Genomic DNA, 44,053 nt, shown 5'->3' on the forward strand with positions numbered 1-44,053 from the left:
GCCTCCGGCCCCTCCCGCGTCCCCTCCCCACCCCCGGCCCCACCCCCCGGCCCCCCGCCCCCCCGCCCGCCCCGCCCCCCGCCCCGCCCCCCGCGCCCGGCCCGGCGGTGACCGCCGCGGTCGCCGCAGCGCCACCGCCGCCCGACGCCCCGGCGCCGGGTCTGGACCCCGTCGTGTGGACCGCCGTCCTGGTGCTCACCGTGCTCCTCCCGGCCGCGCTCGCCGCAGCCCTCGGCCATCACGTCACCGTCTCCCGGAGCCGCCGATGAACCCCGTCCCGATGCTCAGCGCCGCCGCGGCCGTGACCCTCGCCGTCACCGCGCTGGCCGTCGCCCACCGGCTGCGTCCGGCCGTCCCCGAGGGCGAGGACCCGCCCGAGCCCCATCCCGTCCTCTACAGCATCGGCTCCGGCCTGCTGTCCGGTTTCCTCCTGATCACCGGCTTCCTGGTCGCCACCGGCTGGGCGGCCCACAGCACCGGCGTGCTGCCGCCGCGCGGCCTCTACGTCGCGGACGCGGCCGCGGGCATCGCCGTGCTCCTCTTCCCGGCGCTGGCCGGTCTCCCCTTCACCGTCCGCTACACCACCGCGGTCTGCTTCTTCGCCGCCCTGGTCGGCTACACGGCGTCGCTGGCGATCCAGCTCCGCCCGTAGCGGGCGGCGGCTCGGTCCGGTGCCCGTCTCCGGTCCGGTGCGCGGCCTCCTGCCGCCCGAAGGTGGCGCGAACGCGTCCTGCCGGGCACGGGAGGGCGGGCTAGCCTGGAAGGCGTTCGGGGCCCCGACGGCGGGACCGGGCGTCGACCGCCCGACGGGAGCCGTCAGACACGCCCCAGGAGGGGGTGAGGCGGATGGCCGATGCCACCGCGGGAGACGTCGTGCTCGGGCGGATCGGGGCGCAGGCCGCGGTACTGGCCGGGTTGGACGAGGCGGTGCGGGCGGACGAGCCGGACGCGGTGCACCGGATGCGGGTCGCCTGCCGACGGCTCCGCAGTGCGTTCCGGACGTACCGGCGGCTGCTGGCGCCGGGCACCACCGACGAGCTGGTGGCCGAGTTGCGGTGGCTGGCGGCGGCCCTGGGGCAGGCCCGGGACCGCGAGGTGCTGGGCCTGCGGTTGGCCGAACGGGCCCGCACGCTGCCGCCCGAGTGCGGGCCGGAGCGCGTCGCGGCGGAGCTGGAGCGGTGGGGGCAGGCCGAGTACCGGCGGGTCCGGCCGGAGGTCGTCGCCGCCCTGGACAGCCCGCGTCGGAAGGCCCTGGCGCGCGGGCTGGCGGAGCTGCTCGCCGATCCGCCGCTGCGCCCGCGGGCGGACCGGGCGGCCGGACCGGAGCTGGCCCGGGTGGCCGCGCGGGAGCAGCGCCGGACGGCGGAGCGGGTGCGGTCGGCGCTGGCCGGCGGCGGCCCGGACACGGCGGAGTCCCGGGCCCGGGCGTTGCACGAGGCGCGGAAGGCGGCGAAGCGGGCCCGGTACGCGGGTGAGACGGCGGTCCCGCTGGTCGGGAGGCCGGCGGAGCGGTACGTCGAGCGGATGAAGGCCGTCCAGGAGGTGCTGGGGGAGCACCAGGACGCGGTGGTGGCGGCGACCGCGCTGCGGAGCAGGGCCGGCGAGACGGGCGAGCCGTTCGCCTACGGCGTGCTGTACGGGCAGCAGCTGGCGGCGGCGGAGCGCGCGCGGCGGGCGCTGCCGGAGGTGTGGGCGCGGGCGGCGCGGCCGAAGCTGGCCCGCTTCGGCTGACGGGCGGACGGGCTCACGGGCTCACGGGTCGGTGGGCGGACGAGCGCACGGCGCCGGGAGTGCGGGTGCGGCGCGGGGTCACTCCTCGGCGGGGGCGAGCCCGGCCGTGCGGGCGGCGGTGCGGAGCAGGTCGCGGAGCATGGGCACGGTCAGCCGGCCGGTGTTCGTGTTGCGCGGGCTGACGTGGTAGCACCCGTACAGCTCCAGCGGGGCTCCGCCGTCCCGGGCCGCCAGGGTCACGTGGGCGCCGTGGCCGAAGACCGGCCGGGGGCGCGGGACGCTCCAGCCGGCGGCGGTGAGCGCGGGCAGCAGGGCCTGCCAGGCGAAGCCGCCGAGGGCGACGACGGTGCGCACGGTGGGCCGGAGCAGCTCCAGCTCGCGGGTGATCCAGGGGCGGCAGGTGTCGCGTTCGGCGGTGGTGGGCTTGTTGTCGGGCGGGGCGCAGCGGACCGGGTCGGTGATCCGGACGCCGTTCAGCCGCAGGCCGTCGCCGTGGCGGACGGACTCGGCGCGGTCGGCCAGACCGAGGCGGTGGAGGGCGGCGTACAGCAGGTCGCCGGAGGGGTCGCCGGTGAAGATGCGGCCGGTGCGGTTGGCGCCGTGCGCGGCGGGCGCGAGACCGACCAGCAGGAGCGGGGCGTCGGGCGGGCCGAAGCCGGGGATCGGACGGGCCCAGTAGTCCCAGTCGAGGTAGGCGCGGCGCTTGGTGCGGGCGGTCTCCTCGCGCCACTCGACCAGGCGGGGGCAGGCGCGGCAGCCGGTGACGACGCGGTCGAGGGCGGTGAGCCCGTCGGCGCGGGCGGCGGCCTCGGCGGGATGGCGCGGGTGGTCCGGGTCGGTGGCCGGGTCGTTGCCGGTGGCGGGGCCGGGGACGCTGCCGGGGGACTGGGGCATGGGAACGATCGTAGGCGCGTTCCGGCGGGCGTCCGGCAGGCGTAGCGTGGAGACGAGCCGCTCCGGCGGTGTGTCCCGGCCCGGCCGGGGTCGGCGACCGCCGGAGAGCGCAGGTGCGCGCGAGGAGGCCGCGATGCTGGTTCTCGATGCGGTGTTGGCGGTCGTCCTCCTGCTGGGGCTCTGGGCGGGCCTGAGCGTCCGGGTCGTGCAGCAGTACCAGCGGGGTGTGGTGTTCCGCTTCGGCCGGGTGCGCGCGGAGGTGCGGGAGCCGGGTCTGGTGGTCCTGATGCCGGTGGCGGACCGGCTGCGGAAGGTGAACGTGCAGATCGTGACCCTGCCGATCCCGGCGCAGGAGGGCATCACACGGGACAACGTCACCGTCCGGGTGGACGCGGTCGTCTACTTCCGGGTGGAGGATCCGGCGAAGGCGATCGTGAACGTGCAGGACTACAACTTCGCGATCTCCCAGGTGGCACAGACCTCGCTTCGGTCGATCATCGGCAAGAGCGAGCTGGACGATCTGCTGGCCAACCGCGAACCGATCAACCAGGGACTGGAGTTGATGATCGACAGCCCGGCGCTCGGCTGGGGGATCGAGATCGACCGGGTGGAGATCAAGGACGTCGCCCTGCCCGAGTCGATGAAGCGCTCGATGTCCCGGCAGGCGGAGGCCGAGCGGGAGCGGCGGGCGAGGATCATCACGGCGGACGGCGAGTTCCAGGCGTCGGCGCGGCTCTCGGAGGCCGCGGCGGTGATGAGCGCGACCCCGGCGGCGCTGCAACTCCGGCTGTTGCAGACGGTGGTGGAGGTGGCGGCGGAGAAGAACTCGACGCTGGTCCTGCCGTTCCCGGTGGAGCTGCTGCGGTTCCTGGACAGTGCGACCGAGACCCGGCACGCGGCCCGGGGCGGGCAGCCGGGGCGGGAACGGCCGGAGGGCGGTGCGGCTCCGACGGCGCAGGTCGACGGCGCGGAGCAGCTCGAACTGCCGCCGCTGGACGAACTCCTGGAGCGCACGCCGCTGGAACCGCCGCCGGAACCGCCGCCGGACCCGGTACCGGAGCCACTGCCGGATCCGCCGGCGATCCGGGACGGCGCGGCCGGGGAGGCGTGGCGAGGACCGGGGCGGTCCCGGTGAGGGGCCCGGTGGCGGGGGCACCGAGGCCGGACCACGATGGAGTGGTGGGAGTGCCAGGCACGTCAGGAGGCCGATCATGACCAGCGCGGGCGACATCATGCACCAGGGGGCCGAGTGCGTGCGCGAGCACGAGACGCTCGCCACGGCGGCCCGGATCATGAAGGAACGCGGCGTCGGGGCGTTGCCCATCTGCGGGGAGCGGCAGAAGCTGCTGGGCATCGTGACCGATCGGGACATCGTGCTCAAGTGCGTCGCCGAGGGGCTCGACCCGGCGGCGGTGACGGCGGGGGAGCTGGCCCAGGGGCGGCCCCTGACCGTGGAGGCGGACGAGGACGCCGAACAGGTGCTGCGGGTGATGGAGCAGTACCGGGTCCGCCGGCTGCCGGTGATCAACCACCCGGAGCACGAGCTGGTCGGCATGATCAGCGAGGCGGACATCGCGCGCAGCCTGCCGCAGGCGCGGCTGGCCGAGTTCGTGGCGGCGGTCTGCGCCGAGGAGCCGGCGCGCTCGAAGGAGGTACTGGAGACGCCGCAGGGCGCCTGAGGAGGAGCGTTTTCGGGAAATCTCCGCGACGGGCGGTCCGGAACCCCCTGCCCGGGGCGTGGTGATCGATCGGGTGGCACTCGGCGTACGGGTGCCGCCCGGTTTCACCGTCCGTACCCGTGGCCCGAGGGCCGTGCGGTACCCGTGGAGAGGACCCTCCCGCATGCAGCACTCCGGACTCGCCCGGCGCGCGTTCCTGGGCACGGCCGCCGTGGCCGGCGCCGGCCTGGTCACGGCGGCCACCACCGGTCCCGCCGCAGCCACGACCACCACAGCCACGACCGTCGCCGACGACCGGCCCGTCCCGGAGTCCGCGGCGTCCCCCTCCGCCACAGCCACAGCCACAGCCACCGACACCGTGTACCGGTGGCTCGGCACGGCCGGCTGGCGGATCGACCACGGCCGCCGCACCGTCCTCTTCGACCCGTACCTGACGCGCTTCCACACCGGTCTGTACGACGGGACGTTCAGCGAGGCGACCGCGCTGACGGTGAACACCCGGCTGGTCGACGAGCACGCCGGGCGCCCGGAGCTGGTGCTGGTCAGCCACAGCCACTGGGACCACATCAACGACGTCCCGCACATCGCCCTCACCACGGGGGCGACGGTGGTCGGCACCGAGACCACCTACCACCTGCTGCGCGCCTGGGGTGTGCCGGCCGGGCAGCTGGTGGTGGTCCGGGGCGGCGAGGTCCTGGACTTCGGCGACGGCCTGGTCGTGGAGGCGGTCTCCGCCCGGCACAGCCGCAACGGCCGCCGGCAGTACTTCGCTCCGGGCACCCTGCACTCGGCGCCGGCGCAGCCGCCCGCGACCGTCGGCGATCTGCCGGAGGGGGACACGTTGGCCTTCCAACTCTCCTTCGCCGGTGGGCCGTCGGCCTTCCTGACGGGGGCCAGTGACTTCGCCGAGCGGGAGCTGGCCGGCTTGCGGCCGGACATCGCGATGGTGGCGGTGCCGAGCAGTGCCTCGACCCACCGGTACGTGCCCCGGCTGCTGGAGGCGCTGGGACGGCCGCGCACGGTGGTGCCGGTGCACTGGGACAGGTTCGAGACCGAGCTGGTCAACCCCGTCCGGCCGGACGCGGACCTGGGCGCGTTCGTCGCCCAGGTCCGGCAGGCCTCGCCGCGCAGCCGGGTGGTGGTGCCGGACTACCTGACACCGCGCACCTTCCGGTAGCCGCGGGGCCGGGTCGTCGTGGTCAGCCCAGCGCGTACACGGCGGTGGCGTGCGCGGCCGGCTCCTCCTCGCCCTCGGCGGTCAGGGTGACGTCGAGGAACGCGATCCGGCGGCCCAGCTTGGTGATCCGGGCGTGCACCAGGACGTCCCGCCCGGTCACCGCGCGCTGGAAGCCGGTGGACTGCTGGACGGTCGTCGCCGGTCCGAAGCCGCCGCGGGCCGCCGACAGGGCGATCACGCCCGCGGTGTCGGCGGCGGCCATCAGCGCCTGGCCGGAGAGCGCGCCGCCCTCCCGGGCCAGCCGGTCGGACCAGGGCAGCCGGAGGACGGCGTGGCGCTCGCCGGTGTCGGTCACCGAGAGGCCGAGCTCCTGCACCCAGGGGGCGAAGTTGTCGGCGAGGATCCGGTCCGCCTCGGCGGTGGTGATCGTCATCCCGCCATTGTCGGCGGCGGGGGCCGCGCTGTCAGCGGTCCGCGCGCGGTGCCGGGCCGTGGTGCGGCGGCCGTCCCCGGCGCGGCGCGCCGTGGACGGCCGCTCCGGCCGGGGTCAGCCCTGTGCGCGCAGGGCCCGCTGCATCAGCTCCGCCAGGTGCACGGCCTGCCGCCCCTGGGCGAGTTGGGCGATCTGGGTGCGGCAGCTGAAGCCGTCGGCCAGTACCACCGTCTCCGGCGAGGCCGCCCGTACCTCCGGCAGCAGCACCCGTTCGGCGATCGCCACCGACACCTCGTAGTGGCCGCGCTCGAAGCCGAAGTTGCCCGCCAGCCCGCAGCAGCCGGAGTCCAGCACCCGGTTGTCGACGCCCATCCGCGCCTCGATCCGGCGGTCCGCGGCGGTGCCGAGCACCGCGTGCTGGTGGCAGTGGGTCTGGGTGACGGCCTCCACCGGCAGCTGCGGCAGAGGTGCGTCCGGGGCGAACTCGTCGACGAACTCGGCGAAGGTGCGGGTCCGTTCGGCCACCTGGCGGCCGTCGGCGCCGAGCAGGCGGGGCAGGTCCTCGCGCAGCGTCGCGGTGCAGCTCGGATCCATCCCGATCACCGGGGTGTCGGCGGGCAGGCCGGTGGCGGCGAGTGCGGCCAGGCTGCGCCGCATCACCCGCCGGGCGCCGGGGAGTTGGCCGGTGGAGTACCGGGTCAGGCCGCAGCAGACCGGGCCGGCCGGTAGCCGCGCGTCGAAGCCCAGGTGCTCCAGCACCTCGACGGCGGCGCGCAGCACGTCGGGCTGGAGGTGGTTGGAGAAGGTGTCCGGCCAGAGCAGCACCGGCCGCGAGCCCGGCGGGGCGGGGTGCTCGGCCCGGTGCCGCCGGTACCAGCGGGTGAAGGTCTCCGGGGGCAGGACGGGCAGCACCCGACGCCGGTCCACGCCGCCGAGCCGCTTCAGCGGGCCGGCGGCGGGCGAGCGCGCGACCAGGTTGGCCAGGCCGGGGGCCAGCGCGGCGGCCCGCAGCCAGAGCGGCAGCCGCCCCATCGCGTAGTGCGAGGCGGGCCGCAGCCGGTGCCGGTAGTGCTGGTACAGGAACTCGGTCCGGTAGGTCGCCATGTCGACGTGGACCGGGCAGTCGCTCGCACAGCCCTTGCAGCCCAGGCAGAGGTCCAGCGCCTCGCGCACCTCCGCCGACCGCCAGCCGTCCGGGACGGCTTCGCCGCGCAGCATCTCGGCGAGCAGCCGGGCCCGGCCGCGGGTCGAGTGCCGTTCCTCGCCGGTGGCCATGTAGCTCGGGCACATCACCCCGGTGGTCGGGTCCACGCACTTGGCGACGCCGACGCACCGGTGCACCGCCTTGGCCAGGCTGCCGCCGTCCTGCTCGAACGGGAGGGCGAGCGGCAGGGTGCGCAGCGGACCGTCGAACCGCAGGTCGGCGTCGAGCGGGCGCGGGTCGACCAGGGCGCCCGGGTTGAGCAGGTTCTCGGGGTCCCAGATCCGCTTGAACTCGCCGAACAGGGCGATGATCCCGGGCGGGTACATGCGGGGCAGCAGTTCGGCGCGGGCCTGTCCGTCGCCGTGCTCGCCGGAGAGCGAACCGCCGTACGAGACCACCAGGTCGGCCGCCTGCTCCATGAACTCCCGGAAGACCGGCAACCGCCGGGGCTCGGTGAGCGGGAAGTCGATCCGCAGGTGGACGCAGCCCTCGCCGAAGTGCCCGTACGGGATGCCGCGCAGGCCGTGCCGGCGCAGCAGCGCGCGCAGGTCGCGCAGGTAGTCGCCGAGCCGCTCCGGCGGGACGGCCGAGTCCTCCCAGCCGGGCCAGGCCTCGCTCCCCCCGCCCTGACCGCCCTGCCCGCCCTGCCCGCCGCCGGCACCGTCGGCCGCTTCGCGCGGGAGCCGGGTGACGATCCCGGCGCCGGCCTCGCGCACCCCCCAGAGCTGCTTCCGCTCGGCCGGGTCGGTGACCACGGAGACGGTCGCGGTCCGTTCGCGCCGCACCGCGTCGGCGAGCCCGCGCGCGGCGTCCAGGGCCTCGGCGGGCGTCGTGCCGCCGGCCTCCAGGAAGAGCCAGCAGGCGCCGTCCGGCAGCCGGTCGAGGGCGGGTGGGCGCGGGCCGGCGGCGAGCAGCGCGGCGACCAGGTCGGCGGCCATGCCCTCGACGGTGAGCGGGCGCAGCGGCAGCAGGGCGGGGACGGCGTCGGCGGCGGCGGTCTCGTCCGGGTACCCGGCGACCACCAGCACGCGGGCGGGCGGTTCCTCGACCAGCCGGACGGTGGCACCGAGCAGCAGGGCACAGGTGCCCTCGGTGCCGGTCAGCGCGCGGGCCAGCCGGTGGCCGCGCTCGGGCAGGAGGGCGTCCAGCGGGTAGCCGGAGGTGCGGCGCGGCAGGTCGGGCATGCCCTGGCGGATGGCGGCCAGGTTCCGTTCGGTGAACTCCTGGAGCCGGGTGTGGAGCCGGCCGACCGGGCCGGGCAGGGCACGGAGGGCGGCGCGTTCCGCCGTGCCGAGGGCGCCGCCGACGGTGAGTTCGGTGCCGTCGGCGAGCAGCAGGTCCAGCGACTCGACGTTGTCGGCCGTCCGGCCCCAGGTCACCGAGTGCGCGCCGCAGGAGTCGTTGCCGATCATGCCGCCGAGCGTGCACCGGCTGTGGGTGGAGGGGTCCGGGCCGAACCGCAGCCCGTACGGGCGGGCGGCCCGCTGGAGGTCGTCCAGCACCGTGCCCGGTTCGACCCGGGCGGTCCGGCGCTCCGGGTCCACGGCGTGGACGGCGCCGAGGTGGCGGCGGAAGTCGACGACCACGGCGCCCGGGCCGATCGCCTGCCCGCCGACGCTCGTCCCGGCCCCGCGCGGCACCACCGGCACCCCGTGGGCGCGGCAGAGCGCGAGCGCGGTGCGCACGTCGTCCAGGTCGGCGGGCTTGACCACGCCGAGCGGCAGGTGGCGGTAGTTGGAGGCGTCGTGGCTGTAGACGGTCCGTTCGGCCGCACCGAACCGGACCTCGCCGCGCAGGACGGCGGCCAGTTCGCGGGCCAGGTCGGCACCGGGGGTGGGGGACGGGCGGCTCACGGGCGGTCCTCCCGGGCGGAGGTCGGGGGGCGGGGCGGCGGTCCCGCCGATCATCGCAGCCGGGCCCGGCCGCGCGGTACCGCCCACTCCGGTGGACCGCCGCCCCGGCCGCCGACGGCGGCCGGGGCGCACGTCCGGCCCGCGCGCCCCCGGGGGACCCGGAGGGCCTGGAGCTCGTCTGACAGTTCCCGCCGGGCGCTCGACGCGGGCTGCCAGAAGAGCTCTAACGCCGGCCGGTGAGGGTGCCGCGGGCGATGTGCGACAGCTTGGCGACCTCGAAGGCCGGGTAGGCCCCGCCGGCCAGCAGCGAGAACTTGACGCCCTCCCGGCCGGCGGGCCGCCGGTGGCCGGGCGGCTGGAACCGGCGGTGGTGCTCGGCCGCCCTGTGGAAGAACTGCGGCCGCTCGGCCCGGGAGACGCAGCCGGCGAGGTCGAAGACGAACAGGTAGTGCCGGATCATCCGGGTGAACAGGGCGTCCCGGACGGCGTCCGGCCCGGGACCGCCGCTCCCCGCGGGCGCGTCAGGACCCTCCTCCAGCAGCTCGTCCAGCAGGGCGAAGGAGCGCTCGTACTGGTCGAAGAGGTCGAACCGGCTGCTGCCCGGCGAGCCGGTCGGGTGGACGGTCTCCCGGCGGCGCAGCTGCACGCAGTCCTGCGGGAGCACGGCGATCCGCGCGGCCGTCAGCATCGCCCGGTGGACCAGCGGGATCTCCTCGTACATGCCGTCGGGGAAGGCCAGGCCCCGCTCCTGCCAGTGCGCGCGGCGCAGCAGCCGGTCCCAGGCCAGGGCGGGCGCGCCCAGCAGTTCCGGGCGGTCCAGCGGGCCGAGGACGTCGGGGCCGGCCGCGGCCAGCTGCGCCTCGGCGCCGCCGGGCCAGTCCCGGCCCGCGTGCCGCCGGGTGTGTCCGAACAGCAGCAGGTCGACCGGGCCGGTCCGGTCGAGGCGGTCGGCGAGGGCCCGGAGGGCGTCCGGGGGGACGTGGTGGTCGGCGTCCAGGAAGAGCAGGTACGCGCCCCGGGCGCGGGCCGCGCCGGCGTTGCGGGCGGTCCCGACCCCGACCGCCGCGTCGAGGCGGAGCACGGAGACCTGCGGGTGCCGGGCCGCGTAGGTGTCGGCGAGGACGGTCGCGGACTCGGGGGAGCGGTCCGCGACGACGAGGACCTCGAAGTCGCGGAACGACTGGGCGAGCAGCGAGTCCAGGCAGTCCGCCAACTGTTTCTGCTGGTCGTGGGCGGGGAGCACGACGCTGATCAGGGGTGAGGGCATGGGGCCGGAGCGTAGGAGCGTCTGCGAACGGTGGCAAAGCCCTGACGGCGCATCATTCTGATCAATACCCGTCAAATCGTACGGGCGTGCGCCATATCTTCACCGGCTCCTCCGGGCGCGTCCACGTCAGGGCGCGCCCCGGGCCGGCTCCCGGGCCGACCCCAGGGCCGGGCACCGACCCGCTCGCCAGGTCGCGGAGGTACCAGTCCAGCCGGTGACCGTCCCTCCCGGTCACCGGTGCCTCCGCGGCGCGGCGGAAACCCGCCCGCCGGGCGACGGCGGCCGAGGCGCCGTTCTCCGGGTCGACCCGGATCACGCCCTGCGCGGCCCCCTCGCCCGCCGCGTAGCCGCAGACCAGGTGGACGGCGCGGGTCGCCAGCCCGCGACCGCGCCACTGCGGGTAGAGGCCGTAGGCGATGTTGACCTGGTCCGGACCGAGGTCGGGCAGGGCGAACCGCAGGTCGATCGTGCCGGCGAGGGTCGGCCCGGGCCCGGTGCGGATCCCGAAGGCGCGCGCGGGCCCTCCGGACGCCCACTGCGCGGTGCAGCGCCGTACGTACGCCTCGGTGGCGGCCCTGGTGCTCGGTGCGCCGTTGAGCCAGCGCACCAGCTGCTCGTCCTCCCCGGCCAGATGCGCGTCGATGTCCTCCACGCGGAAGGGCGTGAGGGTGACGACACCGTCCGAGAGCGTCACACGGTCCACACCGTCACTCTTCCGGGCGCCGACCGGGTGCGGCCAGCGAATTTCGGGCGAAAGGGGGCCGGAACCGGTCAGGATGCCGTGCCGGCCCGCTGCCGGCGCGGCAGCAGCGCCACCGCGACCGCGGCCGGCGCGACCACGCCCGCCCCGGTCGGCAGGTGACCCGCATGGCCTCGACGAACGCCGTCCGCGCCTGGTCGGCGACCGGACCACCGAGCCGGGAGGCGGCGGCCAGCGAGGAGCGGGCCGCGTCCGCGAGCTGCGGGGGCAGGGCGGTGACGTCCACCCGGCTCCGGTGGACGGCGCCGAGCACGCGGCCGAGCCCGCAGGCGGGACGCCTGCGGGCTCGGGGTGTGCCGGTGTTGCCGGGCCGGCTCAGTACCAGTGGTGCGACTGCCAGAAGGACCAGGCGCCGCACGGGCTGCCGTAGCGGGAGTTCATGTAGTCCAGGCCCCACTTGATCTGGGTGGCCGCGTTGGTGCGCCAGTCGGAGCCGGCCGAGGCCATCTTGGAGGCGGGCAGCGCCTGGACCAGGCCGTAGGCGCCGGAGGACGCGTTGGTGGCGGTGACGTTCCAGCTGCTCTCGCGGGCCACGATGTTGCTGAAGCACTGGAGCTGGCCGGCCGGGACGATCCGGGCGGCGATCTCGCGCGGGCTTCCGGAGGGGACGGGCTTGCTGTTCAGCGCGGCGCGTTCCTGCGAGCGGGAGGCGGCGGCCTCGGCGTCGGCCTTGGCCTTGGCGTCCGCCTGGGCCTGCGCCTGCGCCTGGGCGTCCGCCTGGGCCTGGGCCTCGGCCTGCGCCTGTGCGGCGGCGGCAGCGGCGTCGGACTCGGCCTGTGCCTGTGCCTGTGCGTCCGCTGCGGCCCGGGCCTCGGTGTCGGCCTGCGCCTGGTCGGCGACCGGCTGTCCGTCCACCGATACGGCGGCCACCGGGGCGGCGGCCTCCGCGACGGCGGTGCCGGTCTGCGGGATGGCGAGGGCGGCGGTGGCCGCACCCGCCACCACGAGGGTGGCGACACCGGTGATCAGCGAGTTGCGGCGGGCATGGCTGAGCTGCAAAGCGAACAATCCTTTTCCGTCGGGGGGCCGTCAGGGCCGTCGGTGGCCGTGGGTGTGCCGGGCGCCGTTCGGGCGGTGGCACGGGCGCCGGGCGCCGTACGGGCCGGCTCGGGTGAGCGGGGTCCGCGGTGGCGTACCGGACGGCCTGATGCCCCGGCGGAGTGCGGGGCGGGCGGGGTGCGCGGCGGGGGGACCGGTCCGCGCTGCCTGGCGACGGACCATTCTTGGCAGAGCCCGGGACGGGCGGCAATGCCGCGGGCTACTACGCCCGGTCGTGGATGTGCGGGGTGGAAACGCCGAAGCGCCCGACCGGAGGCGGGCGCTTCGTGGTGATTTGTCCGTTTTCGTGAATTCCTGGGCGGGCCTACTGGGTCGCCGACGAACGAACGGCTCCGATCCGGTCACCGCCTGCGTTCTTCCCCCCGGGGGTGGGCGGCCCCGCCCCGCCGGTCCGCCGGAAACGGCGGGTCCGGGGCCCGTCGGACGCGGTCGCCCGGGCGGTGTCCACTATCGGCGGCAGTAGACCGGCGAACCCGTGTGGGCGGCCTCACAGCCGGACCGGGCGGCGGTCGACGCAGGGTGACGCCGCGTTCACCGGTCCGGGCCGCCGCCGGGTCTCCCGGGCGGGCGGGTGCGCCCCGCCGGGCCGGACGGCACCGCCCGCCGGGCCTTCCCGTCCGGTCAGGTGCTCCGGTAGGGGTTCGGCTCGGCCGGCAGCGGCGGAGCGCTCGCGTACGGGTTGCCGGGCACGGGACCCTGCGCGTCGTACCCCGGCAGGTCGGGGACGTCGGCGGAGGCGTCCTCCTCGCCGTCCTCGTCCGCCGGCTCCTCCTGCTCCTCGACCGGCACCAGGTCACGGGCCAGGAGGGTGGCACCGGCCACCGCCCCCGGCATGGCGATCACCGTCACCAGCGGCACCAGGAACGCCAGGACCAGCGGCACGCCGAAGCCAAAGGCGAGTCCGAGCCGGGCGCGCAGCAGCCGGATCCGCTCGCGCTGCGGCACCCCGCGCCGCTGGAGGCCGACCGAGGTCAGCTCGACCGCGAGGAAGAACCCGGAGACCAGGAAGCCCAGGACGGGGACCACCGTCTGCCCGATCACCGGGATGAACCCGCAGGCGAACAGCACCACGCCGAAGCCGGCCGCCCGGACCAGCACGTAGAGGCTGTCCCGGGCCGAGATCACCAGCTCGCGCCAGAGCGGCGTGTCGGGCGCGGCCGGAGCGCCGCCCTCGGTCTCGTCGACCTTCTCGCAGAGCGCCTCGTAGAAGGGCTGGCCGACCAGCAGTGTGACTGCGGTGAAGGTGAGGACGGAGAGCATCAGGCCGCCGACGAAGACGATCGCGGCGAGCGCGGTGCGCAGCATGCCCTGCCAGGGCGAGCCCCAGTCGTCGGCGAACGGGGTGGCCCAGTCGGCGATGTCGCCGGCCCAGCCGCCGAGGAAGAACAGCGCCACGACGTAACCGACCAGGGTGATCAGCGCCGGGATCATCCCGAACGCCCACCAGCGGCCGTGTCGGCCCACCCACTTCTGGCCCTTGGCCAGGTACCCCATCCCCGCTGCAAGATCTCGCATGAGGGGAAGGGTAGGTGCTGGTACGTCAGCGGGTCATATCCGTCCCGTCACGGAACGGAACGGAGCACGGGGCCCGCCCGGGGCCGGCCCGCCGGACGGGGCGGACGGCGAGGGCGGCGAGGGCGGCGAGGGCGCGGTCCGGCCGGGCGGACCGGCGGGCGGGAACGCGACACCGGGCCCGGGAGCCTCCGCAACGGCTCCCGGGCCCGGTGGTTCGCGGGCGGCGTGCTCGGCTCAGGAGGCCGAGGTCACCGCCGCGGCCCGCCGCCGGCGGCCCACCACGGCCGACGCCGTCAGCACGATGGCCGCGGCGACCAGCGACAGGTACATCTGCTTCCGGCCGTCGGAATCGGTGAACATGTACGCCATCACGAAGCCGATCATGCCGATCGCGGTCCAGGTGAGGTACGGGTACAGCCACATCCGGACGGTCAGCCGCTCGGGCATCTCGCGCTCGATGATCCGGCGCATCCGCAGCTGGGAGAAGCAGATCACCAGCCAGACGAAGAGCGCCACCGCACCCGAGGAGTTGAGCAGGAAGGAGAAGACGGTGTCGGGGGAGGTGTAGTTGAAGAAGACGGCGACGAAGCCGAACACCACCGAGGACAGGATCGCCACCTGCGGCACGCCGCGCTTGGTCACCGAGGCGAAGGCCTTCGGCGCGTCGCCGCGCTGCCCGAGCGAGAAGGCCATCCGGGAGGCGGTGTACATGCCCGAGTTCAGGCAGGAGAGCACGGCGGTCAGCACGATCACGTCCATCACCCGACCGGCGCCCGGGATGCCGATGTGCTCCAGCACCGCCACGTACGGGCTGCCCTTGACCGAGGCGGAGTCCCACGGCAGCAGGGTCACCACGAGCAGGATCGAGCCCAGGTAGAACACGCCGATGCGCCAGATCACGCTGTTGGTGGCCTTGCTGACCGCCTTCTCCGGGTCCTCGGACTCGCCGGCGGCCAGGGTGACGATCTCGCTGCCCATGAAGGCGAAGACGACGGTGAGCATGCCGGTGAAGACCGCACCCACACCGTGTGGCAGGAAGCCTCCGTGGCCGACCAGGTTCTCGGTGCCGACGGCCCGGGTGCCGGGCAGCAGGCCGAACACCGCCAGCGTGCCGACGACCAGGAAGGCGGCGATCGCCACCACCTTGATCCCGGCGAACCAGAACTCGAACTCGCCGTAGGAGGCGACCGAGGCGAGGTTGGTCGCGGTGAGGACGGCCATGACGATCAGCGCGAACGCCCACTGGGGGACGCCGGGCATCCAGCTGTTGAGGATCTTCGCGCCGGCGGTGGCCTCGACGGCCAGCACCACGACCCAGAAGAACCAGTACAGCCAGCCGATCGAGAACCCGGCCCAGCGGCCGAGCGCCCGGTCCGCGTACGCCGAGAAGGAGCCGCTCTGCGGGTCGGCCGCGGCCATCTCGCCGAGCATCCGCATGACCAGCACGACCAGGACTCCGGCCAGCGCGTAGGAGAGCAGGATGCCGGGGCCGGTGGCGGCGATGCCCGCGCCCGAGCCGACGAAGAGGCCGGCGCCGATGACGCCGCCGATGGCGATCATCGACAGGTGGCGGTTCTTGAGTCCGGCCTTCAGGTGGCCGTCGCCACCGTGACCGGGCTGCTGCTGCGGGGTGGTGCCGTTCGCGGAGGCGTCGACCGGGGGCGATCCGGTCGAGGTGGTGGTTTCCGCACTCATCTGAGGGTGCCCTGTGCCTTTCCAGCGCGGCCTGACCCTCGACTCGTACGCCGGAGGGTGGGGGACGGATCCGCGCATTGCGGTGCAACCTAACTTCTACCTCCGAGTATCGGAACAAGGCCCCGGAAAATGTTCGCTCAGCGGACGTGAAACAGCAGGTCAGAGGGGGTGAAGAGGGGGCGGTGAAAGCTCAAATCTGACACAGTGCCAGGTCGCCGGGGGTGGGGCGGGACTGCCGGCGGCCCGCCTGCGGGGTCCGTCGGGCGGCCGTTCATACTGGCCGCGTGATGATCGTCCTCGTGGTGTTCGGCATCCTCCTCCTGCTGGCCGTCCTGGCCCTCGCGCACTGGTACCTCTGGCGCCGCCTGGTGCGCGACGTCTCCGTGCCGGGCGGGCGGTGGCGCCGGGCCGGCACGGTGCTCGCCGTCGTCCTGCCGCTGCTCGCCCTGGGGGCGGTGATCGGCGGGCGGGCGCTCCCGATGGCCGTGGAGCGGTGGCTGGCCTGGCCCGGGTACCTCTGGCTGGCGGTGCTGCTGTACCTGCTGCTGGCGCTCGGTGTCGGCGAGGCCGTGCGTCCGCTGCTGCTGCGCCTGCCGGCGCGCCGGGCGGAGGCCGGGCGGGTGGCCGAACCGGCACCGGTTGCCGACCCGGCTGATCCGGCGGACCCGGCGGACCGGACGGTTCCGGAAGCGCCCCGGGAGGTTCAGGAGGCCCGGGAGGTCCCGGAGGTTCCGGGGAGCGGGGCCGGCGCGCCGTCGACGTCCTTCGCCCCCTCGCCCGAGCGGCGACTCTTCGTGGCCCGGGCGGTCGCGCTCGGCGCCTCCGGCGCGGCGGCGGCCGTGGTCGGCACCGGCGCCTACGGGGTCCTGCGCGGACCCGGGCTCAAGCACGTGACCGTGCCACTGGCCAAGCTGCCCGCCCGGGCGGACGGCTACCGGATCGCGGTGGTCAGCGACATCCACCTCGGGCCCATCCTCGGCCGCGCCCACACCCAGCGGATCGTGGACACCATCAACGGGGCGCAGCCCGACCTTATCGCGATCGTGGGCGACCTGGTGGACGGCAGCGTCGCCGAACTCGGCCGGGACGCCGAGCCCTTGGCGCAGCTGCGGGCCCGCGACGGCGCGTACTTCGTCACCGGCAACCACGAGTACTTCTCCGGCGCGGCCCCCTGGGTGGACTTCGTCCGCGAGCTGGGTGTCCACCCGCTGCAGAACGCCCGGGTGGAGCTGGGCGGCTTCGACCTGGCGGGGGTCAACGACATCGCCGGCGAGAAGGAGGGCGACGGTCCGGACTTCGGCAAGGCGCTCGGCGACCGCGACCGGGCCCGTACCTCCGTCCTGCTGTCGCACCAGCCGGTCACCATCCACGACGCGGTCCGGCACGGCGTCGACCTCCAGCTCTCCGGGCACACCCACGGCGGGCAGCTCTGGCCGGGCAACTTCCTGGCCGAGCTCGCCAACCCCACGGTCGCCGGGCTGGAGCGGTACGGCGACACCCAGCTCTACGTCACCCGTGGCGCCGGTGCCTGGGGCCCGCCGGTCCGGGTGGGCGCGCCGTCCGACATCACCGTCGTCACCCTCGCCTCGCTCCGGGCCTGAGCGCGGGCCCGGAGCGGCGCGGTCCGATCCACGCGGTCCGGGTCGCGCCGGTCAGACCCGCTCGCTCTCGCCCTCGGTGTCGATGTGGGGGAGGATCCGGTCGAGGAAGCGGGGCGTCCACCACGCGGCCGGGCCGAGCAGCGTCATGACCGCCGGTACCAGCAGCAGCCGGACGATCGTGGCGTCGATCAGGACGCTCACCGCCAGGCCCAGGCCCATCATCTTGATCACGATGTTGTCGCTGACGATGAACGCGGCGAACACGCTGACCATGATCAGCGCCGCACAGCTGATCACCCGCGCCGTGATCTCCAGCGCGTGCGCCACGCCCGCCCGGCTGTCGCCGGTCCGCAGCCAGGCCTCGTGCACCCGGGAGAGCAGGAAGATCTCGTAGTCCATGCTCAGGCCGAAGACGATCGCGAACATCATCATCGGCACGTAGCTCTCGATCGGCACGGTGCCCGAGACGCCGAGCGCCGGACCGCCCCACCCCCACTGGAAGACGGCCACCAGGACCCCGTACGACGCCGCGATCGAGATCAGGTTGAGCACGGCGGCCTTCACCGCGACCAGCAGCCCGCGGAACACGATCAGGATGATCAGGAACGCGAGCCCCACCACCACCGCGATGATCCACGGCAGCCGGCTCGACACGATGTCCAGGAAGTCCACCTGCGCGGCGGTCGTCCCGGTCACGTACGTCTCGGCGCCGGTGCCGGCCACGGACTGCGGGAGCACCGTGTCGGCGAGCCGGTTGACCAGCTCGGTGGTGCTCTGCTCCTGGGGCGCCTCCGCCGGGATCACGGTGGACACCAGGATCACGCCGTCCGGGCTGGGCTGGAGCGGGCCGACGCTGGCCGCGCCCGGCAGTCCGGTCAGCGCCTGCTGCACGGCGCTCTGCACCCCGGACCGGTTCCCGGCCGGCACCGCGCTCTGGTCCACCACCAGCGTGAGCGGCCCGTTGGAGCCCGGGCCGAAGGCCTCCGACATCAGGTCGAAGGCCCGCCGGTCGGTGAACGAGGTCGGGTCGGCGCCGTCGTCGATGTGCCCCAACTGGATGGAGAACAACGGGATCGCCAGGATCGCGATCACGATCACGCCCCCGGTCAGGAACCACCACGGCCGCCGCTCCACCCGCCGGGCGTAGCGGTGCCAGCTCCCGGTGATCTCCTCGCCCGGCGCGGCCCCGGTCTCGGCGACCGGTCGCCGCACGTGGTAGCGGTCCATCCGCCGCCCGATCAGCCCCATCAGGGCGGGCAGCAGGGTCAGCGCGCCGAGCACCGCCGAGACCACGGTCACCGCAGCCGCGACACCCAGCTTGGCGATGAAGGAGACCCCGGAGACCGAGAGCCCGGTCAGGGCGATGACGACCGTGCAGCCGGAGACCAGGACGGCCCGCCCGCTGGTGGCGACCGCCTGCCCGGCCGAGGCCACCGGATCGTGGCCGTCCATCAGGTTCTGCCGGTGCCGGGTGAGCAGGAACAACGCGTAGTCGATGCCGACGCCCAGCCCGATCATCGTGGCCAGCGTCGGTGCGACCGTCGCGAACGTGGAGAGAGCCGCCAGCAGCCCGAGCACACCCAGGCCGACCACCGCGCCGATCAGCGCCGTGACCAGCGGGAGACCGGCCGCGATGACGCTGCCGAAGCCGATCAGCAGCACCACGATGGCGACCGCGAAGCCGATCGCCTCGCTGGTCCGGTCGTCCGGGGCGGGGCGGGCCAGCTCGCCGAGCGGGCCGCCGTACTCCACCTGCACCCCGGCGGCCCGCAGCGGCGCGACGGCGGTGTCCACCTCGTCGAGGTAACTCTCGCCGAGCGTCGTCGGGTTGGCGTCGAACCGGACGGTGATGTACCCCGTGAGGCCGTCCGTCGACAGCGGTCCGCCCGGCGGCGCGGCCTGTCCGGCCGGGGGCAGCGGGCTCTGCACGGACAGTACGTGCGGCAGCTGCTGGAGCGCGGTGAGCGACTGGGAGAGCGGCGACTCGAAGCCGGCCAGCGGCTGGGCGTCGTGCAGGACGATCTGGGCGGCGGTGCCGGCGGCCGCGGGCTCGTGCGCCTGGAGCACGTTCTTCCCCTGCGCGGCCTGGGTGCCAGGCAGCGAGAAGTCGTCGGAGTAGGTGCCGCCCACGGTCCGGTTGGCGATCTGGACGCACGCGAGGACCGCCAGCCAGAGGACGATCACGAGCACGGAGTGCCGGGCGCACCACTCGCCGGTCCGGCGGAGCAGGCCGCGGCGGGACCGGGAGGGTGGGCTGGGGGTGGCGGCCCGGCTGGGCGGCGTCATGGGCTCTCCCGGGGGTGGGTCCGCCGCGAGGTGGCCGCCGAAGAGCGGCAGCGGGGCGGGCCGGATGCGACAAACCCTAGGTCGCGCGGGTGCGCCGGGCCCGGGGAAGGGCGGCCCGCTGCTCCCTTCGGGCGGTCCGGGTGCCGGTCGGGGTGTCGGTCGGGGCCGGTCCGGGTGCCGGTCCGGGCCGGTCGGGGTCAGTCGGCCCGCAGGGCCAGCACGGTGACGAGCCGGGCGTCGGCGGGGTTCCCGGTGAGGCGCGCGGCCAGCACCGCCGGGATGTCGCTCTCCTGCGAGTACCCGGGCACGACGGTGACCTCCGTCTCCCGTACGCCGTCCGTGCCGGCGACCGCGTAGGTCACCCGGTACCTGGTCGCGTCGGGCGGCGGGACCGCTCCGGTCCTCCGCATCGGGCACCACCTCCGTCCCGCCGTCATTGTCCGCCCGGACGCGGGTGGAGGGGATGCCGGGCGCGGAGCCGCCCCGGGCGCACGGCCCGCCGGCCCGCGTGCCCGGGCCGCGTGCCCGGGCCGCGGCGCGATCCTGTGGCCGATCGGGACGAACCCGGGCAGAGTGGAGATTCCGGGCGCGATGCCCCGGCAGCGGGAACCACCGGGACGGCTCCGGGAAGGAGCGACCCCATGCAGACCACCTGGAAGGGGACGATCAGCTTCGGCCTGGTCTCCATCCCCGTCCACCTGTACTCCGCCACCCAGGAGCACGACGTCCCCCTGCACCAGGTGCACGCGAAGGACGGCGGCCGGGTCCGGATGAAGCGGTACTGCGAGCAGGAGGCGAAGGAGGTCCCGTACGCGGAGATCGCCAAGGGCTACGAGTCCCCGGACGGCCGGACCGTCACCCTCACGGACGAGGACCTCGCGGACCTGCCGCTGCCCAGCAAGAAGATCATCGACGTGCTGGCCTTCGTGGACGCGGCCGAGATCGACCCGCTGATGTTCTCCAAGGCGTACTACGTCGGTGTCGCCGACAAGGCCGCCGCCAAGCCGTACGCGCTGCTCCGGGACGCGCTGGTCGAGTCCGGACAGATCGCCGTCACCAAGATCGCGCTGCGGACCAGGGAGTCCCCGGCCGTGCTGCGCGTGCACGACGGCACGCTGGTCCTCCAGACCTGCATCTGGCCCGACGAGGTCCGCCCGGCCGCCGGCATCGCGCCGGAGGAGGAGGTTACCGTCCGGCCGCAGGAACTGAAGATGGCGCGTTCGCTGATGGAGACCCTCTCCGAGGACTTCGACCTCGGCCAGCTCCACGACGACTACCAGAAGGCGCTCCAGCAGGTCATCGAGGCCCGGCTGCAGGGGGTCGAGGTGCCGCACGAGGAGGAGCCGGGGGAGGCGCCGGACAACGTGATCGACCTGATGGAGGCGCTGCGCAGCAGCCTCCGGCAGGCCAAGGGGGCGCACCCCGGCCGGGCGGGCGGACGGCCGGCGGAGGCCGACGTCAGCACCGAGGGGGCCGTCAGCACCGATGAGACCTTCGAGGAGAAGCCGGCCCCGCGCAAGCGCGCCGCGGGTACGAAGAAGGCGACTCCCGCCAAGCCCACCGCCGCGGCAGCGCGGAAGGGCACCGCCTCGGCCACGAAGAAGGCCGCCGCCAAGAAGACCACGACCCGAAAGTCCACCACCCCACGGAAGGCCTCGTGACCTCCCGCCACCCCGGAGGTGATCCCCGATGGACCTGCTCACCTACAAGGCTCTCGACACCGGCCCGGAAGCTCCGGCCCACCCGAGCCTGGCCCACCGCGCCTGGCACGGCCTGCTCGGCCTCAGCCCGACGGCCGTGGTCCTCCTGGTCGGCCTCTCGCTCGGCCTCGGCGCCGTCGGCGCCCAGGTCACGTCGCTGCCCTGGCTGATCGTCTTCAGCGTCATCTGGGGGGTGACCGTGATCGCCCTGGTCGGCGTGGTGGCCCGCTGGCGGACGCCCGGCCGGGGCCGGCACCGGATGGCCACCTGACGTCCGCCGGGGCGGTCCCCCGCCCGTGATCGCGGGGAACCGCCTCGTGCGGGGGAGTCCCGGACGGGGGAGGCCGGGGCGGGGCCGCCGCGGGTGCGGGTCAGCCCTTGAACAGGTTGTGGCCGACGTCCGACGGCACGAGCTCCTTCACCGGCGTGCTGTCCCCGTCGGGCACCCGGGCGCCGGGGACCGGCTCGTCGCTCTCGCGGTGCAGCAGCACCACGCCCTGTTCGGCCCAGACCTGCCGGTAGCCGTGGGCGAGCAGCAGCGCGATCCGCTCGGCCTGCTCCACGTCCGACTGGAACGGGAAGGTCCGGGTGTCGGACCGGATCAGGACGTACTCCCGGCCGCGCGGCACGCCGTCGACGAGGACGGTGTCGGTCCGGCCGACCAGCCGGGGCACCACCTGGTTGTCGGCCTCGACCCGGGCGCCGTCGGGGATCTGCCCGGCGCCGCGGACCAGCGCCGCGTTGCTCGCCGAGGGCCGCCAGCCGGCCGGTGTCAGCAGGCTGATCCCGCCCAGCATCACGCTGCTCGCCAGCGAGACGGCCACCACGGCGAGGCCGAGACCGGTACCGGCCCGCCGCCGCAGGCCGCCCCGGGCGTGCAGGCGGCCGAGCGCCTCCAGGGTGGCGGTGAGCAGCACCGGCCAGAGGAAGGCGTCGTAGTGGTGGGCGATCGACCAGTGGTTGGCGTTGTCGGAGAGGACCCGCTCGGCGAGCAGCGGCAGCAGGCAGAGCGTGGTCGCCGAGCGCAGCGGGAGCAGGAACAGGGTGCCGAACAGCCAGAGCACCAGCAGCGGCTTGAGGGTCGCGTTGGTGGCGACCCGGAGCAGCAGCAGCGGGTCGCCGAGCACGTTGGTCAGCGCCGTCCCGGCGTCCGGGCCGATCGGGCCGTAGACCCAGTAGTAGTCCGGCTGCCCGCCCATCGCGGGGATGAGCCACACGATGGCGAGCGCCGAGGCGAGCGGGCCGCCGACCAGGAGCCCGGCGCCGTACAGCAGGCCCCGCCGGTCGCCGGCCCGCTCGCCCTGCCGGTCGCCGCGCGGGCGGTTGCGCCAGAGCAGGACCAGGCCGTAGACGCCGACCAGCAGGCCGAGGTCCTCCTTGGTGGCGCAGAGCAGCGCGGCGGCGAGGGCCGCGGTCCCGTACCGGCGGGCGAGGCCGCGTTCGAGCATCAGCAGGGTGAGCGGGACGGCGAAGGCGACTTCGTGGAAGCCGCCCCGGCCGGCGGCGAGCAGCGGCCAGCCCAGTCCGTACACCAGACCGGCGAGGTCGGCTGCCAGGCGGGCGGCGCGGGTCGCGCGGGTCGCGCGGGTCGCGCCGGGGTCCTCGTCGCGGGCGGTCGCGGAGGCGTCCCCGCCGGGTCCGGCGGCCGGTGCCGACGCGTCGGCCGGTACGGGGGAGGGGAGCCGGAAGCAGTGCACGGCGATGCGGCGGACCAGCGGGACGCCGGCGGCGAGGAGGAGCGCCTGACCGAGGATCAGGGTGCGAGGGTCCTCCCAGATCCAGTAGAGCGGGGCGAGCGCCGCCAGCACCGGTGAGAAGTGGTCGCCCAGGAGCGAGAACTCGGGTGGGAACTCGTGGTGGTAGCTCTTGACCGGCGCGACCGGGAGACCGAAGTGCGCGTAGGCCGCGACACCCTGGTGGAAGATCCCCAGGTCGAAGCCGCCCAGTTGGACCGCCGACCACTGCTGCAGCCCGCAGGCCGCGGTGACCGCTAAGCAGAGGAACGTCAGGACGGCCGTCCGGCGTCCGGAGAGCGCGGCGGTCCGTGGCGCGGGCGGTCGGGAGGCGCGCGGCAGCAGCGGCCGGATCGTACGGGTGGACGGGGTGAGTCCGGTTTCGACTGGCACGTGATCCCTGAAGTGGTCGGAGTCGGAGGCAGGTGGGCCGGGTCCGGCCGGGCCTGCCCGGTGGGGCCGGCCCGGGGCCGGGCCGGACTGTGCGTCGGGCGGGACCGCGGGCCGGTCCCGTCCGACGGCCGGTCAGCCGGTGGTCCCGGCCTGCTCGGTGGCGGTCCGCCGGAGCAGGGTGATGCCGTGCTCGCTGCGGACGACGTGGTAGCCGCCCTGCTTGGCGAGGGCGACCTCCTCGCGTTCGCGGTCGGGCGACAGCGGCCAGCCCATCGGCCGGCCCTCGTCCACCACGATCCACTCGGCGGTCGACCAGCTCTGCGGCCAGCCGAACACGATGACCTCGCAGCGGTTGGTCAGCTGGGGCACCAGCCGGTTGGACGCGGAGACCCGGGCGCCGTCCGGGACGGCGGCCAGGACCGACCGGGCGGCCTCGACCCGCGCCGGGGTGCGCCAGAGTTCGAGGCCGAACAGCTGGCTGAACGCGAAGCCGGGCAGCAGGACGAGCGTGACCGCGAGGCTGACCGGCAGCGCGGCCCGGGCGGCCCGCCGGTGCAGCACCCCGGGGTTGGCGCGGGCCTTCACCAGGACGTCCACGAAGGCGAGGAACACGATCGGCATCAGGACGGCGCTGTAGTGGTAGCCGGTGCCCCAGTAGGCGGGGTTGTTGGAGAGCAGCCGCCAGCCGAGGGTGGGGAGCGCGACCAGCAACAGCGGGGACCGGACGGCCAGCAGCATGGTCGGGGCGAGCAGCAGCAGCACGGTCCGGACCTTCTCGCCCGGGGTGATGAGGTCGAGCGGGAGGGTGAGCAGGTTGCGGCCGCCCGAGCCGCCGCTCAGGTTGTCCCAGTAGGCGAAGCTGCCGCCGGGGCTCATCGCGGGCAGCAGCACCAGCAGTTCGAGCAGTGAGGCGGCCACGCCGAAGGCGACGGCGGCCGCACCGATCCGGCGGTTGCCGCGCCAGAGGATGTACCCGCCGACGGCGGCGACGGTGATGCCGAGGTCCTCCTTGACCAGGACCAGCGGCGCGGCCCAGGCGAACGCCGCCGCCCACCGCTGCTCGCCGAGCGCCGCCACCGAGAAGGCGACCAGCGGGACGGCGAAGCTGATCTCGTGGAAGTCGAAGCCGAGCGCCGAGGCCAGGCCCCAGGAGGCCCCGTAGCCGAAGCCGGTGATCAGGGCGGCGGCGGGCCCGATGCTGCGCAGCGCCCAGCGGCTGATCGGCACGGCGGCGACGGCGAGCAACGCGGACTGACCCAGCAGCAGGACCTTGGCGGAGGGCCAGATCCAGTAGAACGGGGCGAGGACGGCCAGGATCGGCGAGAAGTGGTCGCCGAGGAGGTTGAACCCGGGGCCCTTCAGCTCGACGATCGGTCCGCGTCCCTCGGCGTAGCCGCGGACGCCCTGCTCGAAGATACCGAGGTCGTACCCGCTGGTGAGGAGAAGGTCGTGGCGGCGGACGGTAAAGAAGGAATAGACCAGGAATAGGGCGAGGGCGACCGCCCAGGGGATGAATCGCACCCGCCGATCGGCGGGGGATGGTGCGACCGATGGTTCGTCACCCTCCGTCCTTCGATGGAGTGCAGCGGTGAGTGTACTAATGGTCACTGAACATCCCCGTCGTTCCGGGTCGAGTGGTCTGTGCGGCCGATTCTCGCCAGCTGTTCGAGGCGGCGGGCGGGTTCAGCCACGAGCGAACGCCGTCGGGCGTGTCGGCCCCCGGGCGGGCACCGTAACATGGAGGTGCCCTCCCCGGCGATTGAGGCGTCGGGGAGGGCGTTTCATCGATGACCCGTCGTCAGGCCGTGCTGCCGGTCAGCCGGTGACCGGCTGATGCTGGATCAGTTCCACTTCTGGTACGAGCCGCCGTTGCCGCCCAGGGTGTAGACGTTCCCGTTGACGTTGCTGTCCAGGTAGAGCCCGGTGGCGACGTTCTGGTAGGCGTAACCGTTTCCGGCCCAGCTCTTCACCCACTTCTGGTAGTTGCCGCCGTTGCAGCCGAGGGTGTAGGCGTTTCCGGCGCCGTTGCTGTCGAGGCAGAGCCCCGTGGCGAGGTTCCGCAGGGTGTAGGTCGATCCGCCCAGGTCGTTGGCGTACCAGACCTGGTAGGAGCCGCCGTTGGCGGCCAGGGTGTAGACGTTGCCGGCGCCGTTGCTGTCGAGGACGCGGCTGGTGGCGAGGTTCGTGAGCGTGACGTAGCCGGAGGCGGCGCTGGCCTGGCCGGAGACCAGGACCGTCATCCCTCCGGCCAGGATCGCCGTCGAGGCGACAAGGGCAGCGGTGCGCTTGGCGAGCTTCATCGCATTTCCTTTCGATGCCGACCGGCCCTCCGGCCGGTCGACATCGAACTTATCCAAGGATTCCCCTTCGCAGGTTTTCCGGATCTCCGGAAATGCCCGGGTTCGGCCACTCGGAATTGGGTGGTCCGGATTTCTGGAGTATGAACGGAATAATTCCCGCCGGTTCGCGGGCGGGTGGAAATCGATATTCGGCGGGTCCGTGCTGAACAGGGGGTCCCGGGGGAGGATGTCATGGCAATGTCAGACAAAGGACGTGAAAGCCGCAAACCCGGCGCTGCGGCGCCCCGGGCCGCCGCGCGGGAACTTGGCCGGATCCGGCCGGGGCGGGGCCCCGGCCGGCCGTGCCGGTACCTCAGGCCACCCAGACGGTCGTGACGTTGCAGAACTCCCGGATGCCGTGGCCGGACAGCTCCCGGCCGAAGCCCGAGCGCTTGACCCCGCCGAACGGCAGCGCGGGGTGCGAGGCCGTCATGCCGTTGAAGAACACCCCGCCGGCCTGGATGTCCCGGACGAACCGCTCCTGCTCGGCCGGGTCCTCGGTCCAGACGTTGGAGCTCAGCCCGAACGGGGTGTCGTTGGCCAGGGCCAGCGCCTCGTCCAGGTCGGCGGCCCGGTAGACGGTGGCGACCGGGCCGAAGGTCTCCTCCTGGTGGATCCGCATCGCCGGGGTGATGCCGGTCAGCACCGTCGGCTCGTAGAACCAGCCCGCGTCCAGGCCCTCCGGGCGGCGCCCGCCGCACTCCACCCGCGCACCGTGCGCCCGCGCGTCCTCGACCAGGTCGGCCAGCTCGTCCCGGCCCTGCCGGCTGGCCAGCGGGCCGACCTCGGTGGCCTCGTCCATCGGGTCGCCCACCCGCAGGGCCCGCATCGCCGCGGTGAAGCCGGCGGTGAACCGCTCGTAGACGTCGGCGTGCGCGATGAAGCGCTTGGCGGCGATGCAGGACTGGCCGTTGTTCTGCGCCCGGGCCCGGACGGCGGTGGCGATCGCCGCGTCCAGGTCGGCGCTCGGGAGCACCACGAACGGGTCGCTGCCGCCCAGCTCCAGCACCGCCTTCTTCACCTCGTCGGCCGCGGTGGCCGCGACCGCCCGCCCGGCCGGCTCGCTGCCGGTGAGGGTCACCGCCGCCACCCGGGGGTCGCGGATCACGCCCTCCACCGCACCGGAGCCGATCAGCAGGGTCTGGAAGCAGCCCTCCGGGAACCCGGCCCGGCGGAACAGCTCCTCCAGGGCGACCGCCGTGCGCGGCACGTTGGACGCGTGCTTGAGCAGGCCGACGTTGCCCGCCATCAGGGCCGGTGCGGCGAACCGGACCACCTGCCAGAGCGGGAAGTTCCACGGCATCACCGCCAGCACCGCGCCCAGCGGCCGGTACCGGACGTAGGCGCGGGCGGCGCCGGAGTCGGCCACGTCGGCCGGGTCCGGATGCTCGTCGGCGAGCAGCGCCTCCGCGTGCTCGGCGTACCAGCGCATCGCCTTCGCGCACTTCGAGGCCTCGGCGCGGGCGGCGGTGAGCGGCTTGCCCATCTCCTCCGTCATGGTCCGGGCCACCGCTTCGAGGTCCTGGTCGAGCAGGTCGGCGGCCCGCCGGAGCAGGTCGGCCCGGTACGGGAAGGAGCTGGTGCGGTAGCTGCGGAACGCCTCCTCGGCGCGGGCCAGCCGGCGCTCCACGCCGGCGGCGTCCAGCGGCTCGAAGGTCTCCAGGGTCTCGCCGGTCGCGGGGTTCACGCTTGCGATGGGCACGGGGGCACTCCCAGGGGTGCGTGGGCGGGTGGTTCCGGGGTCTGCCCCTCACCCTCGCCGACACCCCCCGTGCGGACGCGCCATGACCGCCCGGCGTGTCCTGCCGGGCGGTCGGCCCGCGGTGGTCGCCGCGGCGTCGGCGGGCTCAGTCCGGCAGCGACTCCACCCGGGCCGCCGCCTCCCGCGCGCGGGCGCCGGCCCTGGTCCGGCCGGCCGTGATCAGGCGGTTCGGGAAGCGGTGCAGGTACTCCGCCTCCAGCTGCCCGGTCCGCAGGGTGTGCCGCTTCAGCGCATCCTCCGAGCCGTACAGGAACGTCTCGTGGCGGGTCCGGTGCAGCTGTTCCAGCTCGTGCAGCAGCGTGTCGTTGCCCAGGGCGTGCGGGGAGATGCCCTCCGGCCTGGGGTGCGGGGTGTCGGGGTGCTGCATGTGGTCAACCTCCTCGGCGGAAGCCCCCCGCCTAGCCGGTGCCCCGCCGCGGGGCCCGGTACACCCGTTGGCGAGGGGTTGCGCGACGGCTCCTCCGGTGATCCGCGGAGCGTCCCGCCGATCGCGCCGATCCGGGCGGCCGGGGCGGCCGGCCAGGGGTGACCGGCTGCCCGAAGAGGGGTGGTCGGATCGTAGGATGAAACCTTCGCATGCTTACCACTTACCCTGAACAGGCACTGATGTCACTCCCCAAGGCCGAACTCCACCTGCACATCGAAGGCACCCTGGAGCCCGAGCTCGCCTTCGCGCTCGCGGCCCGCAACGGCGTCACCCTGCCGTACGCGGACACCGAGGAGCTGCGCCGTGCCTACGCGTTCAGCGACCTGCAGTCCTTCCTCGACCTCTACTACGCGCTGATGGCCGTGCTGCGGACCGAGGAGGACTTCGCCGACCTCGCCGAGGCCTACCTGGCCCGGGCCGCGGCCCAGGGCGTCCGGCACGCGGAGATCTTCTTCGACCCGCAGGCGCACACCGCCCGGGGCGTCCCGCTCGCCGTGGTGGTGGACGGCCTCGGACGGGCGCTGGACCGGAGTGCCGAGCGCCACGGCATCAGCACCAGGCTGATCATGTGCTTCCTGCGGGACGAGTCCGCCGAGTCCGCGCTGGAGACCTTCGAAGCCGCCCGCCCCTGGTTCGGCGGGCGGATCACCGGCATCGGGCTGGACTCCGCCGAGGTCGGCCACCCGCCCGCCAAGTTCCGCGAGGTCTACCGGCTCGCGGCCGAGGCCGGACTGCACCGGGTCGCGCACGCCGGGGAGGAGGGCCCCGCCGCCTACATCACCGAGGCCCTGGACGTGCTCGGCGTCGAGCGGATCGACCACGGCCTGCGCTGCCTGGAGGACCCGGAGCTGGTCGACCGCCTGGTGCGCGAGCGGATCCCGCTCACCCTCTGCCCGCTCTCCAACGTCCGCCTCCGCTGCGTCGACACCCTCGCCGACCACCCGCTCCCGGCGATCCTCGACGCCGGATTGCTGGCCACGGTCAACTCCGACGACCCCGCCTACTTCGGCGGCTACGTCGGCGACACCTACGAGGCCCTGGCCGAGGCCCTGCACCTCGACCGGGAGACCCTGCGGCTGCTCGCCGCCAACTCCTTCCGGGCGGCCTTCCTGACGGAGGAGCGGCGGGCGGAGCTGCTGGCCGAGGTGGCGGCGTACGAGTTCCCGGACGGCGACGCCTGACCCGACCTCCCGGGGAGGTCCGGGGCGGCGCCGCCCGGGAGGCGGGCTCAGTGCCCGGCCGCGCCGCCCGGTCCGGCGACCCGGGCGCGCAGCGCGTCCAGGTGGTGGAGGGACTTCAGGACCTCCTGCTGGTCCACGCCGAAGTCGATGAGGCAGGCGATCTCGTCGACGCCCATCGCCGAGAGCCGGCGCACCACGTCCGCGCCGTCGTCGACGGTGCCGAACAGGCCGACGTCGGAGAAGAGGCGGTCGAAGGACCGGGTGAGCAGGAAGTCCCGGTCCCGGGTCGGTATCCGGTCCACCGAGAAGCCGTCCGCCCCCGGGGCGGCCGGGCCCGAGGACTGGAGGTCCATCGAGCTGCGGAGGAAGTCGGTGAGCGGCTCGCGGACCAGCTCGCGGATGCGCTCGCGGTCCTCGCCGAGCATGGTGTGCAGCATCAGTACGACGTGGCCGCTCGCCGGGTCGTGGCCCTCCTCGGCCAGGGCCTCCCGGTAGGTGGCGATGTTGCGCTCCAGCGCGTCGTGCTCCTGGCCGAGCTGGTGGGTCAGCACGCCCGCGCCCAGCCGCCCCGCGATCCGGAAGGTCTGCGGGGAGCCGGCGGCCGTGATCCAGATCGGCAGCTCGGGCTGCACCGGGCGCGGGAAGAGCCGGACGGCGCGCCGCTCGCCCTCGGCGCCGTCGAACTCGACCTCCTCGCCGCGCCACAGCCGCTGCACCGTGCGGGCCGTCTCGACCATGATGTTCTTGCGGTCCTGGAAGTTCTCCGGCTGGAGCACGAAGTCCCGGACGTGCCAGCCGGAGGCGAACGAGACGCCCACCCGGCCGCCGGAGAGGTTGTCGACGGCGGACCACTCCTCGGCGATCCGGATCGGGTGGTGCAGGGGGGCGACCACGCTGCCGGCCCTGATCCCCACCCGCTCGGTCACCGCGGCCAGCGCGGCGCTCGTCAGTGAGGGGTTGGGGAACTGCCCGCCCAGGCGGTGGAAGTGCCGCTCGGGGGTCCACACCGCACGGAAGCCGTGGGTGTCGGCGAAGCGGGCGCTCTCCAGCAGCAGCTGGTACCGGTCCCCGTCGGTGGCGGTGTCGGCGAAGAAGAAGAGGCTGAGGTCCATGGGACTTTTGGGGGGGTTCTGCGGGGCGGCCGGGCCGCCGGGGGGCCCGCCCCGCCGTGCGCGTCAGTGCGCTGCGGCGCCGGTCCCGCCCGCAGCATGGGCGATCGCCACGCACACCACCAGGCCGCCCTGGTGACTGAGCGACAGGTCGATCCGGTCGATCCCGGCCTGTTCGGCGACCGTCCTGGCGCCGCCGCTGAGCCGGACCTCCGGCGCCCCGTGGGCGTCGGCGAGGACCTCGATCTCCCGCCAGCCCAGCCCCTGGCCGAGCCCGCGGCCGAGGGCCTTGGCGGTGGCCTCCTTGGCGCAGAACCGGCCGGCCAGGTACTCCTCGCGGCGCGGGCCGGTGAGCCCGTCCGCGCGGGCGAGCTCGGTCGCGGAGAAGACCATCCGCCGTCCGCCGGGGTGGGCGGCGATCCGGGCGAACCGGGCGATCTCCAGCAGGTCGATGCCGATCCTCACGGCTGCCCGCCCGTCCGGCCGCCCCCGCGGACGAGGGCGCGCGCGACGTGCAGGCGCTGGATGTCGCTGGTGCCCTCCATGAACTCGAAGGCGTTCACGTCGCGGGTCCACTTCTCCAGCAGGGGGTGGTCGGCCTGGGCGGCCGGGCCGAGCGAGCGGACCGCCCAGCGGGCGGCCTCCCGGGCGGCGGCCACCGCGGCGATCTTGGCCTGACTGGGGAGCCGGCCGTCGTCCCGGTCCCGGTCCAGGGCGGCCCCGGCCCGGTAGACGAGGTCGCGGCAGGCCTCCAGCCGGGCCGCGACCTCGTCGAGGCCCGGTGCGCCCGGACGCTCGGCGCGGACGAGGTCCACGCAGGCCAGCCCGGTCCCGACGGCGAGCGCGGCCACCTGGGGGCGGACCGTGTTGAACACCCGCACGGCCCCCCACAGACCGCGCCGGGTGGGCGGCAGGTGCCGGGCCAGCAGGCGTTCCTCCGGCACGGCGACGCCGTCGAGCCGGATCTCGGCGAGGGCCGCGCCGCGCAGGCCCACCATGGGCAGCGCCCGCCCGTCGAAGCCGGGGTCGGCGGCCTCGACCAGCGCGGCCCGGATCGACAGCGGCCCGCTCCCGGTCCGGGCGAAGACCACGCCGACCGCGCCGCGGGCGCCGTTGCCGATGTACTTCTTCGTGCCGTGCAGCCGGTACAGGCCGGGGTCCTCGCGCCTCAGCGCGGTCTCCATCCCGGCGGCGTCGCTGCCCCGGCCCGGCTCGGTCACCGCGAAGAACGCCCAGGTGGCGCCGTCGGCCACCGCGCGGTGGAACCACTCCTGCTGCCCGTCGTCGCCGAGCTGGTCGACCAGGATCCCGGTGAGGCTGGGCCCGGGGGCGGCCAGCACCATCCCCGCGTCGCCGTGGGCGAGTTCGACCATCCAGACGAGGGTGTCCAGGGACGACCCGGTGGAGTAGCCGAAGGGGCCGACGCGCAGGGGTTCGCCGCCGAACCGTTCCGGGGTGGTGCACCGGCGGATCAGGTCGAAGGCGGCGGTCTTGAGGTGCGGTCCCGTTCCGTGCGGGTCCGCGTCGAGGGCCATCGCGTGCGCGCGCAGCTCGCCCGCCGTCTCGGCGGCGGCGCCGCGCAGCGCCCTGAGCCGTTCGTCGAGTTCGACCACGGTCACCGGTCTCCTTCCGCGGTGCTCGGCCGGGCCAGCCAGAGGTCCGCGGTGAGCGCGGACAGGTGGAGGCTGCGCGCCGGATGATCGGTGAGGTAGCCCTCGGCGCCGAACAGGCGGGTGGCCGCCCAGCCGGCCTCGGTCAGCCGCTCGTGGCGGGCCCAGACCGCTCCGGCCGGGGCGTCCTGGTCGGCGGCGGCCTCCCGGACGGCCCCGGACCAGGCCAGCTCGGCCTCGGTGGCCACGTCGGCCAGCGATCCGCCGACGAACTGGTGGTCGATCAGCGGGACGCCGCCGAAGCGCCGGGCCGAGAGCCGCTCCACGGCCGCGTCGAGCAGCCCGGAGAGCACCCCGATCCGGACGGCGGTCAGGGCGGCGGCGGTACGGCCGGTCAGCCCGGGGCCGGGCCCGGTGCCCGGGGTGTCCGCCGCGAAGCGGACCAGGGCGAGCCCGTCGAGGGCCGCGAACGGGTGGGGCAGCACCTCGGTGCCGCCGGGGCCGTCCGTCCCGGCCGGCAGGACGGCGACGCCGCCGGGGGCCGTCGCCGCCGCGTCGACGCCTTCGAGTACGGCGGCCAGTCCGGCGGCCAGGCCGCCCTCGCGGCCGAGGTCCCGGTAGCGGGCCAGGTCGGTGGAGGTCCGGTTCACGCGGCGGCTCCCGGGCGCAGCCCGGCCTGGAACAGCCGGCCGGAGTGCGGGTCGTAGTCGGCGATCACGGTGTACCGGTCCGGCGTCCAGTGCTCGGCGAGGGCCGCCCAGGCGCTGGTGCAGAGGCGGTCGGCCGCCCCCTCCACCAGGTCGCACGAGGCCCGCAGGGCCGGGTCGAGCCGGTCGGCGAGCATCCGGCCGGCCACGATCCTGACCCCGGGCACCTGCCGGGCCAGTTCGCCCAGCGCCGTGTTCGGGTCGACGGACCGCTCGGTCACGAAGTCGAGCTCCGCGTCGCCGGGCGCCGTTCCTTCCCCCGCCGTTCCTTCCCCCGCAGGTCCGGCGGCCTCCGCGTCCGGGCCGGCCGTGTGCACCAGCACCGCGCAGTCGTCGCCGGGCCGGGTGTCGGGGTCGGCGTAGGGCAGCGTGGACTGGTCCAGGACGAGTACGGCGCCCTCGGCCAGGCCGCCGGTCCGACGCAGGCCGGCGAGGATCCGCAGCGCCGTGAAGGGGGCCCCCACACCCTGGCCGGCCACCGAGAAGACCTCGGGGCCGCCCGGGCACCGCTCGGCCAGGTAGCAGCCCGCCACCTCGACGACGCTCAGGTCGGGCAGGTGGTACGCGAGCACGAGCCTGTCCAACGGGGGCAGCGGGTGCTCCAGGCCGTCGAGCAGTTCCCGCGCCATGTCGGTGAAGCTGTTGCCACCGCCCCGCGCGTGGCGCTCGTGGTCGGGTTCCTCGCCGAAGGAGGCGAGGAAGTCCGTCATGAACCTCAGCTCGGTCCCGGCCAGCCGGGCCGGCCGCCGCCCGGGGAAGGCCCGGGCGGTCGGCCGGCTCAGCCGCAGGGCCGCGGGGCCGGCCGGGCGGGCGGCCGTGCGCGGCCCGCCCCACGTCGTCTCCGGCATCGGTCAGTGCGCCGGCTCTTGCCCGGCGGACAGGTTCGCGTCGATGTACTCGGTCAGTGCGCCGACCGTCTCGAAGACCTCCGGGGTCAGCTCGTCCGGGTCGATCTGCAGGCCCAGCGTGTCCTCCAGGGCCATCAGCAGCTCGATCACGCTGGTGGAGTCGAGGGCCAGGTCGCTGAAGAGCCGGGTGTCCGGGGTGAGTTCGGGCAGGTCCTTCTTCAGGACGGCGGCGAGCGCGTCCCGGAGTGCGTCGGTCGTGGTGATGTCGTCGGTGGTCAAGATCGTCTCAGCTCCTTCGTGATGTGCTTCGGTGTCGCGTCGTGCGGTGTCGTGCGGTGTCGTGTCGCGTCGTGCGGTGCCGTGAGGCGTCCGGGGTGTCCGCGGTGCGGTGCCGCGCCCCGCCGGTGCCGGTGTCCGTGACGCCGGGTCAGTCCAGCCGGCCGGCCCGGCCCAGCTCGGGGTCGGTCGCCTGCTTGGCGAGGATGTCCTCGACCGAGTCCCGGTGACGCACCAGGTACGAACGGCCGCGCAGCACCACGACCTCGGCGGGGTAGCCGTGGCTGAGGAAGTACACGGGCGAGGCCGAGGGCCCGTACGCGCCCGACTTCAGCACCCCGACGAGGTCGCCGGGCCGCAGCTCGGGCAGGGTCACGGCCTTGGCGATGGTGTCGTTCGGCGTGCAGAGCGGACCCGCGATGTTCCACGGACCGGTCTCCTCGGCCGGGTCGGCCGTCCGGGAGAGCAGCCCGATCGGGAAGTTGCGCTTGACGAACGACCCGATGCCCACGGCGGCCATGTGGTGGTGGGTGCCGCCGTCCGCGACCGCGAAGTTCTCGCCCATGGACTGCTTGGTGTAGCGCACCCGCATCAGGTAGGTGCCGCCGAGCGCCGTCAGGTACCGGCCGGACTCCATGATCAGCCGGGTGTCCGGGTGCGCCGAGGCGAACCGGTCCAGCAGCGGGTTGAGGTCCTTCGCCAGTGCGGCCGCGTCGAGTTCGTGCTCGCCCTCGAAGTAGGCCGCGCCCAGCCCGCCGCCGATGTCCACCGCGTCCAGCCGGATCCCGGTGGCCTGCGCGATCCGCTCCGCGAGGTCCAGGATGTAGGTGGTGTTCTTGACGACCACCTCGGCGTCGAGGATGCGCGTGCCCAGGTAGACCTGGACGCCGGCCACGTCGGCGTGCCGGTACTCCGACAGGGCCGGTCCTGCGGCGAGGACGGCGGCCTCGTCGATGCCGAACTGGCGGGGCTTGCCGCCCATGGTCAGCCGTGAACCGGCGATGGCGAAGGCCGGGTTGACGCGGAGCAGCACCCGCTGGCGCACGCCGTGCGCCTGCGCCGTCCGGTCGATCAGGTCGAGCTCGGCGAGGGACTCGCAGACGATCGCGTAGATCCCGGCCCCGACGCAGGCGTCGACCTCCTGCTCGCTCTTGCCGGGCCCCAGGAAGACCACGTCGAACGGGTCGGTCCCGGCCTCCAGCACCAGCCGCAGCTCGGCGAGGGAGGAGACCTCGGCGCGGGCGCCCGCCGAGTGCAGGACGTCGTAGACGCCCCGGTTGGGGTTGGACTTGAGCGAGAAGAAGACCTCCAGCGAGGGGTGCAGCGCCGCCCGCAGGGCGGCGAGGTTGGCGACCAGCCAGTCGCCGTCGTACACGTACGTCGGGGTTCCGTACTCCGCGGCGATGCCGCTCCAGTCGATCTCGTCGCTCACGGCTTGGCCACCATTTCCTTCAGCAGGGTCTCCGTCCGCTCCCGGGTGCGCCGCACGTCCTGCTCGTCGTCGCCGACGCAGACCGCGTAGAGGCGGCCGTAGGGCTTGCCGCCGGCCAGGAGGGTCGCGTTCAGGGTCGCGAAGTTGTTGATCAGTACGCCGCGCGCGCCGTCGGCCGCGTGGTCCGCGCCGTCGAGGAGCAGCTCGCCGAGGGCGGCCCGCACCTCGTCGAAGCCGTGCACCCGGGCCGGCTGCAGGTCGAAGGTGGTGGCGAGCGCGAACTGCCCGTCCCGGATGAGGCGTTCGGCGATCCGGTTCTGGTAGGTCGCCATGTTGAACCGGGCGTTGATCTCCAGGCAGGGGTAGAGCGTGCCGTCCGCGGCGAGCAGCGCGTCCACGCCGGCCAGCCCGAAGTACCCGGCCGCCGCGAGCTCCTTGCCGATCACCTCGGCGGCCGTCCGCAGCTCGTCGACCTGGTCGGTCCGCAGCGCCGGCGGGAAGACGTGTCCGCGGTGGACGCCGTTCTCGGTCAGCGCGGTCTTCACGGTCTCGAACCGGACCTCGCCGCCCCGGCCGACGACGAACTGGTAGTTCAGGTCGGCCTGCTTCTCGATCCAGCGTTCCACGACCACCGAGACGCGTCGGTCGGTCCCGGCCCGGCGGGCGATCATCCGCAGCAGCTGTTCGGCCCGCTTCGGTTCGTCGAGCACGACCATGCCGCGCCCGGAGACGCCGAGCGACTCCTTGACCACCACGCGGGAGCCGCCCTCGACCAGGTGGGTGTCGAGCGCCTCCTCCAGCTCGCCCAGGGTCCGGCAGACCGAGCCCGGGACGGCGGTCAGCCCGGAGGCGTCCACCAGCTCGCGACTGAAGATCTTGCCGTTGACGTGCTTGCAGACGGCGGCGGTCGGACCGGCCAGCGGCAGGCCCGCGGCCAGCGCGAGGCGCTCCTCCTCCTCCGAGATGCCCAGCGGCATCAGGTAGGTGCGGCCGTCGGCGAGCGCGCGCAGGGACTCCAGCAGCCGGGGCGAGTCCAGGGCGTCCTCGGTGACCGACCGCTCCGGCCGGTTGAGGTCCACCGTCAGATGGACCCCCTCGGCCGCGCCCAGGGCGCGCAGGTAGGCGGCGTAGCCGGGGTCGACGGCCTCCTTCAGCACCACCACGTCGTGCTCGTCGGCCAGCAGGACGCCGACCTCCTCGATCCGGTTGACCGTCGCCGAGGAGAACGACAGGCCGGTGCCGGGCAGCCTCGGCTCGCCCACGCCCCAGACGCGTTCGACCTCGAAGTTGTTCAGGTACACGAAACGGGCGGTCGGATCCCCGACCAGCGCGCTTTTCAACCGGGCGGTGAAACCGCCGGCGGGTGCCGGGTCGTGTGCGGCAGTCATGTCACTCCTCTCTGGCTGCGGTCCCGACGACCGCGGCGGCGAAGGTCCCGCCCTGGCCGGCGGAGACCATGAGCACGGTCTCGCCCGGCCGCACCGCGTTCTCGGCGCGCGCCGTCGAGAGGTTCATGAAGGGGTCCGCACAGAAGCAGTGGCCGGTCCGCGGGACGTTCCCCAGGTAGATCCGCTCCAGCGGGAGGTCCAGGATCCGCGCCGTCGTGCTCCACGAGTACCGGTTGACGTTGTGCGGCAGGACGAGGTCGATGTCGTCGAGTCCGAGACCGGCGGCGTGCACCGCCTCCTGCATGATCTCGGCCAGGGTGGGCGTGTACGCCAGGCGGTAGCGGCGCTGGAGTTCCTCGTCCATGTTCCCGGCCTGGTGGAACTCGCCGAGGGTGCGGTGCGCCACGCTCAGGACCGCGTCCCCCGGCCCGTCCAGCGCGGCCAGCACCCCGGCGGTGGCGTCCCCGAGGACGGACGTCCCCGGGATGTGCTGCATCACGGGGGAGAGGCCCTTCTCGCCGAGCAGGACCAGCGCGGTGCTCCCGGCCGGCTCGGCCGCGAGCAGGGCCTCGACGACCGGCAGCGCGGCGAGGGAGATCGCACAGCCCTGGTGGGACATCGAGAACGCGCCCGCCCCGCCGAGGTCGAGCTTCTGCCGCAGCACGTCCATCCAGCGCAGGCCGGGCGGGGCGACGTGCTGGACGGTGTGCGCGTGGACCAGGTGCCGGACCAGCGAGCGGTCCTCGCCGGCCAGGACCTCCTGGCCGATCGTGAGCAGCATGTCGAGGGTCGACAGGCCCTCGGCGGTGACGATCCGCTCCAGCCCCAGGAACCTGGTGAGCAGCCGGATCTCCGCCTCGGAGACCTCCAGGGACGCGCGCAGGTCCGCGACGGCGGTGCTGTGCTCGGGGATGAAGGGGACGACCTTACGCAGGTACAGCACGGTGTCCCCCTCCCCACGCTCCGGTCCCCGGCGTCCGGGTGCCCCGGCCGGCCGCCGCCCGACGGGTCTCAGCCGGCGTCACGGCACCACTCCAGGACGGCCATGGCGCTGTGGAGCTTGTTCTCGGCCTGGTCGAAGGCGATGCTCACCGGGCCGTCCAGCACCTCGGCGGTGACCTCCTCGCCGCGGTGGGCGGGCAGGTCGTGCAGGAACACGGCCTTCGGCGAACGGGCCATCAGCTCCGCCGTCACCCGGAAGGGCGCGAACACCTGCCGCCAGTCCGGGTCGGGCTTGCTGGTCCCGGTGGTCTGCCAGCGCGTGGTGTACACCGCGTCGAAGTCGGCGGGGCCGTCGTCGAGGTCGTGCCGCTCGGTCACCGTGGACCCGTGCCCGGCGGCCAGCTCCCGGGCGCGTTCGAGCACGGCGCCGGACAGGCCGTAGCCGGGCGGGGTGCGCAGCTCCAGCCGCACGCCCCGGTAGCGGCTCAGCCCCAGGGCGAGCGCCGCGGCCGAGTTGTTCCCCTCGCCGACGTACAGCACGCTCAGCCCGTCCACCGCGCCGAACCGCACGGCGAGCGTGGTCAGGTCGGTCAGCCCCTGGGTCGGGTGCTCCTCGGCGCTCATCGCGTTGACGACCGACATCCGGCGCTGGGACGCCCAGGCGCGCATCTCGGCGGGGTCGCCGGCGGTGCGGGCCACCAGGACGTCCAGCATCCGGGACATCACCCGGCCGGTGTCCTCGGTGGTCTCCCCGGTGTTGAGCTGGAGGTCGTCCGGGCCGTAGGTGACCAGCCCCGCGCCGAGCCGCAGCGCGCCGGCCGAGAACGCGGTGCGGGTGCGGGTCGAGGTCTTGCGGAAGTAGACGCCGACGACGTCGCCGGCGAGCGCGGTGTTCCCCACGCCCTCCCCGGCCGCCGCCCGGCGGGACAACTGCGCGCCGCGGTCGACGACCGCCCGCAGGTCCGCGTCGGACAGGTCGTCGAGTGAGATCAGGTGCCTGCCGGTGCGCTTCGTCATGGTCGGGCCGTCCTCCGTCCGGGCCGCAGGGCGGCCGTCGCTCACCATCGTTCGACCTCGGCGAAGAAGTCCGGCACGTCCTGGACCCGTCCGTCCTCCCGGCCGATCCGCAGCACCTCGTGGCCGACCGCGAGGTCGAGCGCGCCGAGTCCGAACGGCGAGAAGATCCGCGGCCTGTCCCGGCCGAGCGGCAGCTCGCCGAGGACGAGCTGGGCGATCGTGCCGTCGATGAAGTCGCGGTGCCCGAACTTCTCCACCGCCAGGTGCGGCGAGGTCCCGGCGTTCAGGCAGTGCTCGACGTCGTCGAGGACGTTGTGCGAGGCGGCGACCAGCTCGGGGCCGATGTCGCGCAGCGAGATGTTGAGCACGGTCTGGCCGGGGGCCAGGGCGCCCGGCTCCACGATGTACGGGGCGGCGGCGGTCGTCGCCAGGACCACCACGTCGGCGCCGTCCACGGCCTCGGCCAGGGTGGTGTGCGCGGAGGCCCGGTAGCCGAGCGCCTCGGCGTGGCCGGCGGACTTCCGCGCGTACTCCTCGACCCGGTCGTGGACCGCGACCCGGTCGAAGGACCAGCCGAGCGCGTGGAAGAACTCCAGGATGTTGCGGGAGATGACGCCCGCGCCGACGACCGCGAGCCGGCCCGCGGTGCGCGAGCCGTGCAGCTGCTCGGCGCCGAGCGCGGCCGAGGCCGCGGTGCGCGCCGCGCTGATCTGCGCCGCCTCCAGGCACGCGAAGGGGTAGCCGGTCTCCAGGTCGTTGAGCAGCAGGACGGCCGAGGCCCGCGGGATGTTGCGGGCGACGTTGCCGGGGAAGCTGCCGATCCACTTGATGCCGGCCACGCCGTCGGTCGGGCCTGCCGCGCCGTCGCCCGGTCCGTCCTGCGGACCGCCGCTCCCGCGCAGCGCCGCCGGCAGGGCGATGATCCGCGCGTCGGGCTTCTCGGGGAACCGCAGGAAGTAGCTGTTCGGGTTGATCGTCGCGCCGCGGTGGTGCGCCAGATAGGTCTCCCGGACCCGGGCGAAGATCTCGGGTCGGGACGTCTCGATGATGGCGCGGATGCTCTTCCCGCCCATCACCTGGAAGGTGAACATCGGTCAGTTCCTCACCGTCGTCAGCTCGGACAGGTCGTCCGCCGGATCATGGAGGCAGTCCGGGCCGAACTTGTCGGCCACCCAGGAGTCGTCGTAGATGGTGCGCGCGTAGCGCTCGCCGAGGTCCGGCGAGATGGCCACCACGCGGGAGCCCTCCGGAAGCCCGGGCGCCCGCCGCAGCACGGCCCGCACCACCGACCCGGTCGAACCGCCGCCGAACAGCCCGTACCGCCGGGCCAGCCAGCGGCAGGTCCGGACGGTCTCGGCCTCGGAGACCAGGACCACGTCGTCGACGAGCTCCGGGCGGAAGATCTCCGGCCGCCGGCTCGCCCCGATCCCGGGGATGTGGCGCGGCGCCGGCACGCTGTCGAAGTTGACCGAGCCGACCGCGTCCACCGCGATGATCCGGGTGCCCGGCGAGTGCCGGCGGAAGTGCTGGATGCAGCCCATCAGCGTGCCGGAGGTGCCGGTGCCGACGAACAGGTAGTCGATGTCCGGGATCTCGGCGGTGATCGCCGCGGCCGTGCACCGGTCGTGGACGGCCCAGTTCGCCGGGTTCGCGTACTGGTTGAGCCAGACGAGCCCCGGGTCCACCGCCAGCCGTTCGTGGATGTAGGCGATCCGGCCGCCCAGGTAGCCGCCGCCGGCGTCCGGCCGGTTCACCTCGACCACCTCGGATCCGAGGGCCCGGATGATCTCGGTGCTCAGCGCCGGGGTGTTGGGGTCGGTGACGCAGAGGAAGCGGTACCCCTTGGCGGCGGACACCATCGCGAGCGCGATGCCGAGGCTGCCGGAGGAGGACTCGATGAGACTGCACCCGGCGCGGACGACCCCGCGCCGCTCGGCGTCCTCGACCATGCTCAGCGCGGTCTTCAGCTTGATCGACCCGGCGGGATTGAGACCCTCTATCTTCAGATAGAGGTCGATATTCTTGGCCGCGCCGCCGAGATGCAGGAAGACATTGTCCTGGATCATCTCGTACGCGTTTTCATAGATCAATGCTCGTCAACCCCCAATCGGATAATTCAAGGCCGGTCCGTGAATTCGCCTGTCGCCCGTTTTCCCGAATCTGCGGGCAGCCCGATCACCACGGGCAGCACGACCAAAGCGTAGGAGTCGCCCCCACGGGGGGACAGGCAACTGCCCGGCAGCTTCCGACAGGCAGGAAAGTTGCCGTTCCGATTCCTTGTCGCATGCCACGGGCCCGTGCCGTACTTGAGCCATGATTCGGAGGAATTCCACGCTCGCGTCCGGCGGTGAGCTGACCCTCGGCCAGGAGGCACTCTGGCTGATACAGAATCTCGAACCGGACTGCGCCGCCTACAACGTCACCGCGGCCCTGAGCCTGGACTTCCCGGTGGACGTCGCGGTGCTGGAGTCGGCCGTCCGCGCGACGGTCTCCGGCCACCGGCTGCTCGACTCGGTGTTCCGCTCCGACGCGGTCGGCCGGATCCGCCGCCACGGGGGAGCGGCCGCGCGGGCGGACACCCTCCTGGAGGTGCACGAACTCGACCTCGGCCCGGAGGAACTGCGGCAGCACGCACTGGAGCTGACGCGCCGCCCGTTCCGCCTCGACCGGGAGCCGCCGGTCCGCGTCGCCCTGCTGCGCCCCCGCGGCGGCCCGGACGTGCTGATCGCCGTGGCCCACCACATCGTCGCGGACAACGTCTCCCAGTTGCTGATCTGCCGCGAGGTCCTCTCGCGGTACGCGGCGCTCGCGGCGGGTGCCGAACACACCGCCCCGGACGACGGAACCGTGTTCGAGGAGTTCGCGCGGCAGCAGCGCGCGTACCTGGAGTCCCCGCGGGCGGACCGGGCCCGGCAGTACTGGCAGCGCGAACTCGACGGCGTGGCGCGGCACACCGCGCTGCCCGCCGACCTGCCGAGGCCCGCCGTCTACCGGTCCGAGGGCGCGGAGACCGATCTCGCCGTGCCGCCCGACCTGGTGGCCGGCCTGGGCGAGGCGGTGGCCGCGCGCAACGTGACCACCTTCGCCTTCCTGGTCTCGGTCTTCGAGGTCCTGCTCTACCGGTTCGGCGGGCAGACCGACTTCCTCCTCGGCTACCCGGTGACCCAGCGCAGGGGCGAGGACGGGCGCGAGGCGATCGGCTACTTCGTCAACACCCTGCCGCTCCGGGCGCGGCTCGACCCCGACGACTCCTTCGACGCCGTCCTGCGCGGTACCGCCGCCGGACTGTGGCGGGGCCTGATGCACCGCGACTACCCGTTCGCGCTGCTGCCCCGGATCGTGGACCTGCCGCGCGACCCCGGCCGGCCCGGGCTGGTCCCGGTGCTGTTCGTCCTCAACGAGCCCGCCGAGGCGGACCCCATCGCGGCCGCGCTCGAACCGGGCCGGTACGTGGAGCACGCCGGGCTCCGCGTCGCGGAGTACTACCTGCCGCAGCAGCACGGCCAGTTCGAGCTGACCCTCCAGGTGACCCGGCGGGCCGCGACCGTGCAGGCGAAGCTCAAGTACAACACCTCCCTGTTCACCGAGCACACCGCCAGGCAGCTGGCCGCGGACTACCTGGCCCTGCTGCGCTCGGCCGTCGCAGGCACCCTTCCCGCCGCCCTGCGCGATCTGCGCGGGCTGCCGGAGGACCGGCGGCGGCCACCGATCCCCGGAAGCGAGAGTGGAACGATGAAGAGCACGAGCAGCGGCACCGCACGTGCCGAGCGCATCGCGCGGATCCGTGACGTCGCGGTCGCGGTGTTCTCCGTGGCACCCGAGGCGGTCGAGGCGGCCGACTCCTTCGAGGCCGACCTGGGAGTCGACTCCCTGCTCGCCGTCGAGTACACCGTCGAGCTGGAGAAGGCCTTCGACGTCGCCCTCCACGTGAACGAGATCCCCGAGCTGATGGCCGGCCTGGACCGCGCCTACGAGGTGATCGCCGGAAAGGCCGGCTGGTAGGCGCCTCGGCGCCCCACGACCCTGCACGTCACCGCACGTCACCGCACCACCGGGCACGACCCCGCCGCACGGCGCACCCCGCGCACCGCGCGCACCCGGTGCACCCCGCGCATTCCGCGCACCCCGCGCATTCCCAAAGGAGCGTGACTCTCACGATGGCAACCACGACCGCCGGGCACGGGCTCGGCGCACCCGGCACCGAGGGCCCCGACGGCGGCGCGCCGGACCGGCTGGAGCAGCTGACCGCGGCCGGCTGGGTGCTGCCCACCGGGGTACCCGGACTGCTGGGCTTCACCGCGAAGTTCGAGTCGGTACTGACCCGGCTCCAGACGGAGCTGACCGCGGTCGACCCCTCGGCCTCGTCGGGCCCGGCCTGGTACCCGCCGGTCGTCCCCCGCGCGAACATCGACCGCGCCGAGTACGCCGAGTCCTTCCCGCAACTGCTCGGCACCGTGCACGCCCTGCAGGTCGGCGGGGCGTCCGAGGAGGGCCGGGCCGCCGACCGGGCGCCCGGATCGCGGGCGGAGACGGACGTCGTGCTGGCGCCGGCCGTCTGCTACAGCGTCTATCCGCAGATCGCGGACGGCACCATCGAGGAGGCCCGCTTCTTCGACGCGGTCGGCCACTGCTACCGCCACGAGGCGACCAGCGAGTACGGCCGCTTCCGGGCCTTCCGGATGCGCGAGTTCGTCGTGGTCGCCGGCCAGGACGAGGCGTGGGAGTGGCGGGACGCCTGGATCGCCCGCTGCGAGGCGCTGTTCGCCCGGCTCGGCCTGAAGGTCGCCGTCGAGGTCGCCAGCGACCCGTTCTTCGGCCCCGGAGACCGGTTCATGCGCTCCAGCCAGCTCCAGCAGAACCTCAAGTACGAGTTCCACGCGCCGGTCCGCGACGGTGACCCGGGCACCGCGATCGCCTCCGCCAACTGCCACAAGGAGCACCTGGGCGAGCGGTTCGCGATCGACTTCGCGGGGGAGGGGCCGGCGCACAGCTCCTGCATGGCCTTCGGCCTCGAACGGACCCTCTCCGCGCTGATCCACGCGCACGGCGACAACCTCGACGACTGGCCCGACTTCGGCTGAGCCGGCACCGGAAGGGCCCGGTGGTCGGGCGGCGTACCGCCGGACCACCGGGCCCCGGTGCAGGTCGCGGGCCTCGTGGAGCCGGGCCCCGGAGGAACCGGCGGGCCCGGGGGGAGCTCAGGCCCGGCCGCCGCGCTGCAGGACCTCGGCGACGAACGGGGCCAGCCGGTAGTGGTAGTGGTGGGCCGGCTCGGGCAGCAGCAGCGAGGTGTCCAGCAGGTCCGAGACCAGGGTGAGCGGGTTCGGTGACGTGCCCCGGCCCAGCCGGTCGTACTCGGCGGTGACCTCGTCGAGGACGAACCGCCGTGCGGGCAGGGCGGCGATCCGCTCCAGCAGGACCCGGTGGTCGTCGCTGAGCAGGTCGATGCTCCACCGGATGGAGTCGGTCACCGACCGCTGGTGGCGCAGCAGCGCGTGGTCGTTGGACCAGAGCATCTCCGGCGTGGGCCCGTACGAGAGCATCAGGCGGATCGGGACGGCGCGCAGGCACTCGGCGGCGAACTCGATGTAGCGCGGCAGGCCGCCGAGCCGCCGGCAGAGCTCGGCGATGAGCGGCAGGTCCTTCTCCAGCTCGGCGGCGGCCCGGGACTCCGTGCCGACGTGCCGCAGGAACAGCTCGACGGCCGGCGCCGCGGAGAGCGGCTCGCCGGGCGCCTGCTCCAGCGGCAGCGGCTGGATGTCCCGGTTGGCGCCCAGCCGTTCGGTGAGCCGGCGGCGCGTCGTGATGAGGATGTGCACGCCGGGGCGGGTGGCCTGGAGCTCCCGGGTGGCCGCCATGACGCCGGCCGGGATGTGCTCGGCGTTGTCCAGGACGAGGAGCACGTTGGTCTCGGCCTCGATCCCGGCCGCGGGGGGGGGGGGGGGGGGGGGGCCGCCCCCCCCCCCCCCCCCCACCCCCCCGCCCCCCCCCCCCGGGGGGGCCGCGCGCCCCCCCCCCCCCCCCCCCCCCCCCCC

40 protein-coding genes are annotated in these 44,053 nt (G+C 74.4%); 12 read left to right on the plus strand and 28 right to left on the minus strand.

Going from position 1 to position 44,053, the window contains the following annotated elements; all coding sequences use genetic code 11:
• The 3 genes from ACFWIC_RS25740 to ACFWIC_RS25750 form a co-directional block, all read left to right on the plus strand.
• A partial coding sequence (locus ACFWIC_RS25740) for a hypothetical protein (protein WP_380520112.1) occupies positions 1 to 269 on the plus strand: 269 nt, incomplete at its 5' end.
• Entirely contained in the window at positions 266 to 652 is a 387-nt protein-coding gene (locus ACFWIC_RS25745) for a hypothetical protein (RefSeq protein WP_329952597.1), read from the plus strand. The genes ACFWIC_RS25740 and ACFWIC_RS25745, both read left to right, overlap by 4 nt.
• A gap of 194 nt (positions 653 to 846) precedes the next feature.
• On the plus strand, positions 847 to 1,731 hold the full coding sequence (locus ACFWIC_RS25750) for a CHAD domain-containing protein (protein ID WP_380520113.1): 885 nt from the start codon (positions 847 to 849) through the stop codon (positions 1,729 to 1,731).
• 78 nt (positions 1,732 to 1,809) lie between these two features.
• Here ACFWIC_RS25750 and ACFWIC_RS25755 read toward each other — a convergent pair whose 3' ends face one another.
• Positions 1,810 to 2,625 (minus strand): uracil-DNA glycosylase, encoded by an 816-nt coding sequence (locus ACFWIC_RS25755; protein ID WP_329952599.1) that lies wholly within the window; start codon positions 2,623 to 2,625, stop codon positions 1,810 to 1,812.
• Positions 2,626 to 2,758: 133 nt separating this feature from the next.
• Between ACFWIC_RS25755 and ACFWIC_RS25760 the strand changes: the two genes are divergently transcribed.
• The 3 genes from ACFWIC_RS25760 to ACFWIC_RS25770 all read left to right on the plus strand — a co-directional run bounded on the left by ACFWIC_RS25760 (position 2,759) and on the right by ACFWIC_RS25770 (position 5,481).
• Entirely contained in the window at positions 2,759 to 3,760 is a 1,002-nt protein-coding gene (locus ACFWIC_RS25760) for a slipin family protein (RefSeq protein ID WP_380520114.1), read from the plus strand.
• A 76-nt stretch (positions 3,761 to 3,836) separates the two neighbouring features.
• A complete protein-coding gene (locus ACFWIC_RS25765; protein WP_355405472.1) occupies positions 3,837 to 4,304 on the plus strand; it encodes a CBS domain-containing protein in 468 nt (155 codons plus the stop codon).
• A gap of 163 nt (positions 4,305 to 4,467) precedes the next feature.
• The gene (locus ACFWIC_RS25770; protein WP_380520115.1) at positions 4,468 to 5,481 is read left to right on the plus strand and encodes an MBL fold metallo-hydrolase; all 1,014 of its coding nucleotides are present in this window, start codon (positions 4,468 to 4,470) and stop codon (positions 5,479 to 5,481) included.
• Positions 5,482 to 5,503: 22 nt separating this feature from the next.
• Here the strand turns inward: ACFWIC_RS25770 and ACFWIC_RS25775 are convergent, their stop codons facing one another.
• The 7 genes from ACFWIC_RS25775 to ACFWIC_RS25805 all read right to left on the minus strand — a co-directional run bounded on the left by ACFWIC_RS25775 (position 5,504) and on the right by ACFWIC_RS25805 (position 15,267).
• Entirely contained in the window at positions 5,504 to 5,914 is a 411-nt protein-coding gene (locus ACFWIC_RS25775) for a PaaI family thioesterase (RefSeq protein ID WP_355405474.1), read from the minus strand.
• Positions 5,915 to 6,028: 114 nt separating this feature from the next.
• The gene (locus tag ACFWIC_RS25780; protein ID WP_380520116.1) at positions 6,029 to 9,025 is read right to left on the minus strand and encodes an FAD-binding and (Fe-S)-binding domain-containing protein; all 2,997 of its coding nucleotides are present in this window, start codon (positions 9,023 to 9,025) and stop codon (positions 6,029 to 6,031) included.
• Positions 9,026 to 9,194: 169 nt separating this feature from the next.
• On the minus strand, positions 9,195 to 10,238 hold the full coding sequence (locus ACFWIC_RS25785; RefSeq protein ID WP_380355794.1) for a glycosyltransferase family 2 protein: 1,044 nt from the start codon (positions 10,236 to 10,238) through the stop codon (positions 9,195 to 9,197).
• A gap of 61 nt (positions 10,239 to 10,299) precedes the next feature.
• The gene (locus tag ACFWIC_RS25790; protein ID WP_380520117.1) at positions 10,300 to 10,941 is read right to left on the minus strand and encodes a GNAT family N-acetyltransferase; all 642 of its coding nucleotides are present in this window, start codon (positions 10,939 to 10,941) and stop codon (positions 10,300 to 10,302) included.
• Between the two features lie 372 nt (positions 10,942 to 11,313).
• Complete coding sequence (locus ACFWIC_RS25795) at positions 11,314 to 11,997, minus strand: lytic transglycosylase domain-containing protein (protein WP_380520118.1); 684 nt, start codon at positions 11,995 to 11,997, stop codon at positions 11,314 to 11,316.
• A gap of 681 nt (positions 11,998 to 12,678) precedes the next feature.
• On the minus strand, positions 12,679 to 13,572 hold the full coding sequence (locus ACFWIC_RS25800; protein WP_329884281.1) for an EI24 domain-containing protein: 894 nt from the start codon (positions 13,570 to 13,572) through the stop codon (positions 12,679 to 12,681).
• 234 nt (positions 13,573 to 13,806) lie between these two features.
• Positions 13,807 to 15,267, minus strand: coding sequence for an amino acid permease (locus tag ACFWIC_RS25805; protein WP_380520119.1), 1,461 nt, complete (start codon positions 15,265 to 15,267; stop codon positions 13,807 to 13,809).
• 287 nt (positions 15,268 to 15,554) lie between these two features.
• On the opposite strand from ACFWIC_RS25805, the gene ACFWIC_RS25810 reads away from it, so the two are divergent.
• The gene (locus ACFWIC_RS25810) at positions 15,555 to 16,868 is read left to right on the plus strand and encodes a metallophosphoesterase (protein ID WP_329952664.1); all 1,314 of its coding nucleotides are present in this window, start codon (positions 15,555 to 15,557) and stop codon (positions 16,866 to 16,868) included.
• Between the two features lie 51 nt (positions 16,869 to 16,919).
• On the opposite strand, the gene ACFWIC_RS25815 is transcribed toward ACFWIC_RS25810, so the two are convergent.
• Together ACFWIC_RS25815 and ACFWIC_RS25820 are read right to left on the minus strand one after the other, a co-directional pair.
• Positions 16,920 to 19,154, minus strand: coding sequence for an MMPL family transporter (locus ACFWIC_RS25815; RefSeq protein WP_380355782.1), 2,235 nt, complete (start codon positions 19,152 to 19,154; stop codon positions 16,920 to 16,922).
• Positions 19,155 to 19,351: 197 nt separating this feature from the next.
• A complete protein-coding gene (locus tag ACFWIC_RS25820) occupies positions 19,352 to 19,564 on the minus strand; it encodes a hypothetical protein (RefSeq protein ID WP_380355779.1) in 213 nt (70 codons plus the stop codon).
• Positions 19,565 to 19,795: 231 nt separating this feature from the next.
• Here ACFWIC_RS25820 and ACFWIC_RS25825 point away from each other — a divergent pair, with 231 nt between their 5' ends.
• Entirely contained in the window at positions 19,796 to 20,815 is a 1,020-nt protein-coding gene (locus tag ACFWIC_RS25825) for a Ku protein (RefSeq protein WP_380520120.1), read from the plus strand.
• 28 nt (positions 20,816 to 20,843) lie between these two features.
• Positions 20,844 to 21,125 (plus strand): hypothetical protein, encoded by a 282-nt coding sequence (locus tag ACFWIC_RS25830; protein WP_329884291.1) that lies wholly within the window; start codon positions 20,844 to 20,846, stop codon positions 21,123 to 21,125.
• A gap of 100 nt (positions 21,126 to 21,225) precedes the next feature.
• Here ACFWIC_RS25830 and ACFWIC_RS25835 read toward each other — a convergent pair whose 3' ends face one another.
• The 5 genes from ACFWIC_RS25835 to ACFWIC_RS25855 all read right to left on the minus strand — a co-directional run bounded on the left by ACFWIC_RS25835 (position 21,226) and on the right by ACFWIC_RS25855 (position 27,448).
• On the minus strand, positions 21,226 to 22,980 hold the full coding sequence (locus ACFWIC_RS25835; RefSeq protein ID WP_380520121.1) for a DUF2079 domain-containing protein: 1,755 nt from the start codon (positions 22,978 to 22,980) through the stop codon (positions 21,226 to 21,228).
• 132 nt (positions 22,981 to 23,112) lie between these two features.
• A complete protein-coding gene (locus ACFWIC_RS25840) occupies positions 23,113 to 24,501 on the minus strand; it encodes a DUF2079 domain-containing protein (RefSeq protein WP_329952613.1) in 1,389 nt (462 codons plus the stop codon).
• Between the two features lie 320 nt (positions 24,502 to 24,821).
• Positions 24,822 to 25,280 (minus strand): RICIN domain-containing protein, encoded by a 459-nt coding sequence (locus tag ACFWIC_RS25845; protein ID WP_329884297.1) that lies wholly within the window; start codon positions 25,278 to 25,280, stop codon positions 24,822 to 24,824.
• A gap of 352 nt (positions 25,281 to 25,632) precedes the next feature.
• Positions 25,633 to 27,021 (minus strand): NADP-dependent succinic semialdehyde dehydrogenase, encoded by a 1,389-nt coding sequence (locus ACFWIC_RS25850; RefSeq protein ID WP_329884299.1) that lies wholly within the window; start codon positions 27,019 to 27,021, stop codon positions 25,633 to 25,635.
• Positions 27,022 to 27,166: 145 nt separating this feature from the next.
• Positions 27,167 to 27,448, minus strand: a complete 282-nt coding sequence (locus ACFWIC_RS25855) for a DUF6158 family protein (RefSeq protein WP_329884301.1) — start codon at positions 27,446 to 27,448, stop codon at positions 27,167 to 27,169.
• 239 nt (positions 27,449 to 27,687) lie between these two features.
• Between ACFWIC_RS25855 and ACFWIC_RS25860 the strand changes: the two genes are divergently transcribed.
• Positions 27,688 to 28,689, plus strand: a complete 1,002-nt coding sequence (locus ACFWIC_RS25860; protein ID WP_380520122.1) for an adenosine deaminase — start codon at positions 27,688 to 27,690, stop codon at positions 28,687 to 28,689.
• Between the two features lie 47 nt (positions 28,690 to 28,736).
• Here ACFWIC_RS25860 and ACFWIC_RS25865 read toward each other — a convergent pair whose 3' ends face one another.
• The 12 genes from ACFWIC_RS25865 to sbnA all read right to left on the minus strand — a co-directional run bounded on the left by ACFWIC_RS25865 (position 28,737) and on the right by sbnA (position 40,084).
• Complete coding sequence (locus ACFWIC_RS25865) at positions 28,737 to 29,801, minus strand: MupA/Atu3671 family FMN-dependent luciferase-like monooxygenase (protein WP_380520123.1); 1,065 nt, start codon at positions 29,799 to 29,801, stop codon at positions 28,737 to 28,739.
• A 63-nt stretch (positions 29,802 to 29,864) separates the two neighbouring features.
• On the minus strand, positions 29,865 to 30,263 hold the full coding sequence (gene acpS / locus ACFWIC_RS25870) for a holo-ACP synthase (RefSeq protein ID WP_329884305.1): 399 nt from the start codon (positions 30,261 to 30,263) through the stop codon (positions 29,865 to 29,867).
• Positions 30,260 to 31,417, minus strand: coding sequence for an acyl-CoA dehydrogenase family protein (locus ACFWIC_RS25875; protein WP_355405490.1), 1,158 nt, complete (start codon positions 31,415 to 31,417; stop codon positions 30,260 to 30,262). Before ACFWIC_RS25875 ends, acpS begins: the two co-directional genes overlap by 4 nt.
• Positions 31,414 to 32,058, minus strand: a complete 645-nt coding sequence (locus tag ACFWIC_RS25880; protein ID WP_380520124.1) for an acyl-CoA dehydrogenase family protein — start codon at positions 32,056 to 32,058, stop codon at positions 31,414 to 31,416. The genes ACFWIC_RS25875 and ACFWIC_RS25880 overlap by 4 nt, the downstream gene beginning before the upstream one ends.
• Positions 32,055 to 32,963, minus strand: a complete 909-nt coding sequence (locus ACFWIC_RS25885; RefSeq protein WP_380520125.1) for a hypothetical protein — start codon at positions 32,961 to 32,963, stop codon at positions 32,055 to 32,057. The genes ACFWIC_RS25880 and ACFWIC_RS25885 overlap by 4 nt, the downstream gene beginning before the upstream one ends.
• Positions 32,964 to 32,966: 3 nt before the next feature.
• On the minus strand, positions 32,967 to 33,242 hold the full coding sequence (locus ACFWIC_RS25890) for an acyl carrier protein (RefSeq protein ID WP_329884313.1): 276 nt from the start codon (positions 33,240 to 33,242) through the stop codon (positions 32,967 to 32,969).
• 148 nt (positions 33,243 to 33,390) lie between these two features.
• The gene (locus ACFWIC_RS25895) at positions 33,391 to 34,671 is read right to left on the minus strand and encodes a type III PLP-dependent enzyme (protein WP_329884315.1); all 1,281 of its coding nucleotides are present in this window, start codon (positions 34,669 to 34,671) and stop codon (positions 33,391 to 33,393) included.
• Positions 34,668 to 36,059 (minus strand): ATP-grasp domain-containing protein, encoded by a 1,392-nt coding sequence (locus ACFWIC_RS25900; protein ID WP_329884317.1) that lies wholly within the window; start codon positions 36,057 to 36,059, stop codon positions 34,668 to 34,670. Before ACFWIC_RS25900 ends, ACFWIC_RS25895 begins: the two co-directional genes overlap by 4 nt.
• A gap of 1 nt (position 36,060) precedes the next feature.
• Entirely contained in the window at positions 36,061 to 37,002 is a 942-nt protein-coding gene (locus ACFWIC_RS25905) for a 3-oxoacyl-[acyl-carrier-protein] synthase III C-terminal domain-containing protein (RefSeq protein ID WP_380520126.1), read from the minus strand.
• A gap of 68 nt (positions 37,003 to 37,070) precedes the next feature.
• Complete coding sequence (locus tag ACFWIC_RS25910) at positions 37,071 to 38,018, minus strand: ornithine carbamoyltransferase (protein WP_329952621.1); 948 nt, start codon at positions 38,016 to 38,018, stop codon at positions 37,071 to 37,073.
• A 41-nt stretch (positions 38,019 to 38,059) separates the two neighbouring features.
• Entirely contained in the window at positions 38,060 to 39,109 is a 1,050-nt protein-coding gene (gene sbnB, locus ACFWIC_RS25915; protein ID WP_380520127.1) for a 2,3-diaminopropionate biosynthesis protein SbnB, read from the minus strand.
• 3 nt (positions 39,110 to 39,112) lie between these two features.
• The gene (sbnA, locus tag ACFWIC_RS25920) at positions 39,113 to 40,084 is read right to left on the minus strand and encodes a 2,3-diaminopropionate biosynthesis protein SbnA (RefSeq protein ID WP_329884325.1); all 972 of its coding nucleotides are present in this window, start codon (positions 40,082 to 40,084) and stop codon (positions 39,113 to 39,115) included.
• A 247-nt stretch (positions 40,085 to 40,331) separates the two neighbouring features.
• On the opposite strand from sbnA, the gene ACFWIC_RS25925 reads away from it, so the two are divergent.
• Positions 40,332 to 42,020, plus strand: coding sequence for a condensation domain-containing protein (locus ACFWIC_RS25925; protein WP_380520128.1), 1,689 nt, complete (start codon positions 40,332 to 40,334; stop codon positions 42,018 to 42,020).
• Between the two features lie 155 nt (positions 42,021 to 42,175).
• Positions 42,176 to 43,099 (plus strand): aminoacyl--tRNA ligase-related protein, encoded by a 924-nt coding sequence (locus ACFWIC_RS25930; protein WP_380520129.1) that lies wholly within the window; start codon positions 42,176 to 42,178, stop codon positions 43,097 to 43,099.
• A gap of 117 nt (positions 43,100 to 43,216) precedes the next feature.
• On the opposite strand, the gene ACFWIC_RS25935 is transcribed toward ACFWIC_RS25930, so the two are convergent.
• Positions 43,217 to 43,921 (minus strand): hypothetical protein, encoded by a 705-nt coding sequence (locus tag ACFWIC_RS25935; protein ID WP_380520130.1) that lies wholly within the window; start codon positions 43,919 to 43,921, stop codon positions 43,217 to 43,219.
• Positions 43,922 to 44,053 lie beyond the last annotated feature (132 nt).

Source organism: Kitasatospora sp. NPDC127035, from assembly GCF_042726075.1.
Classification (GTDB): Bacteria; Actinomycetota; Actinomycetes; order Streptomycetales; family Streptomycetaceae; genus Kitasatospora.

Bases quoted from the DNA above. Each gene is read 5' to 3' on its own strand.
- ACFWIC_RS25750 (WP_380520113.1), top strand. From the start codon at position 847: ATGGCCGATGCCACCGCGGGAGACGTCGTGCTCGGGCGGATCGGGGCG.
- ACFWIC_RS25765 (WP_355405472.1), top strand. From the start codon at position 3,837: ATGACCAGCGCGGGCGACATCATGCACCAGGGGGCCGAGTGCGTGCGC.
- ACFWIC_RS25825 (WP_380520120.1), top strand. From the start codon at position 19,796: ATGCAGACCACCTGGAAGGGGACGATCAGCTTCGGCCTGGTCTCCATC.
- ACFWIC_RS25885 (WP_380520125.1), bottom strand. From the start codon at position 32,963: ATGCCGGAGACGACGTGGGGCGGGCCGCGCACGGCCGCCCGCCCGGCC.
- ACFWIC_RS25820 (WP_380355779.1), bottom strand. From the start codon at position 19,564: ATGCGGAGGACCGGAGCGGTCCCGCCGCCCGACGCGACCAGGTACCGG.
- ACFWIC_RS25830 (WP_329884291.1), top strand. From the start codon at position 20,844: ATGGACCTGCTCACCTACAAGGCTCTCGACACCGGCCCGGAAGCTCCG.
- ACFWIC_RS25865 (WP_380520123.1), bottom strand. From the start codon at position 29,801: ATGGACCTCAGCCTCTTCTTCTTCGCCGACACCGCCACCGACGGGGAC.
- ACFWIC_RS25815 (WP_380355782.1), bottom strand. From the start codon at position 19,154: ATGACGCCGCCCAGCCGGGCCGCCACCCCCAGCCCACCCTCCCGGTCC.
- ACFWIC_RS25910 (WP_329952621.1), bottom strand. From the start codon at position 38,018: ATGACGAAGCGCACCGGCAGGCACCTGATCTCACTCGACGACCTGTCC.
- ACFWIC_RS25805 (WP_380520119.1), bottom strand. From the start codon at position 15,267: ATGAGTGCGGAAACCACCACCTCGACCGGATCGCCCCCGGTCGACGCC.
- sbnB (WP_380520127.1), bottom strand. From the start codon at position 39,109: ATGTTCACCTTCCAGGTGATGGGCGGGAAGAGCATCCGCGCCATCATC.
- ACFWIC_RS25810 (WP_329952664.1), top strand. From the start codon at position 15,555: ATGATCGTCCTCGTGGTGTTCGGCATCCTCCTCCTGCTGGCCGTCCTG.
- sbnA (WP_329884325.1), bottom strand. From the start codon at position 40,084: ATGATCCAGGACAATGTCTTCCTGCATCTCGGCGGCGCGGCCAAGAAT.
- ACFWIC_RS25930 (WP_380520129.1), top strand. From the start codon at position 42,176: ATGGCAACCACGACCGCCGGGCACGGGCTCGGCGCACCCGGCACCGAG.
- ACFWIC_RS25925 (WP_380520128.1), top strand. From the start codon at position 40,332: ATGATTCGGAGGAATTCCACGCTCGCGTCCGGCGGTGAGCTGACCCTC.
- ACFWIC_RS25785 (WP_380355794.1), bottom strand. From the start codon at position 10,238: ATGCCCTCACCCCTGATCAGCGTCGTGCTCCCCGCCCACGACCAGCAG.
- ACFWIC_RS25845 (WP_329884297.1), bottom strand. From the start codon at position 25,280: ATGAAGCTCGCCAAGCGCACCGCTGCCCTTGTCGCCTCGACGGCGATC.
- ACFWIC_RS25900 (WP_329884317.1), bottom strand. From the start codon at position 36,059: ATGACTGCCGCACACGACCCGGCACCCGCCGGCGGTTTCACCGCCCGG.
- ACFWIC_RS25770 (WP_380520115.1), top strand. From the start codon at position 4,468: ATGCAGCACTCCGGACTCGCCCGGCGCGCGTTCCTGGGCACGGCCGCC.
- ACFWIC_RS25780 (WP_380520116.1), bottom strand. From the start codon at position 9,025: ATGATCGGCGGGACCGCCGCCCCGCCCCCCGACCTCCGCCCGGGAGGA.
- ACFWIC_RS25755 (WP_329952599.1), bottom strand. From the start codon at position 2,625: ATGCCCCAGTCCCCCGGCAGCGTCCCCGGCCCCGCCACCGGCAACGAC.
- ACFWIC_RS25800 (WP_329884281.1), bottom strand. From the start codon at position 13,572: ATGCGAGATCTTGCAGCGGGGATGGGGTACCTGGCCAAGGGCCAGAAG.
- ACFWIC_RS25775 (WP_355405474.1), bottom strand. From the start codon at position 5,914: ATGACGATCACCACCGCCGAGGCGGACCGGATCCTCGCCGACAACTTC.
- ACFWIC_RS25860 (WP_380520122.1), top strand. From the start codon at position 27,688: ATGTCACTCCCCAAGGCCGAACTCCACCTGCACATCGAAGGCACCCTG.
- ACFWIC_RS25855 (WP_329884301.1), bottom strand. From the start codon at position 27,448: ATGCAGCACCCCGACACCCCGCACCCCAGGCCGGAGGGCATCTCCCCG.
- ACFWIC_RS25760 (WP_380520114.1), top strand. From the start codon at position 2,759: ATGCTGGTTCTCGATGCGGTGTTGGCGGTCGTCCTCCTGCTGGGGCTC.
- ACFWIC_RS25745 (WP_329952597.1), top strand. From the start codon at position 266: ATGAACCCCGTCCCGATGCTCAGCGCCGCCGCGGCCGTGACCCTCGCC.